This window comes from Pelovirga sp. C15f (assembly GCF_057178085.1).
Map to the genome: position 1 here is coordinate 519,044 of NZ_JBXUCV010000001.1, position 57,671 is coordinate 576,714.

General features: G+C 49.6%; 54 protein-coding genes and 2 tRNA genes (2 of these 56 running past the window's edge). 17 read left to right on the forward strand and 39 right to left on the reverse strand.

The genetic code is table 11. From position 1 onward, the window contains the following. The 11 genes from AC1931_RS02565 to recG form a co-directional block, all read left to right on the forward strand. Positions 1–143, forward strand: the 3' portion of a protein-coding gene (locus tag AC1931_RS02565; RefSeq protein ID WP_483875660.1) for a DMT family transporter. 790 nt of this gene lie to the left of the window's left edge; 143 of the gene's 933 nt are visible here — the last part of the coding sequence; its start codon lies off the left edge, out of view; its stop codon occupies positions 141–143. A 95-nt stretch (positions 144–238) separates the two neighbouring features. Continuing rightward, positions 239–2,038: a translation elongation factor 4 gene (lepA, locus tag AC1931_RS02570; RefSeq protein ID WP_483875661.1), complete on the forward strand. Its 1,800-nt coding sequence runs from the start codon at positions 239–241 to the stop codon at positions 2,036–2,038. A gap of 4 nt (positions 2,039–2,042) precedes the next feature. Next, complete coding sequence (gene lepB / locus AC1931_RS02575; protein ID WP_483875662.1) at positions 2,043–2,711, forward strand: signal peptidase I; 669 nt, start codon at positions 2,043–2,045, stop codon at positions 2,709–2,711. 205 nt (positions 2,712–2,916) lie between these two features. Beyond that, a complete protein-coding gene (pyrR, locus tag AC1931_RS02580; RefSeq protein WP_483875663.1) occupies positions 2,917–3,453 on the forward strand; it encodes a bifunctional pyr operon transcriptional regulator/uracil phosphoribosyltransferase PyrR in 537 nt (178 codons plus the stop codon). 15 nt (positions 3,454–3,468) lie between these two features. After that, complete coding sequence (locus tag AC1931_RS02585) at positions 3,469–4,404, forward strand: aspartate carbamoyltransferase catalytic subunit (RefSeq protein ID WP_483875664.1); 936 nt, start codon at positions 3,469–3,471, stop codon at positions 4,402–4,404. A 21-nt stretch (positions 4,405–4,425) separates the two neighbouring features. Then, positions 4,426–5,697: a dihydroorotase gene (locus AC1931_RS02590; protein WP_483875665.1), complete on the forward strand. Its 1,272-nt coding sequence runs from the start codon at positions 4,426–4,428 to the stop codon at positions 5,695–5,697. A 28-nt stretch (positions 5,698–5,725) separates the two neighbouring features. Further along, complete coding sequence (carA, locus tag AC1931_RS02595) at positions 5,726–6,850, forward strand: glutamine-hydrolyzing carbamoyl-phosphate synthase small subunit (RefSeq protein WP_483875666.1); 1,125 nt, start codon at positions 5,726–5,728, stop codon at positions 6,848–6,850. 195 nt (positions 6,851–7,045) lie between these two features. After that, complete coding sequence (gene carB / locus AC1931_RS02600; protein WP_483875667.1) at positions 7,046–10,303, forward strand: carbamoyl-phosphate synthase large subunit; 3,258 nt, start codon at positions 7,046–7,048, stop codon at positions 10,301–10,303. A 72-nt stretch (positions 10,304–10,375) separates the two neighbouring features. Next, positions 10,376–10,852, forward strand: coding sequence for a transcription elongation factor GreA (gene greA / locus AC1931_RS02605; RefSeq protein ID WP_483875668.1), 477 nt, complete (start codon positions 10,376–10,378; stop codon positions 10,850–10,852). Between the two features lie 111 nt (positions 10,853–10,963). Next, the gene (locus AC1931_RS02610; RefSeq protein WP_483875669.1) at positions 10,964–11,164 is read left to right on the forward strand and encodes a DUF1858 domain-containing protein; all 201 of its coding nucleotides are present in this window, start codon (positions 10,964–10,966) and stop codon (positions 11,162–11,164) included. 12 nt (positions 11,165–11,176) lie between these two features. Further along, positions 11,177–13,324: an ATP-dependent DNA helicase RecG gene (gene recG / locus AC1931_RS02615; protein WP_483875670.1), complete on the forward strand. Its 2,148-nt coding sequence runs from the start codon at positions 11,177–11,179 to the stop codon at positions 13,322–13,324. A gap of 122 nt (positions 13,325–13,446) precedes the next feature. On the opposite strand, the gene AC1931_RS02620 is transcribed toward recG, so the two are convergent. The 13 genes from AC1931_RS02620 to AC1931_RS02680 all read right to left on the reverse strand — a co-directional run bounded on the left by AC1931_RS02620 (position 13,447) and on the right by AC1931_RS02680 (position 24,493). Further along, positions 13,447–13,523: transfer RNA gene (locus AC1931_RS02620), tRNA-Pro, on the reverse strand. A gap of 72 nt (positions 13,524–13,595) precedes the next feature. Then, positions 13,596–14,909: a phenylacetate--CoA ligase family protein gene (locus AC1931_RS02625; protein ID WP_483875671.1), complete on the reverse strand. Its 1,314-nt coding sequence runs from the start codon at positions 14,907–14,909 to the stop codon at positions 13,596–13,598. A gap of 40 nt (positions 14,910–14,949) precedes the next feature. Beyond that, positions 14,950–15,381: an ACT domain-containing protein gene (locus tag AC1931_RS02630; protein WP_483875672.1), complete on the reverse strand. Its 432-nt coding sequence runs from the start codon at positions 15,379–15,381 to the stop codon at positions 14,950–14,952. A gap of 20 nt (positions 15,382–15,401) precedes the next feature. Then, positions 15,402–16,706: a phenylacetate--CoA ligase family protein gene (locus AC1931_RS02635; protein ID WP_483875673.1), complete on the reverse strand. Its 1,305-nt coding sequence runs from the start codon at positions 16,704–16,706 to the stop codon at positions 15,402–15,404. A gap of 23 nt (positions 16,707–16,729) precedes the next feature. Next, complete coding sequence (locus tag AC1931_RS02640; RefSeq protein ID WP_483875674.1) at positions 16,730–17,308, reverse strand: indolepyruvate oxidoreductase subunit beta; 579 nt, start codon at positions 17,306–17,308, stop codon at positions 16,730–16,732. 4 nt (positions 17,309–17,312) lie between these two features. Continuing rightward, positions 17,313–19,064, reverse strand: coding sequence for an indolepyruvate ferredoxin oxidoreductase subunit alpha (gene iorA, locus AC1931_RS02645; RefSeq protein WP_483875675.1), 1,752 nt, complete (start codon positions 19,062–19,064; stop codon positions 17,313–17,315). Between the two features lie 70 nt (positions 19,065–19,134). Beyond that, positions 19,135–20,040, reverse strand: a complete 906-nt coding sequence (locus AC1931_RS02650) for a Ppx/GppA phosphatase family protein (protein ID WP_483875676.1) — start codon at positions 20,038–20,040, stop codon at positions 19,135–19,137. Beyond that, complete coding sequence (locus AC1931_RS02655; RefSeq protein ID WP_483875677.1) at positions 20,037–21,725, reverse strand: Na/Pi cotransporter family protein; 1,689 nt, start codon at positions 21,723–21,725, stop codon at positions 20,037–20,039. Before AC1931_RS02655 ends, AC1931_RS02650 begins: the two co-directional genes overlap by 4 nt. A gap of 104 nt (positions 21,726–21,829) precedes the next feature. After that, positions 21,830–22,300 (reverse strand): cyclic nucleotide-binding domain-containing protein, encoded by a 471-nt coding sequence (locus AC1931_RS02660; RefSeq protein ID WP_483875678.1) that lies wholly within the window; start codon positions 22,298–22,300, stop codon positions 21,830–21,832. 50 nt (positions 22,301–22,350) lie between these two features. Beyond that, complete coding sequence (locus AC1931_RS02665) at positions 22,351–22,857, reverse strand: gamma carbonic anhydrase family protein (RefSeq protein WP_483875679.1); 507 nt, start codon at positions 22,855–22,857, stop codon at positions 22,351–22,353. Positions 22,858–22,970: 113 nt separating this feature from the next. Further along, positions 22,971–23,246 (reverse strand): HU family DNA-binding protein, encoded by a 276-nt coding sequence (locus tag AC1931_RS02670; RefSeq protein ID WP_483875680.1) that lies wholly within the window; start codon positions 23,244–23,246, stop codon positions 22,971–22,973. 97 nt (positions 23,247–23,343) lie between these two features. Continuing rightward, positions 23,344–23,910 carry a helix-turn-helix domain-containing protein gene (locus AC1931_RS02675; protein WP_483875681.1) on the reverse strand — a complete coding sequence of 189 codons (567 nt, stop codon included), beginning with the start codon at positions 23,908–23,910 and terminating at the stop codon, positions 23,344–23,346. A 22-nt stretch (positions 23,911–23,932) separates the two neighbouring features. Then, entirely contained in the window at positions 23,933–24,493 is a 561-nt protein-coding gene (locus AC1931_RS02680; protein WP_483875682.1) for a helix-turn-helix domain-containing protein, read from the reverse strand. Between the two features lie 208 nt (positions 24,494–24,701). On the opposite strand from AC1931_RS02680, the gene secG reads away from it, so the two are divergent. Then, the gene (gene secG, locus AC1931_RS02685; RefSeq protein WP_483875683.1) at positions 24,702–25,019 is read left to right on the forward strand and encodes a preprotein translocase subunit SecG; all 318 of its coding nucleotides are present in this window, start codon (positions 24,702–24,704) and stop codon (positions 25,017–25,019) included. 64 nt (positions 25,020–25,083) lie between these two features. Then, positions 25,084–25,170: transfer RNA gene (locus tag AC1931_RS02690), tRNA-Leu, on the forward strand. Between the two features lie 73 nt (positions 25,171–25,243). Here the strand turns inward: AC1931_RS02690 and AC1931_RS02695 are convergent. The 20 genes from AC1931_RS02695 to mutS all read right to left on the reverse strand — a co-directional run bounded on the left by AC1931_RS02695 (position 25,244) and on the right by mutS (position 47,522). Beyond that, a complete protein-coding gene (locus AC1931_RS02695) occupies positions 25,244–25,852 on the reverse strand; it encodes an L-threonylcarbamoyladenylate synthase (RefSeq protein WP_483875684.1) in 609 nt (202 codons plus the stop codon). Between the two features lie 16 nt (positions 25,853–25,868). After that, a complete protein-coding gene (locus AC1931_RS02700; protein ID WP_483875685.1) occupies positions 25,869–26,141 on the reverse strand; it encodes a YbeD family protein in 273 nt (90 codons plus the stop codon). Continuing rightward, complete coding sequence (gene dut, locus AC1931_RS02705) at positions 26,141–26,593, reverse strand: dUTP diphosphatase (protein WP_483876160.1); 453 nt, start codon at positions 26,591–26,593, stop codon at positions 26,141–26,143. The genes AC1931_RS02700 and dut overlap by 1 nt, the downstream gene beginning before the upstream one ends. A 93-nt stretch (positions 26,594–26,686) precedes the next feature. Then, positions 26,687–28,786, reverse strand: coding sequence for a polyribonucleotide nucleotidyltransferase (gene pnp, locus AC1931_RS02710; protein WP_483875686.1), 2,100 nt, complete (start codon positions 28,784–28,786; stop codon positions 26,687–26,689). A 176-nt stretch (positions 28,787–28,962) separates the two neighbouring features. After that, complete coding sequence (gene rpsO, locus AC1931_RS02715) at positions 28,963–29,229, reverse strand: 30S ribosomal protein S15 (RefSeq protein ID WP_483875687.1); 267 nt, start codon at positions 29,227–29,229, stop codon at positions 28,963–28,965. Positions 29,230–29,334: 105 nt separating this feature from the next. Next, the gene (gene truB, locus AC1931_RS02720; RefSeq protein ID WP_483875688.1) at positions 29,335–30,255 is read right to left on the reverse strand and encodes a tRNA pseudouridine(55) synthase TruB; all 921 of its coding nucleotides are present in this window, start codon (positions 30,253–30,255) and stop codon (positions 29,335–29,337) included. 6 nt (positions 30,256–30,261) lie between these two features. After that, a complete protein-coding gene (locus AC1931_RS02725) occupies positions 30,262–31,215 on the reverse strand; it encodes a DHH family phosphoesterase (RefSeq protein ID WP_483875689.1) in 954 nt (317 codons plus the stop codon). Next, entirely contained in the window at positions 31,202–31,558 is a 357-nt protein-coding gene (rbfA, locus tag AC1931_RS02730; protein ID WP_483875690.1) for a 30S ribosome-binding factor RbfA, read from the reverse strand. Before rbfA ends, AC1931_RS02725 begins: the two co-directional genes overlap by 14 nt. Beyond that, the gene (locus AC1931_RS02735; protein WP_483875691.1) at positions 31,555–31,857 is read right to left on the reverse strand and encodes a DUF503 domain-containing protein; all 303 of its coding nucleotides are present in this window, start codon (positions 31,855–31,857) and stop codon (positions 31,555–31,557) included. Before AC1931_RS02735 ends, rbfA begins: the two co-directional genes overlap by 4 nt. Before the next feature lie 15 nt (positions 31,858–31,872). Further along, positions 31,873–34,659: a translation initiation factor IF-2 gene (infB, locus tag AC1931_RS02740; protein WP_483875692.1), complete on the reverse strand. Its 2,787-nt coding sequence runs from the start codon at positions 34,657–34,659 to the stop codon at positions 31,873–31,875. Further along, on the reverse strand, positions 34,659–35,246 hold the full coding sequence (locus AC1931_RS02745; protein WP_483875693.1) for a DUF448 domain-containing protein: 588 nt from the start codon (positions 35,244–35,246) through the stop codon (positions 34,659–34,661). The genes infB and AC1931_RS02745 overlap by 1 nt, the downstream gene beginning before the upstream one ends. Before the next feature lie 9 nt (positions 35,247–35,255). Continuing rightward, positions 35,256–36,452, reverse strand: coding sequence for a transcription termination factor NusA (nusA, locus tag AC1931_RS02750; RefSeq protein WP_483875694.1), 1,197 nt, complete (start codon positions 36,450–36,452; stop codon positions 35,256–35,258). A gap of 52 nt (positions 36,453–36,504) precedes the next feature. After that, positions 36,505–36,981 (reverse strand): ribosome maturation factor RimP, encoded by a 477-nt coding sequence (gene rimP, locus AC1931_RS02755; protein WP_483875695.1) that lies wholly within the window; start codon positions 36,979–36,981, stop codon positions 36,505–36,507. 191 nt (positions 36,982–37,172) lie between these two features. Beyond that, entirely contained in the window at positions 37,173–37,940 is a 768-nt protein-coding gene (locus tag AC1931_RS02760) for an RNA methyltransferase (RefSeq protein ID WP_483875696.1), read from the reverse strand. Then, positions 37,937–38,392 carry a DNA polymerase III subunit chi gene (locus AC1931_RS02765; protein WP_483875697.1) on the reverse strand — a complete coding sequence of 152 codons (456 nt, stop codon included), beginning with the start codon at positions 38,390–38,392 and terminating at the stop codon, positions 37,937–37,939. The genes AC1931_RS02760 and AC1931_RS02765 overlap by 4 nt, the downstream gene beginning before the upstream one ends. After that, the gene (locus AC1931_RS02770) at positions 38,392–39,594 is read right to left on the reverse strand and encodes a cofactor-independent phosphoglycerate mutase (protein ID WP_483875698.1); all 1,203 of its coding nucleotides are present in this window, start codon (positions 39,592–39,594) and stop codon (positions 38,392–38,394) included. The genes AC1931_RS02765 and AC1931_RS02770 overlap by 1 nt, the downstream gene beginning before the upstream one ends. A gap of 19 nt (positions 39,595–39,613) precedes the next feature. Continuing rightward, positions 39,614–40,504, reverse strand: coding sequence for a site-specific tyrosine recombinase XerD (gene xerD, locus AC1931_RS02775; protein ID WP_483875699.1), 891 nt, complete (start codon positions 40,502–40,504; stop codon positions 39,614–39,616). Between the two features lie 15 nt (positions 40,505–40,519). After that, positions 40,520–43,213 (reverse strand): [protein-PII] uridylyltransferase, encoded by a 2,694-nt coding sequence (gene glnD, locus AC1931_RS02780; RefSeq protein WP_483875700.1) that lies wholly within the window; start codon positions 43,211–43,213, stop codon positions 40,520–40,522. Continuing rightward, a complete protein-coding gene (locus AC1931_RS02785; protein WP_483875701.1) occupies positions 43,210–44,916 on the reverse strand; it encodes an N-acetylmuramoyl-L-alanine amidase in 1,707 nt (568 codons plus the stop codon). The genes glnD and AC1931_RS02785 overlap by 4 nt, the downstream gene beginning before the upstream one ends. Beyond that, complete coding sequence (gene mutS, locus AC1931_RS02790; protein ID WP_483875702.1) at positions 44,913–47,522, reverse strand: DNA mismatch repair protein MutS; 2,610 nt, start codon at positions 47,520–47,522, stop codon at positions 44,913–44,915. Before mutS ends, AC1931_RS02785 begins: the two co-directional genes overlap by 4 nt. A gap of 184 nt (positions 47,523–47,706) precedes the next feature. On the opposite strand from mutS, the gene AC1931_RS02795 reads away from it, so the two are divergent. Beyond that, positions 47,707–48,213, forward strand: a complete 507-nt coding sequence (locus tag AC1931_RS02795) for a hypothetical protein (RefSeq protein ID WP_483875703.1) — start codon at positions 47,707–47,709, stop codon at positions 48,211–48,213. Positions 48,214–48,252: 39 nt separating this feature from the next. On the opposite strand, the gene AC1931_RS02800 is transcribed toward AC1931_RS02795, so the two are convergent. The 3 genes from AC1931_RS02800 to AC1931_RS02810 all read right to left on the reverse strand — a co-directional run bounded on the left by AC1931_RS02800 (position 48,253) and on the right by AC1931_RS02810 (position 49,548). Then, positions 48,253–48,687 carry an ExbD/TolR family protein gene (locus AC1931_RS02800; RefSeq protein ID WP_483875704.1) on the reverse strand — a complete coding sequence of 145 codons (435 nt, stop codon included), beginning with the start codon at positions 48,685–48,687 and terminating at the stop codon, positions 48,253–48,255. A 1-nt stretch (position 48,688) separates the two neighbouring features. Continuing rightward, positions 48,689–49,288: a MotA/TolQ/ExbB proton channel family protein gene (locus AC1931_RS02805; RefSeq protein ID WP_483875705.1), complete on the reverse strand. Its 600-nt coding sequence runs from the start codon at positions 49,286–49,288 to the stop codon at positions 48,689–48,691. 137 nt (positions 49,289–49,425) lie between these two features. After that, a complete protein-coding gene (locus tag AC1931_RS02810) occupies positions 49,426–49,548 on the reverse strand; it encodes a metallophosphoesterase family protein (protein ID WP_483875706.1) in 123 nt (40 codons plus the stop codon). Positions 49,549–49,929: 381 nt separating this feature from the next. Here AC1931_RS02810 and AC1931_RS02815 point away from each other — a divergent pair, with 381 nt between their 5' ends. From AC1931_RS02815 to AC1931_RS02825, 3 genes are all read left to right on the forward strand, one after another. Further along, a complete protein-coding gene (locus AC1931_RS02815; RefSeq protein WP_483875707.1) occupies positions 49,930–52,191 on the forward strand; it encodes an NADP-dependent malic enzyme in 2,262 nt (753 codons plus the stop codon). Between the two features lie 345 nt (positions 52,192–52,536). After that, positions 52,537–53,925, forward strand: a complete 1,389-nt coding sequence (gene thrC, locus AC1931_RS02820) for a threonine synthase (protein ID WP_483875708.1) — start codon at positions 52,537–52,539, stop codon at positions 53,923–53,925. A gap of 98 nt (positions 53,926–54,023) precedes the next feature. Then, positions 54,024–54,854 carry a mechanosensitive ion channel family protein gene (locus AC1931_RS02825; RefSeq protein ID WP_483875709.1) on the forward strand — a complete coding sequence of 277 codons (831 nt, stop codon included), beginning with the start codon at positions 54,024–54,026 and terminating at the stop codon, positions 54,852–54,854. Between the two features lie 148 nt (positions 54,855–55,002). On the opposite strand, the gene glnA is transcribed toward AC1931_RS02825, so the two are convergent. From glnA to AC1931_RS02840, 3 genes are all read right to left on the reverse strand, one after another. Beyond that, entirely contained in the window at positions 55,003–56,412 is a 1,410-nt protein-coding gene (gene glnA, locus AC1931_RS02830; RefSeq protein ID WP_483875710.1) for a type I glutamate--ammonia ligase, read from the reverse strand. A 132-nt stretch (positions 56,413–56,544) separates the two neighbouring features. Next, the gene (locus tag AC1931_RS02835) at positions 56,545–56,883 is read right to left on the reverse strand and encodes a P-II family nitrogen regulator (protein ID WP_483875711.1); all 339 of its coding nucleotides are present in this window, start codon (positions 56,881–56,883) and stop codon (positions 56,545–56,547) included. Between the two features lie 248 nt (positions 56,884–57,131). Next, a protein-coding gene (locus AC1931_RS02840) for a class I SAM-dependent RNA methyltransferase (RefSeq protein ID WP_483875712.1) crosses the window boundary here: on the reverse strand, positions 57,132–57,671 show its end. Its footprint extends 777 nt past the window's final position; the window shows 540 of its 1,317 coding nt (coding positions 778–1,317); its start codon lies off the right edge, out of view — the gene reads right to left on this strand; the stop codon is at positions 57,132–57,134.

The window sequence follows — 57,671 nt, forward strand, 5'->3', positions numbered from 1 at the left end:
CCATCTGGCTCGCCGGCGACCGGCTATCATCACTGGCCTGGTTCGGTGGCTCCCTGATTATCGCGGGAATGATCGTAGCGGAAGGCTGGAGCCTGCTGGCTCGCAACCGGCAGGAAAAATATTCCCAAAACAGCCGTCAATAGCAATGTTTTCGGCCTTTTTCGTTTATTCTTTACAAGCTGAACATTACTGCTTAGGATGATAAACTTTTTAAATATTCACTTTTAATCGAGCCGACATGGACCTTACTAAAATTCGTAATTTTTCCATCATTGCCCACATCGATCATGGTAAATCCACCCTGGCTGACCGTCTACTCGAAGCAACCGGCGCCCTGACTGATCGGGAAAAATCCAATCAGTACCTGGACAAAATGGATCTGGAAAAAGAGCGTGGTATTACTATCAAGGCGCAGGCGGTAAGGCTGACCTACAAGGCCCGGGACGGTCAGATCTATATCCTCAACCTGATTGATACTCCTGGACATGTTGATTTCTCCTACGAAGTCAGTCGTTCCCTGTCTGCCTGCGAGGGCGCATTGCTGGTTGTAGATGCGGCCCAGGGAGTAGAAGCGCAGACGCTGGCCAATGTGTATATGGCTATTGATCAGGACCTGGAGGTTTTCCCGGTCCTCAACAAGGTCGATCTACCCAGTGCCGACCCCCAGCGGGTCTGTGAGGAGATCGAAGAAATCATCGGTATTGATACCAGTGACGCTATTTTTGCCAGTGCCAAGGAGGGGAAGGGAATTCCGGAAATCCTCGAAGCCCTGGTTAAGAAAATTCCGCCGCCCAAGGGCAACCCACAGGGACTATTGCAGGGGCTGATCTTTGACTCCTGGTACGATTCCTATCAGGGCGTTATTATTCTGGTACGAATTTTTGAAGGAACGGTAAAAAAAGGAGACAAGATCCGCCTGATGCAAACGGGTGGCATATACGAGGTCAATAAGGTCGGGGCTTTCAGTCCGCATCCGGTTGAATTGCAGGACTTAGCTGCCGGTGAGGTGGGTTTTGTTATTGCCGGGATCAAGGTGGTTGAAGATGCCAAGGTTGGAGACACCCTGACTCATCATCATCAGCCCGCGGCAAAGGCTTTACCTGGTTATCAGGTGGTCAAGCCAATGGTATTTTCGGGTCTTTATCCCATCGACAGTGGTGAGTATGACGCCCTGCGTGATGCCCTGGAAAAACTCCGCCTTAATGATGCCGCTTTTTCCTTTGAACCGGAAAATTCCCTCGCCCTGGGTTTTGGCTTTCGTTGTGGCTTCCTTGGCCTGTTGCACATGGAAATCATTCAGGAACGACTGGAACGTGAATTCGATGTTGAGCTGATTACCACCGCACCAACGGTAGTTTACCGGGTAACGACGGTTAAGGGAGCGGTTTTAAACGTTGAAAGCGCCAACATGCTCCCTGATATTCAGATGATTCAGCAGATAGAAGAGCCTTTTGTGCTGGCTTCTATCCATGTTCCCAATGAGTTTGTCGGGGCGGTGCTGGGACTGTGTATTGAAAAGCGCGGGATCCAACGTGAGATCAAGTACCTGACCGCTAATCGCGTGATGATTGTTTTTGAGTTACCGCTGAACGAGATTGTTCTCGATTTTTTTGATCGTCTTAAATCCATCAGCCGTGGTTATGCTTCTCTTGACTATGAGCACCTGGATTTTCGGACAAGTCGTCTGGTGCGCCTGAACGTGCTGATCAATGGCGAAGTTGTTGATGCCTTATCGCTGATTGTTCACAATGACAAAGCACAATACCGTGGTCGTGAGCTGGTATCTAAAATGAAAGAATTCATTCCCAGGCAGCAATACGAGGTTGCTATCCAGGCGGCAATCGGCAATAAAGTGATTGCCCGGTCGACCGTCAAGGCGCTGCGCAAGGATGTGACTGCCAAATGTTACGGCGGTGACATCACCCGTAAGCGCAAGCTGCTGGAAAAGCAGAAGGCAGGTAAAAAACGGATGAAACAGGTCGGCAGCGTTGAGTTGCCGCAAGAGGCTTTTTTAGCAATCCTTAAAATCAAAGAGTAGAATCATGGCATTTTTCGGTAAGAAAAAAACGCAGCCCGAATCAACTAAACCCTGGTACCGCGAATGGTCTGAAGCGCTGATTATCGCTGTTGTTCTCGCGTTAATTATACGTACCTTTGTTTTTCAGGCATTCAAAATCCCTTCCGGATCGATGCTTGACACCCTGCTGATTGGGGATCATCTGTTGGTCAACAAATTTATCTATGGCACCAGATTGCCTTTCAGCGATGAACGCTACCTGGCTCTGCGCGGCCCAGAGCGGGGCGATGTGATCGTTTTCGAATTTCCCGAGGATGAGGGAAAATCTTATTTTCAACGCCGCGATTTTATCAAGCGATTGGTAGGTCTACCTGGTGATGTGGTTGAAATTCGCGCCAAGCAGGTCTTTGTCAATGGCGATCTGCTTGAATTCGAGCAGGAAATTCACCGGGACGACCAGATTCTACCCGCCGTTGCCGGACCGCGCGATAATATGGCGCCGGTCAAGGTGCCTGAAAATAAGTACTTTGTAATGGGAGATAATCGCGATTTTTCCTACGACAGTCGTTTCTGGGGATTTGTTGATGACTCAAAAGTCAAAGGACTGGCCTTTATTAAATACTGGTCATGGGACGCCCAGGCAAGCCTTGCTGAAAAGATTCGCTTCGAGCGTATTGGCCGTCCCATTCATTAGATAAAACTTGTTGTTTGTCCTATTGACAAGCCTGTCATCCGCGTTGTAATGTTCGAAGCCGTAAATTCTTTGACCCTTTAAACTGATCCGAGAGATCAGCAAGGGAGAACACAATGCTACACAATTCATACAAAAAAAATCGAACACCTGTACGCATCTATTGTACAGGTGTTTTTTTATGTCCTTTATGTTGCAGGAGGTACTTGTGACGACTGAATCGGTAGAAATTCTCGATCTGGACGGAGTGAATCGCGCACTGACCCGCATTGCTCACGAAATTATTGAAAAAAACAAGGGGGTTGAGGGTCTGGTATTGATTGGTATTCGTACTGGCGGAGCCTATCTCGGGGAGCAGATTCAACAGCGTATCAATGAGATTGAATCAGTCACTGTGCCCTACGGCAGCATTGATATCACCATGTACCGCGATGATCTGGCTTCACGCGGCCATCTTGCCGTGGGACAGACCGATATTCGTTTCAATCTTGATGGTAAGAGGGTCGTGCTGGTAGATGATGTTCTCTTCACTGGTCGCACCATTCGTGCGGCAATGGATGCGGTGATGGATCTTGGGCGCCCACAGAGTATTCAGTTGGCCATCCTGATTGATCGTGGTCATCGGGAACTGCCGATTCGCCCTGATTATATTGGTCGCAATCTGCCAACCTCCCGCAATGAGCAGATCAAGGTAGATTTTGACGAACAGAACATTCCCCGAGCAATTCATCTGCTCAAAAGCTGACGGCGGAGGCTAAACATGAATTTTAATCCGAAACATATTCTGGGCATCAAGGATCTAGCAGCGTCGGAAATCCAATTTATTCTCGATAGCGCTGCCAGTTTCAAGGAGATCAACAGCCGCCAGATCAAGAAAGTGCCTACCCTTCGTGGCAAAACCATCGTGAACCTGTTTTTCGAAGCCAGCACCCGGACACGCACCTCTTTTGAAATTGCCGGTAAGCGCCTCTCTGCAGATACTGTCAATATCAGCGCCTCATCTTCTTCCGTTGTCAAAGGTGAAACCCTTGAAGATACAGCGAAAAACATCGAGGCCATGCACCCTGACATCATTGTTATGCGCCACAGTGCTTCCGGTGCCTGCGACTATCTGGCGCAGCGCCTGAAGTGTTCGATCATCAATGCCGGTGACGGTACCCATGAGCATCCCAGTCAGGCATTACTCGATGCCTTTACCATGCGCCAACATAAAGGCAAAATCGAAGGGCTGACTGTAACCATCGCCGGAGATATCACCCACAGTCGGGTCGTGCGCTCAAATATCTATTGCCTGACTAAACTGGGGGCAAAAGTACGGGTTGCCGGACCTCGCACCATGTTACCGCCGGGACTGGAAAAGCTCGGTTGTGAGGTTTTTACCGATCTGCGCGAAGCCATTCGCGATGTCGACTGTATCATGATGCTGCGTATTCAACGCGAGCGTCAGGGTAAAACCCTGATCCCGTCATTACGTGAATATGCCCGCTTTTATGGTTTGAATCCCGAAAATATCAAACTCGCCAAACCGGATGTCATTGTCCTGCACCCAGGACCGATGAATCGCGGAGTGGAGATTTCTTCCCTGGTGGCCGATGGCCCGCATAATGTGATTCTTGACCAGGTGGAAAATGGCGTTGCCGTGAGAATGGCGCTTTTATACCTGGTTTCCGGTGGCGAGTCAGCTCAAAATGATTAAACCTTTACATGAGGTATTGATATGAAAGTTTTTATTAAAAAAGGTCATTTGATTGATCCAAAGAATAATATTGATGATCGTTATGACATCCTGATTGAGGATGGCAGAGTCGCCGCTATTGGTACCGGTCTGTCGGTAGGTGATGCAGAAATCATTGATGCGGACGGGCTGCTGGTTACCCCGGGATTGATCGATATCCATGTTCATCTGCGTGATCCAGGGCTGGAATATAAGGAAGACATTGTCAGCGGCACCCGAGCCGCGGCCGCCGGTGGTGTCACATCCGTCGCCTGTATGCCCAACACCAGGCCGGTGATTGATACTGTGCCTGTGGTTGAATACCTTATCAACAAGGCGCGTCAGCATGGCAGCGCCAATGTCTATCCGGTTGCAGCAATCAGCCAGGCCATGAAGGGAGATGTGCTGTCTGAAATGGGAGAGCTTAAAGCCGCCGGCTGTGTCGCATTTTCCGATGATGGCGTGCCGGTTGTCAGCGGTGAACTGATGCGCCGGGCCTTTGAATATGCTGACACTTTTGGCGCTCCGATCATCGCCCATGCCGAAGATTTAACCCTGGTAGGGGAAGGGTGCATGAATGAAGGGGAGGTGGCCACCGAATTAGGCCTTAAAGGCATTCCCTGGGTCGCTGAAGATGCTGCCACTGCCCGGGAGATCATGCTGGCGGAATTCACTAACAGCCGCCTCCATGTTGCCCATGTGTCAACCAAAGGAAGTGTCGAGCTCGTCAGGCAGGCCAAGGCGCGTGGAGTCAGGGTTACCTGTGAAGCAACCCCGCACCACTTTACCCTGACCGATGATGCGGTGCGTGGTTACAACACCAACGCCAAAATGAACCCCCCGCTACGCACTCAGGCTGATGTCGATGCCCTCCGTGCCGGGCTGGCTGATGGCACCATCGATGCCATTGCGACAGATCATGCACCTCATCATTACGATGAAAAAAATGTCGAGTTTCCAGTTGCCATGAACGGTATTGTCGGCCTTGAAACCATGCTTCCATTGACCATGAATCTGGTCAGGGCCGAAGTCATCAGTCGCCGTCAGGCGATTGCCCTGATGACCTGTCAGCCTGCGGCTATTATCGGCATTGATCGAGGCTCTCTTGAAGTTGGCGCTGTTGCCGATGTAACTATTATTGACCCGGAGCTCGAATGGACATTGGAAGCCAGACAACTCAAATCAAAGAGTAAAAATACCCCCTTCGATGGCTGGACCATGCGCGGCGCAGCAATAAGAACATTGCTGGCGGGCAAGACGGTTTATCAGCGATAAAAACAAACAACAATCCATAGAGGCGCAAATGAAAGCAGTATTGGCATTGGCCGACGGCAAGTATTTTGTTGGTACATCTCTCGGTGTTGCCGGAGAAGTAACCGGCGAAGTAGTTTTTAATACCAGCATGACCGGCTATCAGGAAATTCTCACCGATCCCTCTTATCATGGTGAGATCGTCACCATGACCTATCCTCAGATAGGCAACTGTGGCATCAATGATGAGGACGTTGAATCAACCAAGCCCCACCTTTCGGGCTTTGTCGTACGTGAATCCTGTCCTTTTCCGAGCAACTTTCGCTCGCAGATGACTCTTGATGCCTATCTGAAACAGAACAATATCGTTGCCATCGAAGGGATTGATACCCGTGCGCTGGTGCGTCACATCCGCACCACGGGCGCTCAAACCGGAATTATCTCAACCCTTGATACTGATCTAAAAAGCCTGATTAAAAAAGCCCAGGATGCACCCGGTCTGGTAGGTCGTGATCTGGTGCGCGAGGTGACCTGTGAGACCCCCTACCAGCTTCACCAGGGACTTTGGAGTTTAACCGGTGGTTACCCTGAGGTTGATCCAGCAACCGCTCAATATCAGGTGGTTGCCTTTGATTTTGGTATCAAGCGTAATATTCTGCGCAACCTGACATCGCGTGGCTGTAACGTTACAGTTGTGCCCGCCGATACTGATGCCGCAGAGGTGCTGAAGCTCAACCCGGATGGGGTTTTCTTGAGTAACGGCCCCGGTGACCCTGAACCGCTGCATTATGCCCAAGAGGCCATCCGTGAACTGCTGGGCAAGGTGCCGATCTTCGGTATCTGCCTGGGACACCAGTTGCTATCCATCGCCTGTGGTGCTCAGACCTACAAGCTGAAGTTCGGCCATCGTGGCGGGAATCAGCCGGTTCTCGACTATCAGCGTCAGCAGGTAGAAATTACTTCACAGAACCATGGTTTTGCCGTCGATGCCAGCACTCTGAATGCGAACAAGGTCAAAGTGACCCATATCAACCTCAATGATGACACGGTCGAAGGAATCGCCCATCTTGAATATCCGGCTTATTCCGTTCAATACCACCCGGAAGCATCACCCGGGCCCCATGATGCCGCTTATCTGTTCGATCGGTTCATTGGAATGATGCAAGACCACATGTAGTTACCGCTGCGGAAACTAGATATTTTTGAGCGACGGGGAGATCATGCCCAAGGGTGAGAACATTACCTGACAAGTAAGCGGTTCCAGGTGTGGCGCGTACCCATTCAGGGGGCAAAGCAAGTGAATTCATTGCAGAAATATCATGTACAACTTTGACATATTCAGTTTCATTTCTATCTTTTCCAAGGGATCAGCATGCCAAAACGTCAAGATATAAAAAAAATATTGATTATCGGTGCGGGACCTATCGTTATTGGTCAGGCCTGTGAATTTGATTATTCCGGCACCCAGGCCTGCAAGGCGTTAAAAGAAGAGGGGTACGAGGTTATCCTGCTCAACTCCAATCCGGCGACCATCATGACCGACCCTGATTTTGCTGATCGTACCTACGTAGAGCCGGTTAATCCAGACGTGCTGGAGCGTATTATAGAAAAAGAACGTCCTGATGCCGTACTGCCGACCTTGGGGGGGCAGACTGCACTTAACACTGCTTTGACGGTGGCTAAAAGGGGCGTCCTGGACAAATTCGGGGTTGAATTGATTGGCGCAAAGCCTGACTCGATTGAAAAAGCTGAAGATCGCACCCTCTTTAAACGGGCGATGGAAAAGATCGGCCTGGAAGTGCCGCGTTCCGGATTAGCCCATAATCATCAGGAAGCGATGGAGATTCTCGACTACGTCAATTTTCCAACCATCATTCGTCCTTCTTTTACTCTGGGTGGTAGCGGTGGTGGTATTGCCTACAACCGCGAAGAATATGAAGAGATGGTGATGGCCGGAATAGAGGCATCGCCAACCAACGAGGTGATGGTCGATGAGTCGATTATCGGCTGGAAAGAGTACGAGCTGGAGGTTATGCGCGATTGCGCTGATAATGTTGTTATCATCTGTTCTATTGAAAATTTCGACGCCATGGGGGTTCATACCGGTGACTCCATCACTGTCGCCCCGGCCCAGACATTAACCGACAAGGAATATCAGCTCCTGCGCGATGCTTCCTTGAAAATCATTCGTGAAATCGGCGTTGATACCGGCGGCTCCAATATTCAGTTCGGCATTAATCCGGTAGATGGGCGTCTGGTGGTAATTGAAATGAACCCGCGGGTTTCTCGTTCATCAGCGCTGGCGAGTAAAGCCACCGGTTTTCCCATCGCAAAAATCGCCGCCAAGTTGTCAGTCGGCTATCGCCTGGATGAAATTTCGAATGACATCACCAGAGAAACACTGGCCTCTTTTGAACCGACCATCGATTATGTTGTCACCAAAATTCCCCGTTTTACCTTTGAAAAATTTCCTCAGGCCGATGCAACCCTGACCACCCAGATGAAATCGGTAGGGGAGGCCATGGCCATTGGTCGGACCTTCAAGGAGAGTTTTCACAAGGCCTTGCGTTCTATGGAAATTGGCTCTTATGGCCTGGAAAGCCGAATTTTTCAAGAGCCCGCTGACTACAAAAAACCGTTAAGCGAGGACCAAACGGCGCTGATCTGCCAGAAATTACAGATCCCAGGATGGGAACGGATCTGGTATCTGGCCGATGCCCTGCGCGCCGGTTTTGGCGTTGACAAGATATATCAGCTCAGTGGCATCGATCCCTGGTTTGTTTCCAATCTGGCACAGCTTATTGACATGGAAGGGGAACTGCTCACCAGTAACCTGCCAACAACTCATGAAAATCCTGCTTTTACCGATCTGCTGCGTCAGGCCAAACAATACGGTTTTTCCGACCGACGGCTGGCGACGCTGCTGAACAGTTCCGAAACAGTAATTCGCAAATTTCGCCATGAGCAGGGTATTCGCCCGGTTTACAAGCGGGTAGATACCTGCGGTGCCGAATTTGAGGCCTATACTCCCTATTTTTACTCAACCTATGAATCGGAGTGCGAGGCTGAGCCAACTGATAAACGCAAAATCATCATTTTAGGTGGTGGCCCGAATCGTATTGGTCAGGGGATTGAGTTCGACTACTGCTGCGTTCACGGTGCCTTTGCCCTGTCAGCTGCAGGTTTTGAAACTATTATGATCAATTGTAATCCGGAAACGGTCTCCACCGATTATGATACTTCCGATCGTCTCTACTTCGAACCATTGACCCTGGAGGATGTTCTCGAGATTGTTGCTGTTGAACAGCCCGCAGGAGTGATTGTTCAGTATGGTGGTCAAACACCATTGAAACTGGCTGTCGCTCTGGAGCAAGCCGGTGTGCCGGTGATCGGCACCTCACCCGATGCCATCGACCGGGCTGAAGATCGCGAGCGCTTCCAGGCACTGCTCAACAAACTTGGTTTGCTGCAGCCCGATAATGGCATTGCCCGCTCATGTGAAGGGGCAGAAGTTATTGCCGAACGTATCGGTTATCCGGTGGTGGTGCGCCCATCCTACGTACTGGGCGGCCGCGCCATGGAAATCGTTTACGATGTTGAGCGTCTGCGTAATTACATGAAATTCGCGGTGGAAGCATCACCGGAACATCCAATATTAGTTGACAAGTTTCTGCAGGATGCCATCGAGGTTGATGTTGATGCCATTGCAGACGGGGTTGATGTTGTCATCGGCGGCATCATGCAACACATCGAAGAAGCAGGCATCCATTCCGGCGACTCAGCCTGTGCTTTGCCCCCCATTTCCTTGTCGGCCCAATTACTCGATGAAATTCGTCGGCAAACCCGCGAGCTGGCGCTGGAACTTAAGGTTATCGGTTTGATGAACATCCAGTATGCCATCAAGGACAACACCATTTATCTGCTCGAGGTCAATCCGCGCGCCAGTCGAACTGTTCCTTTTGTCTCCAAAGCGACCGGTCGGCCACTGGCCCAGATTGCCGCTCTGGTCATGGCAGGACAGTCGTTGGCAGCGCAGGGGATTTCCGGAGAGATTATTCCTCCCTACATTTCCGTTAAGGAAGCGGTCTTCCCCTTTGTCAAGTTCCCCGGAGTAGACACCCTGTTAGGACCGGAAATGAAATCAACCGGCGAAGTGATGGGGATTGACTTCGATTTTGGCCGTGCCTTTGCCAAGGCGCAAATAGCTGCAGGGGTCAAGTTGCCGACTTCAGGCGCTGTTTTTATCAGTGTCAAAGACGCTGATAAACAGCCGGCGCTGACAGCTATCAGGCGTTTGGCAAGCGCCGGCTTCAGGATTGTTGCCACCGCCGGAACAGCCCAGTTCTTCCGTGACCGCGGAATTGAGGTCACAACTATTAATAAAGTTAAAGAAGGACGACCGCACTGTGTTGATTCCATTAAAAACCGCGAATTCTCAATGGTTTTCAACACCACTCTGGGTGCCGCTTCGGTGGCTGATTCCTATTCCATCAGACGGGCAGCCTTGATGAACGAGGTTGCCTACTTCACCACCGTTGCCGGTATCAATGCGGTAACCGATGGAGTGCTGGCAATGCAGCGAGAAACCCTTGACGTTAAACCATTACAAGAGTATTATGAGTACCTGTAAGTGTCACAATACATACTTAATTAACCAGTGGGCGGTGAATCACCGCCCGCTGTTTTTTTTAGGAGAGGACAAATGAGCAATTCGGTACCAATGACCGTAGAAGGGCATCGGCGACTGCAGGAAGAATTGAAAATATTGGTTCGTGTTGAGCGACCCAAGGTAGTTCAGGATATCGCAGAAGCTCGCAGTCATGGTGACTTGTCAGAAAATGCTGAATATGATGCGGCGAAAGAGCGACAAGGATTTGTCGAGGGGCGCATCCAGGAACTGAACGACAAAATAGCCCGCGCTCAAGTCATTGATCCGGCTACCATTAAAAGTGACAAAATTGTTTTTGGTGCGACCGTCACTGTTTTTGATATTGATACCGAGAAAGAGGCAACCTATCAGATTGTCGGTGAAGACGAAGCGGACATTAAAGATGGTAAAATATCCATCACGTCTCCCGTCGGCAAGGCTCTGATCGGTCATCGCGTTGATGAAGAGGTCAGAGTCGTGGTGCCCTCAGGAGTACGAGTCTATGAAATAATCCGGATAGCTTATGCTTAATCAGTCCGGATTGTATGGTTTTTTAATGACAGAACCAGACCCTGATGTCTTGCTTTTTCACATATTTTCTGGGAGAATTCCAAGGTTATAATACGGAACTGGAGGTTCTCTATGAATCAGGTTATTACCAAAGACATGACCTTTAACCAATTGTTGCAGATGCACCCGGATGCCGCAAAGATCCTTGCCAACTTTAACCTGGGCTGTGTTGGTTGTTTGGGTGCCTCTACCGAGACCCTTGCTCAGGGTGCCCGTGCCCACGGTCTTGACATTGAGGAACTACTGACTGCCCTGAATGACCGCAGCCAGTAGTTTTTGCGGATCATGCCAGACCTTAAATCGGACGATCCAGCCTGGATTTTGTCCCAACCCTTAAGTGTCCTGCCGGGGGTTGGTCCAAAAGTACAAACCCGCCTGCAAAAAATTGGGCTATATACCCTTGAAGATGCTTTTTATCACCTGCCGCATCGCTACGAGGATCGCCGACAACTTAAACCAATTCGCCAGTTAAACGACGGTTCCCCTGAGGTGTTCAAGGGAACCGTTCTAGTTTCAGGCGAATCCCGCACCAAACGCACATCGCGACGAATTTATGAGGTAATTGTCGGGGATGATAGCGGTACCATTTCGTTGAAATGGTTTCATTATCGAAAAAGCTGGCTTGAAAAGCGCTTTCCCATTGGTCAGACGGCTATTTTTATCGGTGATGTTAAATTTTTTGGTACCGCTCGTGAGGTCCATCATCCTGATTCTGAACTGATATCTGATAATGATGATATGGCTTTGTTGAGCCGTAAAGATCCCGTCTCTTTTGGACGCATCATCCCGGTGTATCCGCTAACCGAAGGAGTCAGCCAGAAGCAGATGCGTTCGATCTGGTTTCCTCTGGTCCGCGACTACTCCAGCTACCTCTGTACAACCACACCTGATGTTGTCCGCAAAAAGTATCAACTGCTGGATCGCCAGGTCGCCATCCGCCAGATTCATTGGCCCGATAAACAGTCAAATATCTACGAACTCGAGCAGGGACGACACCCTGGACGAAGGTCACTTGTTTTTGATGAGTTTTTCTATCTGGAAGTGGGGTTGGCTTTAAAACGGGCAGGGGTGCAGTTGGAGCAGGGCATTAGCATGACCTGCGAACATCGCTATACCTTGCCACTCAGTAAGATGCTTCCCTTTAAGTTGACCGCTGCCCAACGCCGGGTACTGGGTGAAATAAAGGACGATATGGCATCGCCACATCCCATGAACCGGCTGTTACAGGGTGATGTTGGCAGTGGCAAAACAATCGTAGCGCTGATGGCGGCCCTGATAGCTATCGAAAACAACTTTCAGGTGGCCGTTGTTGCGCCGACGGAAATCCTCGCTGAACAGCATTTTCGCACCTTTGCACCCTGGCTGGAGCGGTTGGGGCTGACATGCTGTCTGTTGCAGGGGAGCACCAGCCAGGCGGATAAAAAAAAGTTCTATGCCCGGATCACCGCCGGAGAAGTCGATCTGGTTGCCGGCACCCATGCCGTTTTACAGGAAGGTGTGGAGTTTGCGCGCCTTGGATTAGGTATTATCGATGAGCAGCACCGTTTCGGGGTGCGCCAGCGTGGCATCCTTAAAACCAAGGGCAACAACCCCGATATTCTGGTCATGACCGCAACACCCATCCCGCGAACCCTGTCCATGACCCTTTACGGTGATTTATCCGTGTCTGTGATCGATGAGCTGCCGCCAGGTCGAAAACCTGTGGCTACCAGAATAATTCACCTGCGAAATCGCTTTAAAGCCCATGAACTTATGCATGCAGAGCTTAAAAAAGGTCGCCAGGTTTATATTGTCTATCCACTGGTTGAAGAATCAGAAAAAAGTGACCTGCAGGCTGCAACCAATGCTTCACAACAACTCATGGAGATATTTCCTGACCACCAGATTGGATTGTTGCACGGTCAAATGAAGTCGGCAGAAAAAGAAGCTGTAATGAATGATTTTCGTGCAGAAAATATTGCCGTGCTGGTTGCGACAACGGTTATTGAGGTTGGAGTCGATGTGCCCAACGCCACCTTAATGGTCATTGAGCATGCGGATCGCTTCGGTCTGGCGCAATTGCATCAGCTGCGTGGGCGCGTTGGGCGTGGTGCCGAACAGAGTCACTGCATTCTGATCCCATCAGAGAATATCAGCGAGGATGCTAAAAAGCGACTTGACGTCATGGTTAAAACAGAAGACGGCTTTCAGATTGCCGAAGCCGATCTTGAAATTCGCGGGCCTGGGGATTTTCTCGGAACCAGGCAAGCCGGTTTGCCTGATTTTCGGGTCGCCAGTCTGACGCGAGATCTATCTATCCTTGAGGCAGCGAGACAGGCAGCCTTCGATTATGTTATGCAGTCCGACAGATTGAACAAACCAGAGGCAAAACCTGTTAGAGAAGAACTGATCAAGCGCTGGGGGAGTCGCCTCGAGCTTGCTAATGTCAGTTAAATAGATTCAAAAGCCTGAACCAATTTGTTAGTTTACATAATATATATTATGCGACACACAATATGATGAGTATATAAATCAAAAAAAGGACCACCTCTTTTGAGAAGTGATCCTTTTTTATTTGGTCGGGATGACTGGATTTGAACCAGCGGCCCCTTGACCCCCAGTCAAGTGCGCTACCAGACTGCGCTACATCCCGTTGTTGGCAGCGAGGCGCATTATCTGTGATTGCCATGCGCATGTCAAGAATTTTGACGGTTAATGCAGCCGGCTACTGCTTGCGCTTATCGATGACTCGAGAGGCTTTACCTTCATGGCGCACGATGGCTGAAGGTTCGACCAGTTTGATTTTGGCGCTGACTCCTAATACGGTTGCCAGACGCTTTTCGGCTTCGTTAACGAATTGGCGCTGTCGTTTCATCTCATCAAAAAAAATGTGCTCATTCACCTCAACCTGAACTTCCAGTTGGTCCATGTTGTTGACACGATCAACGATCAGTTGATAGTGCGGCTGACATCCTTCGATCTGTAGCAACACCTCCTCAATCTGGGTCGGGAACACGTTGACACCCTTGATAATCAACATATCATCGGTACGTCCACTGGTTTTATCCATACGTGCCAGTGTGCGTCCACATTCACAGGGTTCGTAATTTATCCGGGTGATATCACGGGTACGATAACGGACCATAGGGAATGCCTGCTTGGTCAGGCTGGTGATGACGAGCTCCCCTTTTGAGCCTCTTGGCAACACCTTGCCGGTATCCGGGTCGATGATCTCAAAGACAAAATGATCTTCAGCCAGATGCATGCCGCACTTTTTCAGACAGTCGCCGGCAACACCAGGTCCCATAATTTCCGACAGGCCATAATTGTCGGTCGCGACAATCCCCAGTCGTGTTTCCAACTCACAACGCATCTGCTCACTCCAGGGTTCGGCACCAAACAGCCCGACCCGCAGCGCCAGACTCGCAGGATCGATCCCCTTTTTTTCGAGTCGATCAGCAATTGTCAGACCGTAGGACGGCGTACAAACCAGGGCGGATGAGCGATAATCCTGCATGATCATAATCTGCTTATCGGTGTTGCCGCCGGAAATAGGAATGACCGATGCTCCAATGGCTTCTGAGCCGTAATGCAGACCAAAAGCTCCGGTAAACAAACCATAACCAAAGGCAATATGGACAATGTCTTCACGGGTGACCCCTGCCGCAGTCATAAAGCGAGCTACCAGTTCCGTCCAGGTACCGATGTCCTGCTTGGTGTAGCCGACAACGGTTGGCTTACCGGTAGTGCCCGAGGATGAGTGGATGCGTACTACATCGCTCATGGGAACAGCAAACATGCCATAGGGGTAATTCAGGCGCAGATCTTCCTTGGTGGTGAACGGCAGATGCTGAATATCATCCAGTGACTTCAAGTCGCCAGGCTCAAAACCACAATCCTTAAACTTATTCTGATAACAGGGAACATTGTTGCTGACCCTTTGCAGGGTCTCTTGCAGGCGTGCACGTTGTAAGCACTCAAGCTGCTCACGTGGCATGCACTCTGCTTCGCTGTTCCAGATCAGTGGGTGACCAGACATAGTTTATATGTTTCTTTCACTATCTTATCTTAAGTATCTGTTATATTGATGTTATTTTTTTTCCATCGAGGATATTAACACCATTATTGAGCAGGGCGCTGATAGCTTCATCGATATTGTCGAAGCGAAAAATTATAACGGCATTACTGCCGGAGCGCTCAACAAAGGCGTACATGTATTCAACGTTAATCTGATTGTTGTCGAGGATTTTCAAGATAGAAGAGAGTCCACCCGGGGTATCAGGAACTTCAACCCCGATAACTTCGGTTTTATTAACAGTAAAATGCTTGTCACGCAGGACACTGAGGGCTTTTTCACTGTCATCGACAATCAGTCGCAGGATGCCGAAGTCCGAGGTGTCTGCCAGTGAAAGGGCGCGAATATTGACATTTGCCTCACCCAGTACGCCGGAAACCTCTGCCAGGCGACCTGATTTGTTTTCTATAAAAACTGAAATCTGCTCGACTTTCATGGCTAACTCCTTTGTCATGATCAAATTTTTCCGCGCTTGTCGATAACCCGTTGCGCTTTACCCTCGCTACGGGCCAGAGTCTTGGGTTCGACCAGCCTTACTTTGCAGGTGACGCCGAGCAGGTCCTTGATCTGTTTCTGAATCAGTCCGGACAGTTGTTGCAGCTTACGCACCTCGTCTGAAAAGGTCCGTTCGTCAACCTCAACCAAAACTTCAAGGGTGTCAAGGGTCCCCTCACGATCAACCAGTAACTGGTAATGGGGTTCGATCCCTTTGATATTGAACAGGACTGATTCAATCTGGCTGGGAAAGACATTAACCCCGCGAATAATCAGCATGTCATCACTGCGACCGCTTAATCGGTCTATACGCGCATGGGTCCTGCCGCAGATACAGGGTTCACGGGTTAAACGGGTAATATCGCGGGTGCGGTAGCGGATCAGGGGGATCCCCTCTTTGGTGATGGTTGTGATGACCAACTCCCCTTTTTCACCATCCGCCAACACCTCTTGCGTGTCAGGATCAATAATTTCCAGCAGAAAATGATCTTCCCAAACATGAAGGCCGCTCTGGGCTTCAATACACTCAATTCCGACGCCAGGTCCGAGAATTTCGGACAGACCATAAATGTCGATGGCCTTGATGTTAAGCTTGGCTTCGATTTCCTGGCGCATCTTTTCGCTCCAGGGCTCGGCCCCTAAAATACCCACTTTCAATTTGAGCTTGCGGATATCAATCCCCTCTTCCGCCGCAACCTCAGCAAGAAACAGGCTGTAGGACGGCGTACAGGTCAGCACCGTGGAACCGAAATCCTGCATGATCATCAATTGTTTTTTGGTGTTGCCGCCCGACATGGGAATCACCGATGCCCCGATACGCTCAGCGCCATAGTGGGCGCCCAGGCCTCCGGTGAACAAGCCATAACCGTAGGCGTTATGAATGACATCACCTTTGTGAGCGCCGGCGGCATAGAATGATCGTGCCATCAGTTCAGTCCAGGTTTCAATGTCGCGCTTGGTATAACCGACAACCGTAGGCTTGCCAGTCGTACCCGAGGAGGCATGAATACGGACAATCTGCTCAAGGGGCACAGCAAACAGGCCATAAGGATAGTTGTCGCGCATGTCTTTTTTCAGGGTGAATGGCAAGCGTTTCAAGTCTTCAAGGTGCTTGATATCTTTGGGCTTGACCCCGGCCAGGTCAAAAGACTCGCGATAAAAAGGGACAGTAGCATAAACCCGTTCTACCGTTTGCTGCAGGCGGCGCAACTGAAGTGATTCAATTGCCTCTCTGGGCAGTGTTTCAAAATCATCGTTCCAGATCATCCAGGTTCTCCCTGTGAATTTTTCTAGCTGTTGGTTCCGCGTCCTGCAGCAAACGCTTTAAGATTGATATCAACAAGTTTTTCCGGAACCATTTTTTTCAGAGCCGTCAACCACAACTCATGGTCAAAATCGAGGATATTGGAGAGGGCACCCAGCAGAACCGTGTTGACAGTTTTGGCGTTGCCGGTCTCCAGCGCCAGGGTCAGGCCGTCCACTACGGTCGTCAAAGGAAATTGCCTTTCAATAGTTTCGACCAGTTTTTCAGGATAGGTCTGTTTGCCCAGGGCGACCGAAGGTGGAGCAATCTTCCAGTCGTTGACCACGACCCTGCCGTTACTGCGCAGTAACGGCAGATAACGACAGGTTTCCATCAATTCAAAACTGAAGAGGATATCCACTTCCCCCTCCGGTATAATTGACGAATAGACTTTTTCGCCATAGCGCACATGGGACACAACACTACCACCTCGCTGGGACATGCCGTGAATCTCATTTTTTTTAACGTCAAGTCCGGCCATCAAACAGACTTCAGACAAGACTTCGCTGGCAAGCAGAATGCCCTGGCCACCCACCCCGGCAATAAGGATATTGGTTGTCTTCATCTCATTAAGCCTCTACTTCCTTGAAAGCGTTAAAACCACAAGTTTGCTGGCAGACCTTGCACCCAACGCAAATAATTTTGTCAATATTGGATTTCTTTGTCGTTTCATCCCAGGTAATGGCCGGACAACCCAAACGCAAACAAGCTTTGCAACCTGTACAAGCATCATGGTCAACATAAAGCGAAGGGCGTCGTTCAAGGTTGTCTCTGGGCACCAGGATACAGGGCCTGGTGGTAATAATGACGGAAACTGCCGGTCGGGCCATCTCTTCGCGCAAGGTTTTACGGGTCAGGGCGATATCATAGGGATCGATGATCCGGACATGTTCAACGCCTACAGCGCGACAGAGTTGTTCCATATCAACTCGAAAAGCCGGATTACTATCCAGCGTGTACCCGGAAGTCGGGTTTTCCTGGCGACCGGTCATGGCGGTGATGCGATTGTCAAGGATGATGACGGTCGCCGTCGAGTTGTTGTAGACCATGTCCATCAGACCGTTGATACCGGTGTGCAGAAAAGTAGAATCTCCTATAACAGCAACAACCTTGCGCTGATCCTCCTCGCTTAAAACCTTTGAAATGCCGGTGGCGTTACCAATACTTGCCCCCATACAGACGCAGGTATCCATGGCCGACAAGGGAGGCATGAAGCCCAGGGTATAGCAACCAATATCGCCGGTAACATAGGCTTTGGCGCGATTCAGTTCCATAAAGACCCCGCGATGGGGACAGCCCGGGCACATGTTCGGTGGACGCTGCGGCAGTTCCAGGGTGGCACTTTCATCCGGCAATGCAGTGCCAAAAAGTCCTTTCGCCAGGCGCCCGGGAGTCAGCTCTCCACAGATGGGGATTTTCGCCTTGCCGATAACAGCAATTCCCATGGCCTGGACCTGCTCCTCAATAAAGGGATCAAGTTCCTCAACAACATAGAGGGTTTTGTACTTGGCGGCAAAGTCACGAATCAGCTGCTTTGGCAGGGGATAAACCATGCCGAGCTTAAGAACGTCAGCATCCGGTAATACCTCTTTAACATACTGGTACGAGACGCCGGAGGTGATAACTCCGACCTCGCCTTTGCCTTTTTCAATCCGGTTGAATGACTGGCTACAGCCCCACTCTTCCAGCTTGAGAATACGCTCCTCGACATCATAGTGGCGCTTACGGGCATTACCGGGAAGCATCACCAGCTTAGCTGGATTACGCTCAAGGGATGGAATCGGGATATTGTCCGGGCGACTGCCGAGGGTAACGACCGATTTGGAATGAGAAATCCGCGTTGTGCTGCGTAAAAAAACCGGTGTATCGAACTGTTCACTGACCTCAAAAGCCAGCTTGGTGAAATCAAGGGCTTCCTGACTGTCGGCCGGTTCAAACATCGGCATTTTAGCAAACTTGGCGAAGTTACGATTATCCTGTTCGTTCTGTGATGAATGAAGCTCCGGATCATCTGCGGTGACCAGCACCAGGCCACCGCGCACTCCGGTATAGGTGAGGGTAAATAAGGGGTCAGCAGCAACATTAACCCCGACGTGTTTCATGGTCACCAGGGCTCTGGCACCACCATAGCAGGCACCTATACCAACTTCGAGGGCCACCTTTTCGTTCGGTGCCCAGGATGAGTTGATTTCTTTATAGCGCGTCATGTTTTCGAGGATTTCGGTACTGGGTGTGCCGGGATAGGCGCAAGCGACCAATGCGCCTGCCTCATAAGTTCCCCGGGCGATCGCTTCGTTTCCAGAGAGCAGTACGTTATTCATGATCAGCCTTGGTGAAAGAGGTTGATGGAGAAAAATTGAATGGCGATAATAGGCAAAGCTTGAGCTTCTGTCAATCACGACATGCTGCAAGGAAGGTCCCTTCAAGCAGGCCGGCATCAGCAACTTTAAGGTGAGTGACGTCAAGGGATGTGGCAATAGCGGTGGCTAACTGCAGACCGGGGATAATCAGATCCCCCCTGCCCTGCTCCATTCCAGCCAACTGCTCACGATCAGTGGGCGCTAAAGGTTCAAGCTGATGATAAAGTGCAATCATCCATGCTACTGATAACCGGTGATTATTGATCACGGCAGGATCATAACGGGTGAGCGCTAAATCCATGGCGGCCAGGGTGGTCATGGTTCCTGCCGTACCGATCAGTTCCAGAGGGGTAGAGGATAAAAACTGTGATTTTAAGCTGCTGCAATAGTCCCTCAGTGTTTCGTCAATGGCTTGCTGACGCTGACCGTGATCGGAATATTCTTCGGCCAGGCGCACCACCCCAAGAGGGAAACTCTGCTTGGCGCAGATGATCCCCTTATTGATATAGATCACTTCAGTGCTGCCTCCGCCGATATCAAAAACAACCACATTTTCAGGCTGGGGGCTGATGACTGACAGGACGCCATGGGTAGTAAGGCGAGCCTCTTCGTCGCCGTCGATAACGTCAATGCGAATACCGGTTTGTTGCCACACCATCTCAATGAACTCTTGACGGTTGGCTGCACGGCGCAATGCTGCTGTGCCAACCGCGCGTAAGAGCTGGGCCTGACAGTTTTCAACAATGATAGAAAAATCTTTCAGGGCAGCTATGGTTCTAGCCATTGCTTCAGGTGACAGGCCATCCAGTGAGGAAAAGCCACCTCCAAGACGGGTGATACAGCGTTTGTAAAGAGCAGGGTGCAATATTCCATCGCTACATGAACCGATCAGCAGTCTTACCGTATTGCTGCCGATGTCGAGGGTTGCCTGTATCATTGGTCGCTGACGAGGGTATCGGAAATTTTGAAGGTATGATCGCCAATTTTTTCGTAGCACTGAAGCATGTCAATGAAAATCAGACCCGGCTGGACCGCACATTCTCCAGTATTAAGGCGAGTGATGTGGTTCATGCGCAGCGAATCTTCAAGGGCATCGATGCTGTCTTCATACTCGATAGATTGCTGAACAATATCTTTGTTATCCTGTTCCATGGCAGCAATGACAAAACGCAAGAACTCGTAGGTGCGATCAGCAATTCCCGCAACCTCGTTGGCCCCGGTGTGAGAAAACTTTATTTTTTCGTTAATTTTACGGGTATTCAATCCCCACAGGGTCTGACAATGATCACCTATGCGCTCCAGGTGATCGACGATGTTCATCAGTTTCTTGATTTGCTCTGAGGTGTCGGCAGAGATCGAACGGTGCGACAGTTTGGTCAGAAAATTCATGATTTCCTGTTGGAGGAGATCGAGGGTTTCCTCATTTTTTTCCAGTTCCGGAATGCGGCGAACGTCATTGTCATCGAGGAAGCGGTTAGTCTCTTCAAGCATGGTAATAGCAAGTTGCGCCATGCGCCGGGTTTCGCGACGTGCCTGGCCAATAGCAATCGGTGGGGTGTTCAACACCCGGTCATCAATAAACCTGACCTGAACAATTTCCTGGCGTCCTTCACCACGAATAAAATAGGTTGAAATTTTAGCCAACACGCCAATAAAAGGAAGAAAAATCAGGGTATTGATAACATTGAATAAGGTATGGGCATTGGCAATATAGCGTGCGATATGTGGTTTGTCCCCTACCGGCGTGGCGTACTGGTCAGCCTGAGCTTGAGTCTGCACCACAAAATCAGCTTCCCCCGGGGTTATTGATGTGATCAATTTCAGGTACAGCTGAAAGAATATCAACATCAGAATCACACCGATTAAATTAAAAAGAAAATGAGCGAAAGCCGCGCGCCGGGCGGCAATGTTGGTGCCGATCGCGGAGATATTGGCAGTAATCGTACTTCCGATATTTTCTCCGAGAATCAGAGCTACACTGGCCTCAAAGCTAATGAGCCCGGATGTCGCCAGGGCCAGCGTCAATCCCAGCATGGCGCTGCTGCTTTGGGTGATGATGGTCAGGACAGTGCCGATCAGAATCCCCAATGATTTGTAATCGCCGACAAGAATAAAAAGTTGATGAAACCCTTCGCTGGTACGCAACGGATCAAACCCCTGGCGCATAATGGTCAGGCCGAGAAAAACCAGACCAAAGCCTAAAACAATCTCGCCAAGATAACTGACCCTGCGTTTTTTGCTGAACAGCTTAAGCGCTGCACCAAAGCCGATAGCTGGTAATGCATACTGAGTAACATTAAATGCGATGATCTGGGCAGTGAAAGTCGAGCCGATGTTGACACCGAGGATCACTCCGATGGCCTGCATCAGAGTGAGCAGCCCAGCATTGACAAAGCCGACAACCATGACAGACGTTGCGCTGGATGATTGAATTAGAGCTGTAACACTGATACCAACCAGTGCTGCAACCAGGCGATGGTTAGTCAGCGCGGCAAGAATCTGCCGCATTTTTTCACCGGCAATCTTTTGCAACCCTTCAGACATGATTTTCATGCCGAAGAGAAACAACCCAAGGCCACCGATTAATCCAAACATCAATTGCTGGTTGAGCAGGAAAGACATTATTTCTCCGTGCCTGATATCATCAGTCAAACGATCAAACCGTGGGAAGACGAAAAAAAGGGCACATTAACGGCACCCTTTGGACCAGCCCGGCAGATGGATACTCAGCTTTTTTTTCTGTTGATACTGGCAATCAGCATGTTGCGATAATCTTGTTTAGAACGCCTCAGGCGTTCACTGAACGACCTGAAAATATTTAACGTCAACTGCATGCCAAGGCGCGGATTGTTGGTGCAGAGTTGATTATAATTTTTACGGGTCAGGGAAAACAGACTCACATCCTCAATTACCCGTGCCGTAGCTGCACGCGGCCCGCCGTCAATAACCGCCAGCTCGCCAAATGTATCACCCGGACCAAGTACGACCAGGGTCTGTTCGTCCCCTTCTGCCAGCATCTGGGAAATACGTACTGACCCTTTTTTGATCAGGTAGAGGGATTCTCCCGTCATATTTTCAATATAAATGGTCTTTCCAGCAGACATCTGCTGTTGCGCCAGCGATGCGCCCAAAAATTCAATTTCTTTCACAGCCAGCCCATGAAAGAGTTGACTGTCCTTCAATGTATCAAGATTCACGTCATTCAAAGTCCACCTGCCACTATAGTTAAATGTTTTTATCCGTTGTTTCAGAGGTCGTAGGTTTTTACATATTCCAGATAGTTGTTAGCAGATTGGAGCAGAAAGGCAATTTCTTCGTCTGATAATTGTCTTTTGCAGCGCGCCGGGGATCCGGCATAAAGCGTGCCGGAAGGAATACGAGTGCCGGGGGTTACCAGGGCGCCGGCGGCAATCATGGCATCGTCCTCAATAACTACGCCATCCATCACAATCGCTCCCATGCCGATCAGACAACGGTTACCGATTGTGCATCCGTGCAGGGTCACGTTGTGGCCAATGGTCACATCATCGCCAACGACCGTCGGGTGGGTTTTGTTCGTTACATGGATGACGGTTCCGTCCTGGACGTTGGTGCGTTCACCGATACGAATAAAGTTAACGTCTCCGCGCACAACAACATGGTACCAGAGACTGGAATATTCACCAATTTCTACATCACCGATAATTTCACTTGAGCCAACCCGGAAGACAGTATCATGCAGGCGCGGGGTGATGCCTTTGTATAGATGCAACATGAAAAAACTCCTGAATCGAGAGACGATCCTTAAAAACAACAGGGCCCGATCACATCCGTGATTGGGCCCGATATAGAAGGTCAATAGACACTGTGATACGACGACAAGGTCGATTAACGATCTACCCGTTCGCGCAACCCTTTGCCGGCCTTGAAAAAGGGCAGCCTTTTTTCTTCGACCTTGATGATTTCCCCGGTTTTTGGATTGCGCCCCAGGTAGGACTTGTAGTCCTTGACCATGAAGCTACCAAATCCCCTGATTTCGATACGGTCCCGATCAACCAGGGACTGGGACATCGAATCGAAAATAAGATTGACGATTTGCTCAGCCTTTTTATAGGTGAGATTCTTTTTCTGCGATAAAGCCTCAACCAGTTCAGATTTATTCATTGACCCCCCTTTAAGGAATCATGGCATCTAAGAGTGGGCGGGAGTGAGCGGATTTATTGAAACTATACACCAAGTTGCAGCGGTTCTCAACAGTCAATCAAATTATGGTAAAGGGGGACAATGTCCAGATAACCTTGGCGTCAGCATCGCCGCAATTTTCCCAGCGATGGGGCAAATGTGATTTAAAACACAGACTGTCACCTCGTTTAAGAATAAATTCCTCATCAACAATCGTCATCCTGAGTTGTCCCTCAAGGATATAAATCAACTCATCGCCGGGGTGATACATGTTTTTGGCGCCGCTCTGTCCCCCTTTTTTAACTGTACAGTAAAACGACATAAACTGGGGATCGCGCAATCTGGAGGTGAAGGATTCCGTGTGCATATTATATTCGTCATCATAAACGGTTTTATCACGATCCCCAGGGCGGGTAAAAACAACCTCGTGGGAAGTACGGACATCTTCAACAAAAAAGTTGATGCTTTTGTCAAAAACCGTAGCGAGACGCATGAGGATTTCAACCGAGGGGGTCGTCAAGCCCCGCTCTATCCGCGAAATCATATTGGAGGAAACCTGTGATTTTTCCGCCAGGATTTGAATCGTCATGTTTTGCTTCAAGCGGATTTCTTTAAGCTTTTTCCCAACAATTTTTTTTATCTGCATATCATCTGATCCATTTTATTGTTCAAACATTCGGCGGCGGAGAAACAACCCACAGAACTTTCGTATGATGCGAACTATTGTTCTTCCAGCGATGGGGGATAGATGCTTTGAAGGCAATTGAATCACCTTCGTTCAGCACATACATATTCTCTTCAATAAAAAATTCCAAAGAACCCCCGAGAACCATCGCAAATTCTTCTCCGGTATGGATCATTCCTCCTTCGCCACTGTCACAGAAGGGTTCCAGAATATCGACAAACACCGAAAACCCCGGATCACGCAGTCCTTGCATTAAGCTGCTGATCTGGTGTTTGTCTTCAAAGAAAAAAACCGGCTCGCCTCGTCCGGCCGGGGTAAAAATGACACTACTCCCCTTTTCCGCCTCTTCGACAAAGTAGCTCAAACTCACCCCAAGCGCAGCGGCAAGTTTCATCAGGATTTCTACTGAAGGCGTCGTCAAACCACGTTCAATCCGAGAAATCATGTTGGAAGAAACTCGAGAAAGGCTTGCAAGTTCCTGTATTGTCTTGTCTCTTTTTAGACGCGAAGATTTGAGTTTGCGGCCGATAAGCTTTTTTACCATGAGCGGTGACTCCAGTGAAAATAGAATAGGGTTCTATCACTGCTAAAAAAGCTTGTCAACCCTGATATGAGAAAAGCTTTACCTCTTCTGGTATACGGTTGAAGAAGGTGGTGAAAAAAAGGAGAATATTTAAACAAAAGTTTGCATCGATGTTCATGTTTATGATAGTTTTCTGCGGTTGCATAGAATCAATGGAGGAAATATTTTCATGATCAGTATTTTGATTGGTATACATATTCTGGTTTCTATTGCCCTGATTGTTATTGTTCTGCTGCAGATGGGCAAAGGAGCACAAGCCGGTGCATCTTTTGGAGCCGGTAGCAGCCAGACCATGTTCGGGTCATCCGGTGGCAACGTCATGACTAAAATAACGGCTACCGTTGCGGTAATTTTTATGCTGACAAGTCTTTCTCTGGCATATTATTACGGTTCATCAGCTTCTAAAACAATTATGCCTGGAACTGTGACAGCCCCAGCCACAAGCGCTCCGGTTCAGCCGGCAACAGAGGCAACGCCCCAGCAGTAGAATGAATAAATTACAAGTTTTCAGTTGACAACAAAAGAAGCAATTCAGTATAAAACCTGCGCTTGCCGAAGTGGTGGAACTGGTAGACACGCCATCTTGAGGGGGTGGTGACCAACTGGTCGTGCGAGTTCGAGTCTCGCCTTCGGCACCAGAATAAAAAAACCCGGCCACATATGTGTTCGGGTTTTTTTGTGCTTTTCTTCCTCTGGTTGTTTCTGTTGGTGCTACTCAATCCAAGATGTATCACCACACCCCTGGCGTAGCACCTCAATTCTGTCGTCAAGCAAACTGATGACGGTTGAAGCTTCGTCCATCAGGATTCCCCCATCAACCACCATATCGACCAATCGCCCCATACTGTTGTTGATTTCATAGGGATCAGCAGGTGTCTTTTCTCCGGAAACATTAGCACTGGTTGTCACCAGCGGATGCCCCAGTTCTTTAACAATGGCATGGCAGATGGCATTCTCGGGAATTCTAACGCCGACGGTTTTCTGCTTGGTACTCAATGAATCAGGAACGATCTTGGAGGCTTCAAGTACAAAGGTATAAGGACCGGGAAGATGACGCTTCATGATTTTAAAAGCAAAATTGCTGACCTGGGCATAGTTGGAAATTTCTGCCAGGTCCTTACAGATAAATGAAAATGGCTTGCGGCTATCACGCTGTTTTATCTGAAAAATCTTTTTTACGGCCCTGCGATTAAAAATATCACAACCAATCCCATAGGTGGTATCCGTCGGATAAACAATAACTCCTCCCTGCTTCAGGCAGGCAACAATTTGAGTAATTAACCGTGGCTGCGGATTTTCAGGATTAATAGATAAATACATGTTTTGCTCCTTTGGCTTACAACAACATCTTCAGTCCCGCAACCTTTTTTAACTCTGCATAGATAGCAGTTAATTGTCCGGCACTGTAAACAGTCAAAACAACAGAGACAGATTGGTAGGTGCCATGACGGCTCGGCTGACTGCGAACGGCTTCGGCCGGCACCGGTGCATGAATGGTAATGGCTTCCACAACCGCTCGGCAAAAAAACTCGCCGCCCTCGCCGATTGCCTTAAACTGGTAATGACAAGGGAACTCCATCAGATCTTCGGGTACTGTGTGCTCATTCATCAATTGTCCCGATCAGTACCTGTGTGACCGAATCCTCCGGATCCACGCTCGGTGGAGTCCAGATCAGCTACTTCCATCAGTTGCGCCTGAACAACTGGAGCAACAACCAGTTGCGCGATACGATCCCCGGGTTTTATTTCAAAAACATCACGACCATGATTGATGACAATGATTTTAATTTCACCGCGATAATCGGCATCAATGGTTCCCGGTGTGTTGACCAGGGTGATCCCATGGTTGATAGCCAGACCTGAACGCGGACGCACCTGAATTTCAAAGCCTGCCGGTATAGCGACAGAAATACCCGTTGGGATCAGACAGCGTTCTCCCGGCGCGAGCAAAATTGGTTCTTTGGGTTCGGCACAGATATCCATGCCGGCAGACAGCCTGGTCATGTAGCGTGGTAATTGCGCCGAAGGATTTATTCTTTTGATTTCTATCACCGGGTTTATCACAAAGAGCACCTTGAATAAATGATGGCCGCAAAAAGAGTGGTACCTTCTGCGGCCATCGTTGCTGATGTTTTATTCTACTGCGGACGCAGATTAACCTTCTTCAGGCATTTCGGCTCCAAGAGCCGCCTTGCGGGACAGCTTGATCTTGCCCTGGCGATCGACGCCGATACATTTAACCAGAACCTGATCTCCTTCTTTAATTACATCGGTCACATTGCGCACACGCTCATTGGCGAGTTCCGACACATGAATCAAGCCGTCGGTGCCGGGGAAAATTTCAACAAAGGCACCAAATTCCATGATCTTTTTTACTGTCCCCATGTAGAGCTTGTCAACCTCGGCTTCCTGAGTCAGGTCGCGAATCATCTTGATCGCCAGTTTCGCCGCAGCCCCGTCAGCAGAAGCTATGTTGATCGTGCCATCATCCTGGATATCAATAGAACAACCAGTGACTTCGATAATACCACGAATATTTTTACCACCTGATCCGATAACAGTACGCACCTGATCCTGTTTAACGCGGATACTGGTAATCTGTGGCGCATATTTGGACAATTCAGTGCGCGGTGCGGAAATGGCTTTGGCCATTTCTTCAAGAATATGAAGGCGACCGGCTTTGGCCTGTTCAAGGGCCTGCTGCATAATCTCCTTGGTAACCCCGGAAATCTTGATATCCATCTGCAGCGCGGTAATACCGCGGGCCGAACCTGTCACCTTGAAATCCATGTCCCCAAGATGATCTTCATCACCGAGGATATCCGACAGGACAGCAATGTCATCGCCTTCTTTGATCAATCCCATCGCGATCCCGGCAATCGGTTCTGAAACCGGCACTCCGGCATCCATCAAGGCCATGGAAGCACCACAAACCGATGCCATGGATGATGAACCGTTCGACTCAAGCACTTCAGAAACAATACGAATAGTGTAGGGAAACTTTTCATGCTCGGGCAAAATCTGGGCAGCACTGCGTTCCGCAAGCATTCCGTGACCGATTTCACGCCGGCCGGGGAAAAGGCGCATGCTGGTTTCACCTACACAAAACGGTGGGAAGTTGTAGTGCAGCATGAACTTCTTGAATTCCATCCCCTGTACATTATCCATGCGCTGCTCATCAGACGAGGTCCCTAAGGTAGTTGTAACCAGAGCCTGAGTTTCACCACGGGTAAACAGGGCACTGCCATGAGTTCGCGGCAAAAGACCAACTTCGCAGCTGATTGGGCGAATATCTGCCATGGCGCGCCCATCAATACGCACACGGTCCTTAGTGACAGTGCGGCGTACAACGGTTTTTTCCAGAGAACCGAGAGCAGCTGCAATTTCGTCCTCGCGCCCTTCAAATTCACCGGCCAGCTGCTCTTTGATATCATTGCGGATGACGCCGAGGGCGGCATAGCGTTCCTGCTTGCTGCGAACAGCAACTGCCTCAACAATACGCGGCTCAGCCAGGTGTTTGACCTTATCCACCAGGACTTGATCTTTTTCAGCAACAACAAACTCACGCTTTTCCCGGCCAACCAGCTTGGCCAGTTCAAGTTGCAGATCAATCAGCGGTTGTAGTGCATTGTGACCAAAGAAGATAGCATCAAGCACTTCCTGCTCTGAGAGAAATTTTGATTCGCCTTCCACCATCATTACTGCATCACGGGAGCCAGCTACAACCAGCTCTACATCACTGACATGCATCTGCTCAAGGGTCGGATTGGCAACAAACTCACCTTCTACACGACCAACGCGTACTGCCGCAATCGGTCCGGCAAAGGGGATATCCGAAATCTCTACGGCTGCAGAAGCTGCCACCATAGCAAGGGTATCGGGATCGTTAATCAGGTCGGCGGAAATAACCGTTGGCATAATCTGGGTCTCGTAGAGATACCCTTTGGGAAACAACGGTCGCATCGGACGATCAATCAGACGACAGATCAGCGTTTCGCGTTCGCTCGACCCACGTTCACGACGAAAGAAAGACCCGGGAATCCGGCCGCTGGCGTAAAATTTTTCTGAATAGTTGACGGTCAGTGGGAAGAAGTCCTGTCCGGGGCGGATAGAATGTCCTGAAACAGCAGTACATAGAATCTTGGTTTCGCCGTAAGTGACAATGACCGCGCCATGAGCCTGACGCGCCATTTTTCCTGTTTCAATCGTCAGGGGTTGACCATTGAACTCTACTTCTACTTTATGATAAGCCATAAAAACTCCTTGTTAGCACCGACCGGCAGCAACCTGACGGCACTTTATGTGGTTATACGAAAAGGAGGATGGCCTGAGACAGCAACCGAAAAAAGATCGGATACTCTCTCCGGACAACCTCCACGATAAAAAACAGACTGAAGCGGCATACCTGAGATCAGGTATGCCGCTTCTTTTTAGCGACGCAAGCCGAGGGACTTGATCAGGGCCCGATAGCGTTCAACATCCTGAGCGACCAGGTAGCTGAGCAGACGGCGGCGCTGGCCTACCATCTTGAGCAGACCACGACGGGAATGGTGATCCTTTTTGTGGGTTTTGAAATGGTCGGTCAGGTAGGTGATCCGCTCTGTCAGAAGAGCTACCTGTACCTCGGGTGATCCGGTATCACCTTCGTGGCGTTTATACTGGTTGATGATTTCTTGTTTACGTTCTGTGCCGAGCACTGCTGTCTCCTTTTTATTGTTAATCTAATTAAGCCAGTGGCGTGGCTGTTAAAAACATCCCTAAGACCTTGAAGATCTACCATAGTTAAGTTGCCGATGTAAAGATTAATCTCCGACAAACTGGTTCTGAAAAACCCGTATCAAATGGAAATCACCGCGTTTTTCGGTGGGGCGCAACGGTTGGTAATCAGCAACAGCAACCAGCCTGTTTTCTTGATCAACCAGGCGTACCCGCTCGCCATCGGCGAGTGGCTGTTTCGAGAGGCACTGCGATTTTTGTGGTGGGACACCGAACATCAGGGTTTTAAGCGCAGGCTCATCCAGTTCAACAGCAGGAAAATCTGCCAGGGTTTCACTGTAGCTTAATAAAGCATCAGCGGGATGATCCGATTGTTTCAGATCATCGAGGCGGCAGCACTGATCAACGCTAAAACGACCGCTACGCAAGCGGCGCAATGCGGTAAGATGAGCACCACACCCCATAGCTATACCCAGGTCATGTACCAATGAACGAATATAAGTCCCTTTTGAACAGTCGACCTCAATAGTTACAAAAGGTAAATCAACAGCAACGACAGCAAGTCGTTCAATGAAAATTAAACGACTTTTCCGCTCAACTTCTATCCCTTGACGTGCCAGTTTATATAGGGGCACTCCGTCACGCTTAAGAGCAGAATACATGGGGGGTTGCTGCTCAATTGTGCCGCGAAAAGCTGCACAGAAGCGATCAACAGAGTCAATATCAAGGGGTGGCACCGGCTTCTCTATCAGAACTCGCCCGAGAGCGTCTAAGGTATCGGTGGTTTCTCCAAGTTTCAGGGTGGCGCGATAACCTTTATCGTCAACTAACAGGAACTGTAATATTTTTGTGGCTTCCCCTACTGCCACCATCAGGACTCCGGTCGCCAAAGGATCAAGGGTTCCGGCATGACCGACCTTGCGGGTTGAGAATATCCGCTTTACCTGGCGAACCACGTCAAAAGAAGTCAGACCTTCCGGTTTGTCGATGAGAAGGATTCCGTGCACAGATAATCAGTTCAGTAATAGATCAAGGTGACGATAAAGTTCGGAGCGGGCAGCATCAAGAGATGCGGCAGAGATACGTGCGCCGGCGGCATTATGATGGCCGCCGCCACCAAGCTGTCGGGCCAGGGTACCAACATCCAGGTTTCCCCGGGAGCGAAAGCTGATCTGGTATTTTCCATCAGCCTGCTCTTTGATAAATAAGGCGATTTCAACACCTTGAACTGCACGGGCATAATTCACAAAACCATCAGATTCCTCTGATGTTGCTCCTGACCGGGCGAGAAATTCCTGTTTCAGAGCGACCGATGCATAGCGACCACAGGCTGAAATATCAAGGGTGTTTAAAACCAGTCCAAGCAGGCGCATGCGGGTACCTGAGAAGCTTTCATACAGATTACTGGCGATCTGCCACGGATCAACACCACACTCAACCAGGGCGCCCGCCAGCTCAAAAGCTTCACGGTTGGCGCTGGAATAGCGAAAGGAACCAGTATCATCAAGCACACCCACATACAGCGCTTTGGCGACCTCAATATCAAGGGGGAAGTTACAAGCATCAAGGAGACGGTAAATCAATACCGCAGTGGCACTGGCTCCAGTGTCAAGGTAGCAGATATCGCCAAAATCAGAGTGGGGGTGGTGGTCAATATTAATCAGCAGATTACAATGTTGTTGTATGGGAATGCCGGCACGCTTCAACTCGCCGGCATCAAGCAGAAAACCGACATCAAAGGACTCATCAGCAGCCAGGCTGCTGCTAACGGATTGGGTTCCGGGAAGAAATGCCAGATTGGCAGGAACACCGTCAACATTGAAAGCGACAACGTCCTTGCCCATTTTTTTCAGGGCCAGGCTAAGGGCCAGAGTTGAACCAATGGCATCGCCATCCGGGCTCTCATGGGAAGCCACCAGAAAACGCTGTGATTTCCGGATGTGGTGGATAATATCATTCAGAATCATGCAAATCACCCTGTACTTGACGTAGCAGCTCATCAATTCGCTGCCCTTTACTGACGGATTCATCAAACTGGAACCTGATTTCCGGCATAAAACGCAGTCTCATGATCTGACTCAGCTCGCGGCGGATAAATGGAGCGGCGCTTTTCAGCCCGGTCTCAGCTGCCTTACGATCGTCAGGATCGGATAAGGTGAAATAGATTCTTGCAAGGCTAATGTCGCGAGACACCTTGACCCCGGTCAGGGTCACTGTAGCGACGCGCGGGTCTTTGATGCGTTCCAGCAGCAGTAAACTTGTTTCTTTGAGGATCTGCTCGCCAACGCGCTCAGGGCGAAAACTACTCAACGTAATGGTTCTCCATAGTGGATAAGTTCAGTTTCGGAATCAATCATTTCAACCGCCCCAGAGGTTTCAATAATTGCTTCAAGCTGGCGGAACACCGAGTTGATCAGCCCTTCACTCGATGAGACAATACTGGCTCCGACAAGCGAGCGTTGCAGCAGGTCGGCATGGCCGACCTCGGCAACAGAAACCGGACAGGATGTGCGTAACTGATTAAGCAAACGTTTAATCACCGAACGTTTCTGCTTTAACGACTGAACTCCATGCAGGCGCAGATCAAAGCGCGCAGCACCAACTATCATGACTGTCCCGGGTGGTTACAGTGACGTTTTCACCTCTTCTATTTCAAATGATTCGATCACGTCACCAACTTTTAAATCGTTATAATTTTCCAGACCAATACCACATTCGTAGCCGGTCAGCACCTCTTTGACGTCGTCCTTGAAGCGTTTTAAAGAACTGAGTTTGCCTTCCCAGACAACAACATTGTCACGGATCAGACGAACCTTGGAGTTACGAATAATTTTTCCGTCAATGACGTAACATCCGGCAATAGTGCCGACGCGTGAAACATGGAACGTGTCACGCACCTCAACCCGGCCCAGATGTTTTTCCTTGAGGGTTGGAGCCAGCAGTCCCTCCATTGCATCACGCACATCATTTACAGCATCATAAATAACACTGTACAGACGAATATCGACCTTTTCGCTGTCAGCCAAGGTTCTGGCTTTGGTTTCCGGCCGAACATTGAATCCGAGAACAATAGCATTAGACGCTGTCGCCAGAGTAATGTCGCTTTCAGAAATGCCGCCGACACCGGTATGGATAACATTGAGACGACAGTTGTCAGTAGCAAGTTTTTCAAGAGCATCTCGTACCGCCTCAACCGAGCCCTGAACATCAGCCTTAATAATAACCGCCAATTCTTCAATGGCACCTTCCTGCATCCGGGCAAACAACTGTTCAAGGGAGGCTTTGCTGCTCTTGGCAAGATCCAGTTCGCGCTGTTTCGATTGACGATGCTGGGAGACCTCTTTGGCAGATTTTTCCGATTCTACTGCATGGAAAGTATCGCCGGCATCAGGCACTCCCCCCAGACCCGTTACTTCGACCGGAAATGACGGACCGGCCTCTTTCACCGGGCTACCGTTTGCAGCTGTCATCGAGCGTACCCGGCCATAATGTAAACCGGCAACAATGGAATCGCCAATTTTCAAGGTGCCATCCTGAACGAGTACCGTCGCAACCGGACCACGCCCCTTGTCCAGACGGGCTTCAACAATTGAGCCTTTTGCGCGTTTAGTGGGACTCGCCTGAAGTTCAAGAACCTCAGCCTGCAGCAGGACCATTTCCAGAAGGGTTTCAAGATTAAGCTTCATTTTCGCCGAAACCTCGACAAAGATGGTCTCGCCACCCCACTCTTCAGGCACCAGCTCAAATTCAGTAAGATCCTGCTTGATTCTTTCCGGGTTGGCTTCGGGTTTATCAATCTTGTTTACCGCGATAATGATCGGAACGCCGGCGGCTTTAGCGTGATTGATCGCCTCTTTGGTTTGCGGCATGACACCATCATCTGCGGCAACAACAAGAATAACGATGTCGGTGACGCCGGCCCCACGAGCTCGCATTGCGGTGAAGGCTTCGTGACCCGGGGTGTCGAGAAAGGTGATCTTACGTCCATCCAGATTTACATCGTACGCACCGATATGCTGAGTGATACCACCGGCCTCTCCTTCCGTTACATTCGCTTCACGGATAGCATCAAGCAGACTGGTTTTACCATGATCGACGTGTCCCATGATGGTAACGACAGGAGGACGTGTCACGAGCTCAGCACTGCTGCTCTCTTTTTCCTTCGGCAACTCAACGTCGAGAATGGTTTCTTCATCAAAAGCGATATTTTCAACCTCATAGTTGAATTCTGAAGCCAGAATAGCGGCTGATTCATAATCGAGGGGATGATTGATCGTCACCATTGAGCCCTGGCGCATCAGCTCGGCAATCAGTTCTTTTGCTTTGACTCCCATCCGCTTGGCCAGTTCGCCAACTGTAATAGAATCACTGATTTTGATAATCCGTTTAATCGCCTTGCTGATGGTAACTTCGGTATTCTTGGTTGCTTTTGATCCTTTGCCACCGCGTTTTTTCTTCTGACCGGGACGTCCCGGCTCAAAGACCTCAACTCGGCGACCACGACGCGAGACGTGACCTTCATTTTGCTCAAACTCGCTATCGTTGCGGCGCCCTTTTTTTCGTTTTTTACTGCTTCTGCTTTCTTTTTCAGGCAGTGGTTGTTCTACCGGCAGCGGCGTTGACAAGTCGGCACGTGCCCGACCTTTAGCTGGTGCCGGAGCTGCAGGCCGAGCCGGGGCACCGGGACGCGCGGGAGAACCAGGCCGAGCCGGGGCACCGGGACGCGCGGGAGAACCAGGTCGTGCTGGACGCGCCGGGCGTTCCTGCTGAACAGGACGGCGCTGGCCTGCTGGTGCTCTGCGCGGCAACTCGACGCGCCCGAGAATCTTGGCGCGGTCCTCTGTCGCATCCTGGGGTTCTGGCCGCTTGCCAGGTTCCGTGCTCTGGACAGCAGGTGCATGGTCAGGCACCAAAGAGGAGGAGTCCTCGGTCTTTTGCGATGGTGCCGCAACCTCGGCAACGCTACCGGTTTTCTCTGCTTTGTGCGCATCGACCACGGTTGCGGTTTTGGCAGACGGCGTGTCAGACTGTTCTTCACCCGCGCGTTGAACGTCCTTGCTAACTGCAGGCGGCGCTACTGCAACGTCAGATTCTGCGGAGGGCGCAGTGGACTGAGCGACGGCAGGCTGTTCGGGTGAAACTTGCGCCGTTTCAGGTTCTGTTGCCGGAACCTCTTCCGGTTCCTGGGCAACCACAGTACGGCGGCGGCGAATCAGCCCTGGCTTAATCCGTTCTTCTTCAACTTTTTCCTGGGTTGGATTATTGAAGCTTTCAAATTTGTGCATATCCTCATCACTCAAGGAACTGGCATGAGAGGCAACATCGACACCGGCCTCAGCGAGTTTTGCCAGTAGATCTTTGTTTTCAATGCCTAATTTTTTTGCAAGTTCGTAAACTCTGACCTTGACCATCAATTCTCCCTTACCAGTTCATACCTGTTCAGTTCATTCTTGAGTAATGTTGCCAGCGCACCATTCTGGATAGCAACGACACTGCGCTCTTGTTTGCCTAACATCTGCCCGAGGAACACCTTGTCAAATAACTGTGTACAAAAAACCTGCTGTCGGGCTGCTGAACTTTCAATTTTTTGTTTCATATTGGCGGTTATGTCTGTTGCCATGACAACTGCTGTCAGCGGCATAGAACCCTTCAACGCATCAATCACCATGCTACTGCCGGCGATCAACTGCCCCGCCTTGCGAGCCATCAGCATCAACCCCTTGATGCGTTGAACCATCACCAACTGCAATTGGGCTTGCAGATCAGCCAACTCGACCGTTTTTAATGTTGCACCAAAAACCCGGTGAAAACTATTTTTTTTAACCGCCTGCGCCAGGCACTGCGGGTTAAAACAGGTATAGAGACCGCGACCAGGCAATTGTTGCCGATAATCGACCACAACCTGACCATGTGGAGCAAGGACAAATCGCAGGAGCACTTTTTTGTCGGCTACCGTGCGGCAGGCAACACAAGTGCGCTGTGGCTGGCATCCGGTCATTACTGTTGGTTACACCTCATCCGTGTCAGAATCAGTCGCAGGCAATTCTTCCTCAACTTTTACCGCTTCATCAACATCTGTCGCGTCGGCAGGCTCTTCTTTATTGCTGGGGGCAAACAGATCCTCTGCGGCCTGACGTTCAGAAGAAACAGGTTCTTCGTCCTGATCCTCCTCCTGGGCGCGCGACTCACTCTTTATGTCGATTTTCCAGCCTATCAGCTTGGCTGCCAGTCTGACGTTCTGCCCCTTTTTGCCGATCGCCAACGAAAGTTGATCGTCAGGAACGATAATTTCCATTGCCTTATCTTCATCATCAATATAAACCCGTGACACTTCTGCCGGTGCCAGAGCCGCGCAGGCAAAGCGCGCCGGATCATGTGTCCAGGGGATAATATCGATGCGCTCACCACGCAATTCAGTCACCACGTTCTGTACCCGTGAACCCCGCATACCGACACAGGCTCCAACCGGGTCAACATCAACATCATGGGACAACACGGCCATTTTGGCGCGGCTCCCCGGCTCACGAACGGCTGCCTTGATCTCAACAATACCTTCGGCAATTTCCGGAACTTCAGAGGTGAATAGAGAAATCAACAGCCCCGGATGGGTGCGGGAAAGGATAATCTGTGGCCCCTTGGCCGACAACTTTACTTCAGAAATATAGGCGCGAACGCGGTCAGACTGACGGTAATTTTCCCGAGGCACCTGTTCGCGACTGGGCAGCAAGGCCTCGGCACGTCCCAGGTCAACAATCAGATCCCCACGCTCATAGCGACGGACAATGCCGTTCACCACTTCACCAACCCGATCACTGAATTCGTTGTATATCCCTTCGCGCTCAGCCTCACGAACTTTTTGGATAATAACCTGCTTGGCGGTCTGAGCAGCAATACGGCTGAACGAGCCGGCTTCCATCATCATCCCCAGGGAGTCACCAATTTCAACATCAGGATCAACTTCCCGCGCTTCATTGATGTCAATTTCCTTATAGGAATCGACAACCTCATCAACAACTGTTACGAATTCAAATACTTCGACTTCACCTATTTCCGGATTAAAATGCGCTTCAAGATCACGGGTGTTTCTGAACTTCTTGTTAGCAGCAGACAAGACTGCAGACTCCAGCGCATCGATCAAAACATCACGATCGATTCCTTTGTCTTTAACAACCTGATCGATGATGTGATTAAGGTTACCCACCATCCTACTATACCCCTTTAAGTGTGATGCGGATGCGCAATGCATCGGCAAACGTTTAAAATTCAGGCACCAGATGTGCCGCATCAATATTGGAAAGTGGAACTCGCACTTCAGCTTGTCGATCCTGCAACGCAATCACTATACAATCCTGCTCCAGCGAGAGAATCCTGCCACTGAGCGTTTTTCTGCGCCTATCTGAACCATCTACATCAATTGCATCAATTGTTTTAATCTTAACCAGATGATCAGTAAAGCGCTCAAAGTCAGCGCGTTTTTTTAGCGGACGATCCAACCCGGGAGACGAAACCTCAAGGTTGTATGCCGTTGGTATTGCATCTTCCACATCCAGCAGGGAACTGATCTGACGACTGGCGACAGCACAATCATCCAGAGTGATTCCACCTTCCTTATCCAGGAAGAAACGCAGCACCCAGCCTTGCGGTTCACGCCGATATTCAATATCCACCAGTTCAAGGTTCATTTCCTCAAACAGAGGCGACACCAGAAATTCAACTTTTCCAATCAGGTCCACATCAAGCACCTTTTTGACATAAAAAAAAGCGAGCCGCGAAGCTCACTTTACAAAACCATCGTAAAACTTACTCCTTTTACCACGCTAAATAGATAAAGGCAAGAAAAAATCTGGATAAAAGCAGCATGCAGCAGATAGGACACTGGAGTCAGGAGGGTTCACCCCAATATTCCGAATTCTATATTCTTCATTCAATCTTTTGCTCTACCCCTTCCATTCTTCATACCCGTAGCGATATCGATCTGATTGAACATGCCACGCAAGATTCTGACTTCACGGTCATTAAGGCCTGCACGCCCCAAAATTCGGCGATAGGTGCGCATGATATGATCGGGGTTCTGGGGGTTGAGATAGTCGATCTGCAGGAGTGTTTGCGTCATATGCTGGTAGAGGGCTTCGAGTTGCTGGTTGCCTGCCAGTTTTTTTCGTCCATGAGCCTGGCCCGCGATCTCCCCTGCCCTTTTGTAAACTTCGTAAAGGCAGACCAGCACCGCTTGCGCCAGATTCATCGAAGGCAGACGTGCGTCGGTGGGAATCGTAACAAAGTGCTGACACAGATCGAGCTCCGAGGTAAAGAGTCCTTTGTCTTCCCGTCCAAAGACCAAAGCACTGGCACTTTCAGGGTCAATATCAAGTATCAGATTGGCGGCCTCGTCGGGGTGAAGCATTCCCTCGCGGTAGCGTCCGAAACGACGAGTAGTACCGATGCTCAAGGAGCAATCAGACAGGGCTTCCGGTAACGACGAGTAGATCGTCGCCTGCTCAAGCAGATCAGCTGCCTTGACCGCCATATTACGAGCCTCGCGCCCGAGATGATCAACCTGGGGATTGACCAGGCGTAGATCGGTTGCACCATAGTTGTACATGGCACGACAGACGGAGCCGATATTGCCTGCTCCCTGCGGTTCTACCAGAACGATGGCAGGGCGGTTGCTGGAATGTTGCCGGTCTATTGTCATTGCTTTTCTGCTTGGTCGCCAGCTGCCGCAGGCTCTATCTGCGGATCGTACCCGCTCTGCTTGAAAAGACGAAACCTTTCCCGCGCCGATTCTGTCAGCTGCGGGTCGTAGGTTTCAGCGAAATCATAAACCTTCTCAAAATCTTTTAAAAAGGACGGAGAGCAGGGGGCCGCACAGATCAATACGACAGACATATTGGGATTGAACTCCACCGTTGAAATGACGATCGCTTCGTCACAAGACTCGCCGAAGGAATTAATGACCTTGTGGGGCAAAAAGGAGTCTTTTTTCCAGGTCCATAAATAACGATCAAGGGCCGTAGCCATGTCATCATCCGCCACAACAATCAAAATACGTTGACCACGGTTAAAATACCGTTCCGCGAGGCGAACGACATGCAGGGCTTTTTCCCGGCGTTCAAGGCGAATAAAAAAAATAGTGGGGAAACTCATTACAGGTGACGTTCGAGCAGAAGATTCAGCAACTCGTGCCCTTTTACCTTGTAGCCGGTATTTGCGGCTTCCCTCTCTGAATAAGCGAGCGCCGAGGAGGCAAAGTCGCAGCGTGAGTCATAAAGCACAAAAGGAACAGGATCACGGGTGTGAGTGCGCTTTGCTACCGGGGTCGGATGATCAGGTGTGACCAGGATACGGCATTCGCCGATGTGATCGAGATTGTTGATGATCGTGCCGACCACCTCACGGTCGAAGTTTTCTATTGCTTCGATCTTTTCTTTCAATAAGCCACCATGGGCAGCTTCATCCGGTGCTTCAACATGGAGATAAACAAAATCACGGCTTTTCAGCGCAGCAACTGCATATTCGGCTTTGCCGCGATAATTGGTATCGATGTAGCCTGTCGCCCCGGGCACAAGAATGATATCAAGGCCGGCATTGACGCCGATGCCTCTAATTAAGTCAACTGCAGAGATGACGGCACCGGTCAATCCGTAACGTTGATAATAGGTTTCCATGGTAGGCCGGCGCCCATGCCCCCACAGCCAGATGGAGTTTGCCGGTAGCTGTCGCTGCGCCACGCGGCGATTATTGACCGGGTGATCAAGAAGGAGCATCTGGGCTGAATTCATCAGATCGTGAAGGATTGCTGCCCCTTCACCTTGCGGAAGATGATCTTCGATGCTCTGGGCTGAGATATCATGGGGAGGAGTAAATTTGAGCTGATCCTTGCCATTTTTCCAGACCATCAGATGACGATAGGAAACCCCCGGGTAAAAATGAAATTCATCGCCACCCAGTTCACCATGCAGGCATTTAATAAGCTCAGTGGCCTCTTCCGTACTGATATGTCCGGCCGAAAAATCACCCATGTAGATTTTACCGAAATGAGCTTCCAACCAGACGAAGTTAAGGCGAAATGCCACATCCTCCGGGTCAAGTTCAACCCCCATACTGGCGGCTTCCAGGGGGGAACGCCCGGAGTAACAGTCAGCAGGATCGTAGCCAAACACTGACAGGTTGGCAACATCACTGCCTGGCGGGTAGCCGTCTGGAACCGTTGCCGCCAGGCCAACCTGCCCCTTGCGGCATAGTTCGTCCATGTAAGGGGTATGAGCGGCCTCCAGGGGGGTTTTCCCATCGAGTTCATTCATCGGTTCATCGGCCATGCCGTCGCCGAGAAGAATAATGTATTTCATGAATTATCCTGTCGTCTGGTCATCCGCGCGGGTGAAACTGTTGATGCGCCTGCTTAAGGCGTTCCTGGATGACGTGGGTATAAATCTGGGTTGTTGAAACATCCGCATGTCCAAGCATCGCCTGAACTGCGCGTAAGTCCGCTCCATTTTCAAGAAGATGGGTGGCAAATGAGTGACGCAACAGATGCGGGTAGACAGTTTTGTTAATACCCGCGCAAAGAGCATAACCTTTAAGTTTTTTCCAGAAACCCTGGCGACTCAACCTGCTCCCGCGGGCATTTAAAAAAACTTCCTGGCATGACTTGCCTTTCGTCATGAGCGGCCTGACATTCTGCAAATAATCGTTGAGAAATTCAAGGGCAACTTCCCCTAAAGGGATCAAGCGTTGCTTTGACCCCTTCCCCATGACATAAACGCAACCAATATCGAGCTTCATGTCTGCCAGACGCAGATCCGTTATTTCACTGACACGCATACCGGTGGCGTAAAGGACTTCCAGCATTGCTCGATCACGGCGAGCAACATGGGTATCACCGCGGGGCGCTTCCAACAGGACTTCAACCTCAACCGTACTGAGTAAGTGCGGCAATTTGGAGCGGGTTCTTGGCGCATCAATAAGTGTGGTCGGATCTGTCGGCGTGTGTCCCTCGCGCACCAGAAAGCGATGAAAATGCCGCAGGGTGCTTAACACCCGGGCACGACTGCGTGGAGCCAACCCCTGTTCACGTAAATGGGTAAGAAAACCGACAATGATCAACGAGTCGACTTGTTCCGGCTTTTCAATCTTTACAATCCGGGCAAGGTAATCGCTATACGCGGCAAGGTCACGCGCATAGGCTGCAATGGTATTGGCGGCCAGTCCTTTTTCGACACTGATAAAATTGAGAAAATGATCAACGCAAATATTCATTGTCAGTGGGCCACCTTACTCCAGTCGGCTCAGCAGGGTCTGACGAACGGTGTCTATCCGTTTCGGATCAACAATTTTCTGGCCAAAAATATCATGGACATAAAATACATCAGCAGCCTGATCAACCTTGGTTGCGATCTTTGAAACAGCTATATAAAGACCTAGTTCTTTCAATGTCCTGGTGATCTGATAAAGCAAACCCACCTTGTCAGTAGCAAAAATATCAATAACCGTATAGCTGTCTGAAACCTCGTTATCGAACTCCACCCGATTCGGTCGCGGGACTTGCCTGATTTTTTTCGTATAAAATATAGGTGTTTGGAGTTTAGCTACGAGATCCTCAACCATAACGCGTCCTTCCAGAACCGCGGTCAAGTCGTCCTCGAGCTTACGCCATTTTTCCGGTTTACTGACGATTTCCCCATGAACGCTGTTGACCTGCAACACATCGAGAACATCACCGTCTTTACGGGTATATATCTGCGCTCCCAGGATGTTGATAGAGTGAGCGGCCATGACGCCGGCGATCTGTGAGAAAAGGCCCGGCGAATCTATAGTAGAGATAGTGACCTCGGTAAATTTGGCATCCTCCATGTGCTCAATCTGCATGGCCAGGGCCTTGCGTCCACGATTAAGGGCCAACCGCAAATGCGGGATGATCTCGGCCGAGCGATTACTCAGCAGATATCTGTTATTCAGGCCGCTAATGGCTTTAGCCAAACGTTTTTCCGAGAATTCGCCCATGAGCGTCTGGCGAATTTTGCGCTTGCGATTACGTACCTTTTCAGTCCGCTGCTCCTGGAAGAAATCTTTTTTCTCTAGGACATCGTAGGTTTTTTCATACAATTCCTGAAGCAAGGTTCCTTTCCATTCCGACCAGACATCCGGCCCAACCGCTTTGATGTCGGCGAAAGTCAGCAGATAAAGCATGCGCAGGTTCTCACTGGTCTGCAGCAGTTCAGCGAACTGAGCGATCATCTTCATGTCCTGCAGATCACGCCGTTGCGAGATGTGCGCCATTTTCAAGTGATGGGCAACAAGAAACTGCATGCGCTGGCTGTCTTCACGATTCAGCCTTAACCTTCTGGCAATGCGCGGAATCATTTCCGCACCACGGACACTGTGATCCTTGCCACTGCCTTTGCCGATATCATGGAATAAAATGGCCAGCAGCAACAGTTCCGGTTTTTCTATCTGAAGAATCAGCTGGCTCAGAAGCGGCTGAGAATCCTGATAGTCCCCATTCCAGAGTCTTTCTACCTCTTCAACGGCAAAGATGGTATGAACATCAACGGTATAGATATGATATAGGTCAAACTGAACCTTGCAGTAGATATGTTTAAACTCGGGAATAAACGCATTAAGAAACTGCAGGTGATGCATCTTGTGAAGGGTTTTTCCCGCCCCCTTGACATCCCGCAGAATGGCCATGAAAGAATCATTGATGCGTTTTGAGCGACGCACCTTGTCGGTAATCAGATGCAGATTCTCCCGAATCAATTGTTTGAGTTCCAGACACAAGTCAGCCTGATGTTTCTGCGCCAATTCAAACGCCACCATCATCAGCTCAGGGTGTTGAAGCAGTATCAGGTTTTTTGAAGCCCGTAATTCGCCGCGCAACAAATAAAATCCGTCATCCAGGCTGCGCCGGACAAGAAAATTGAACACCCCCATCGGAGCGCTACGTGACATCGTCGCATCAACAATCATCTTTGAGGCAAGATATTCATTCTGGTTCGCGTAAGCGTAATAATCCTGCATAAACTGTTCAACTGCCGAACCGGTTGATTTGTTGGTGTAGCCGAGAAAGGCAGCAATCTGCTGCTGAACATCAAAGGTGAGCTGTTCGGATTTTCTCTGGGTGAAAAAATGAAGAAAATTTCTGATCGTCCACAGATAGTCCTGGGCGTGGACATAAGACTCGACCATCTGTTCAGTAACAATGCCGCGGGTGAGTAATTCGTGCAGGCTGTCGGCCTTGAATTTTATCCGCGCAATCCACAGGGCGTCCTGAAGCTCGCGCAACCCGCCCTCACCTTCCTTAATGTTGGGTTCCAGCAGATAGACGGACGAGCCGTATTTTTTTTTACGTTCATCACGTTCTTCAAGCTTTCTTTTAATAAAGCCCTGGGGATCCTGGTTCTGAAGTACCTGTCCGACATCATTGACAAAATCCTGGTAGACGCGGTGCTCGCCGGCGATCAGACGGACATCCAGAAGAGCTGTTCGAACCGTCGTATCGCGAGCCTGGTCAATGCAATCAGCTGATGAACGGATGCTGTAACCTACGTCAAGATTCAAATCCCACAGTAAATACAAAACGCGGTCGGCAATAACTCGGATGCGTTCTTCTCCTTCGGGAAGATAATAAAACAACAGGTCAAGATCAGAGCGTGGGTTCATCTCTTCGCGCCCATAGCCGCCGACAGCCAACAAGGCACAATCGGCAACCGCCGCGTGATCAAAACCAGTGACCGCAATGCGGAACAGGTGTTGACTCAAATGATCAAACAGACAGGTAAATTGTTTGACAATAAACCGGCTTGATGCACCTTCAAGGCATTTTTTTTGAAGGATAGCAAAGTTTTCATCGATATAAGTGCGTGCTGCAGCCAGCACCTGGGGTCGCACTGATTCGAAATCTATGTGATTTGCGGGACCATTAAACGGAATCAAATCGTGACTGATGTAGGTCGTCTGGGAGGTCATTTCCACGCCACCTGCCCCATGGCCGCAGCATAATTTTTAACTCCCTGGACGATAGCATTAGCAACATGGCGATGATAATCTTCAGAATTTAAACGCTTTTCTTCGCGCGGGTTGGTGATAAACGCCGATTCAACCAGCGCCGACGGCATGGTAGCGCCGAGCAGGACATGAAAGGGTCCCTGTTTAACCCCGAGGTCACGGATATTGCTATAGCGGGATGACAATCCGCCGACCAGGGATTGCTGAACTTCTGCCGCCAGGCGACTGGATTCATTAATTTTTGCATTGGCCATCAAATCAAAAAGAATCGCCTCAAGATTACTGATGTCCTGCAAAGTCATCCCATTTTCACGCGCTGCAACCTCGGCAGCTTCATCTGTTTTTGAGAGGTTGAGAAAATAGGTTTCAACGCCGTAGGCACGGGAGCCGGTAGTGGCATTGGCATGCAGGGAAATAAACAGGTCGGCACCAACACGATTGGCGTATTCAGTACGTTCACGTAATTCCAGATAACGATCATCCTCACGGGTCAGCAGCACCTTGACTCCCAATTGCTGGCGCAGCGCCGCTGACAGAATTTTCGCCATTGCCAGGTTAACATCTTTTTCTCTTGTTCCGTTGGGACCAATCGCACCAGGATCACGGCCTCCGTGACCAGGGTCGACAACAATCAAACGGATACCGTCGCTGTTGGATTGCTGTCTAATCCGCATGACAGGTTGTTCAGAGGCAGCGGAACCAAGGATGCCGGCAATCGAATCGTCAGCAATGGGAGGTGAACTTGGCGGTCGGGCTATCTGTATCTGTGGTGCGCGACTGGGAACACCCACAATGTCAATAACCAGGCGATGGGGACTATCCAGGGTGGTGATTCGATATTCCAGTTCACGCTCCAGATCAATAACGACACGGGCACGCTGGGTATCGAAACGACTTGCACGAACACGCTGGACAAGGCCGTTGTTAATGACGATTTCATCAGGCAGTTGGAGTGAAAGGTCGGTATAAACCAGATCAAAATAGAGGCGTGGTGAATCCCCTCTGAGAAAATTGGGGTTGGCAACCACCGGCGCCGACAGATCAAGAACAATGCGTGTATACTCGGGGCCGCTCCAATAGCGGATGGACTCAAGCAGTGGTGCCTGGGCAATCTCCTGATATTGGTGCTGCTCCATTTCTGCTGTCGCCGGCGCTGGATGGACAGAAACGGACAAGGCAGCCAGTTTCTTTTGAGCTTCGTCCACCATGTCACCTGTTGGGGTGTCATGAATGACCCGGCGATACAAACCAATAGCACGGTCCTGATCGTTCAGACGCTGTTGTGCTAATGCGCCGGAGTGGAACAGGGCATCGTCGGCAAAACGACTGTCGGGAAAACGTTTGGCCAGATCGAGGTAGAGACGGATGGCCTCTTCGGCATCGCTACGTCCACCAGACACCTGGGCCAAACCGTCCCAGGTGCGGGCGCGCAGAAAATAGGCATTTTCGATGGAGGCGTCACGTGGTTGCTGAGCAATAAAACGGTCAAAATATGAGATCAAACGTTCCCAGTTGGTGCGTTGACGTTGTAGCTGGGCCGACGTGATCAGCCGCTGATAATCCTGGCGCAGTTCAACATAGGAACGAGCATGTGCCTGACCGGTGTCGCCCGCAGGAAAGAACAGCATCAGCTGTAACAAGGTAAAAAAAAGAACAATTCTCATTCGATCAACTTTTTCATCTCGGCCAGCAGGTTCAACGCGGCCAGAGGGGTTAAGTGACTGATGTCAATGTTTTCAAGGCGTTCACGAAGTTGTTGGTGGAGATCCTGGTCAAACAAGGAAAGCTGCAGGCTTGACTGGTTTTCTCGTATTTCTTTCAAGCCGTAGCTACCACGGTGGTCACGCTCGCCGCTTTCCAGATCTTTTAAAATGCTTTTTGCGCGCTGAATAACCGGTTCCGGAAGACCAGCCAGCCGGCCGACCTGAATTCCATATGAGCGACTGGCGCTACCGGCGACAATCTTACGCAGGAAAATTATCTGATCGTTCCACTCCTTTACCGCAACATTAAAGTTTTTCACCCGGGGGCAACTGGAAGCAAGGTCCGTCAGCTCATGGTAATGGGTAGCAAACAACGTTTTAGCTGCGACATCGAGGTTGTCATGTAAATACTCAGCAACCGCCCAGGCAATACTGACCCCATCGTAAGTAGAGGTACCACGGCCGATTTCGTCAAGAATAATCAGGCTGTTGGGTGTGGCGTGGCGAAGGATATTGGCCGTTTCGTTCATCTCAACCATGAAGGTCGATTCACCTTTAGCCAGATTATCACTTGCCCCAACCCGAGTAAAGATCCGGTCAACCACACCGATCTGCGCTTCATCAGCCGGAACGTGACTGCCAATCTGTGCCATCAGGGTGATCAACGCAACCTGCCGCATAAAAGTTGATTTACCCGCCATATTCGGTCCGGTAATAATCAACAGTTGATTTTCTTCATTGTCAAGCAGGACGTCGTTTGGAACAAAAGCTTCCTGAAGGGGCATCCCTTCGATAACCGGGTGGCGACCGGCTTCAATGCGGATCGTGCCGGAATGATCCATCAGTGGACAGACATAGCGCCGTTCATGTGAAAGGTCAGCCAAGGCCACCAATACGTCGATTATCGCCAGGGCATCGGCACTGCGCTGGATCCGCTCCGATTGTGCAGCGGCATGGACACGAACCTCCTGAAAGAGGGTGTATTCAAGTTCTGCCATTCGTTCCTCGGCACCAAGGACTTTAGCCTCAATATCCTTCAACTCGGCAGTAATGTAGCGCTCAGCATTGACAAGTGTCTGTTTTCGCTGATAGTCGTCGGGAATCCGCTCAAGATGGCGATGGGTCACTTCAATAAAATAGCCGAACACCCGATTGTATTTAATCTTTAAAGATGAAATGCCGGTGCGCGCGCGTTCCTTGGTTTCCATCGCCGCGATCCAGCCTTTACCTTCGCGACTGATCACCCGTAGCTCGTCGAGATCTTCGTGATAATGATCCTTGATAATTCCACCGTCACGTACCACAACGGGAGGCTCATCAATAATCGCACTGGTGAGTAGATCGTTGAGATCGGGCAAGGCGTCCAACCGGGTTTGCAGTTCCTTCAGATAGGGATCGGCAAAAGAGTCAAGAGTGTCAGCAACCGCCGGTATGCGTGCCAGTGAATCGCGCAGTGCCACCAGATCACGCGGATTGGCGCCGGCCATGGAGATTTTACCGTTCAGACGTTCGAGATCGTAAACTCCATCGAGCGCTTCACGCAAATCCATTCGGAGCAGGCTGTTGTCAACCAGTTCAGAGATTGCATCTTGTCGTTTGCTGATCTGATCAAGGTCAAGCAATGGATAATGGATCCAATGCCGCAGGGCTCTTCCACCCATCGCAGTTACCGTGCGGTCAAGGACCCCAAGCAGAGATCCTTTCTTTTTGCCATCCTGCAGGGTGGCCGTCAGTTCCAGGTTACGTCGGGTAGCATCGTCGAGCACCATAGAATCCCGCACGTGATAGGTGGTAAGGGGCTGCAGGTGCTTAAGCTGATCCTTCTGGGTCTGCTGCAGATAATAAAGAATGGCGGCAGCGGCCTGACGGGCCGCGGGCAGATCGGCACAGCCAAAAGAGGACAAATTCGCCACGGCGTAAAAGGAACAGATCTGCTCCCTGGCATAGTCTTCGGTAAAGACCCATTCCGGCAGGCGGTTGCACATCAGGGATTCAAGCAATGGATTTAGTTGTCGTTGCAGGCGCTGGGAGCCTTCTCCTTCACACATCACTAATTCACGTGGTCGGATAGAACTGATTTCACTCTCTACCTGGGCAATAGTTTCAACCTGGGTAACGCGGAAAGCGCCGGTAGTGATATCGACACAGGCAACCCCGAAAGCATTTACTGTAGTTGCTAAGGCCAGAAGATAATTGTTTTCTTTAGGTTCCAGGGTGTCCGTGTCGGTAATCAGCCCCGGGGTGACAACCCTGACCACCTCGCGCTTGACAATACCTTTAGCGGTTTTCGGGTCTTCTACTTGCTCACAGATAGCGACCTTGTGGCCAGCGGCTACCAATTTAGCGATATAGCCCTGGCTGCTATGGTACGGAACCCCACACAGTGGCACCGCGTCCTCATCCCCTTTGTTGCGTGAGGTCAGAGTGATGCCGAGAATCTTTGCAGCGACAACGGCATCATCCATAAACATTTCGTAGAAATCACCAAGCCTGAAAAACAAGATGGCATCTTGGTAATCAGCTTTAATTTCGAGAAATTGGCGCATCAAAGGAGTGGTTGTTGACATGCAGGTTTCCAGTGAAAAAAGGATACAGACGACAAACAAAGCCGTGAGTCTAGCAAAGGACGGTGACGGTGTAAATCAGGGATTAGCGGTGACCGTAGGTCGCCTGCTGCCAGAGCTTGACCGTAAATACTGGACGAGGTAAAAGAGCACACCAATACGTCATCAATAATGAACAGGACATACGATGAACTTGCTGAAAAAAACTTCAGGGTTGACCGTCCATCCCGACAATTTTTCCATGAACAACCTGAGCGATGAAATTCGCGTGGATCAGTTGTGTAAGACACTGTTAAGGCATTTTCATCAGCATCTTATCGAGACAGACCATTTTAGTCCTCTGGAAGCCGGTTCCATGGCCGGAGGGGCGGATTATTTTCTGCGCGATTATGTCATCGATTCGTTGCGGGCCAATATTTTTCACATCACCGCCAGACAGGTTCGTGGATTCGCCGGCAACTGGTATGTTCACCGTACCCTGGAACCCAACATGAAAGAACTTGAAATGATACTCAAAGGGGTGCAAAAGTTTTATGGTTATTGTGCGGATAACGGTTGGGTAGAGGCAATCGTGAGTGATGAGATTGCTGCGACATGTACAGATGTTGGCTACTATCGTGAACGTATTGACAGCTTTCACGCCTTGAAAGGTGATGATTATCCGGGATGGTGTGAACAGTGCCCGACGAATTGAGAAACAACTTCTTAAGCCCTGGGCGGCATCAATTGAGAGTTATTCCCCTTGCCTGATCGTTGTTTCATCAACGGTTTTGTCCGTCGCAATGGCAAGGCGTAAAAAACCGTTGCGGCGGGCAATTTCCATCACCTCAATGACCCAGCCGTGGCGGGCTGACTTGTCGGCCATCAGCAAAAAGGTCATCTCCTTTGCCGCTTCACTTCCTAATCCGTCCAGGTGATTGTCCAACTCAGACAGGGTGATCGCCTGGCGCTGCAGGAAGAGGTCTCCTTCTTCAGTCAGATATACTTCAACTTCTTTTTTTTCGATTGCAACCTGTTGGGTTCCCCCTTCCGGCAGATCGATATTAACCCCCGGACGTTCGATGAAGGTTGTTGATATCATGAAGAAAATCAACAACAGAAAAACAACATCGATCATTGGGGTCAAATCGACTCGTGGAGACTCGCTGACCTTGCGCCGAAATCCCATCTTAACCCTCAACCTGATCAACAATCTTCATGGAAGCCTCTTCCAGCTCAAGGGTCAACCGGTCGGACCGCGCCGACAGGTAGCGATGGACCAGCAACATCGGCACTGCCACACTGAGCCCGGCAGCGGTAGTGATCAGCGCCTCTGAAATCCCACCGCCCAGGGTCGCCGGCGTGCCAACCCCTTCGGCGGCAATCACGTTGAAAGCGTTGATCATTCCCAGAACCGTCCCGAGGAGTCCGAGCAATGGCGATACGTTGGCAATCGTAGCGAGCAGGCCAAGATAGCGCTGCAGAAAAACGGCTTCACGCTCCCCCACCTCTTCTGCCAGGGACTTCAGGTGGGCACGTGAAGCCCCACGATTTTTGAGAACAACCACCAGAATGCGGGCGAGCGGCGATCCGCCCTGTAGACAAAGCTCCAGCGCATCTTCAGGGCGATTATAGTTTATTAGATCGGAAACCTTGGTTCCTAAACGCAGCAATTCACGTCGGATCTGAACATAGGCAAAAAAGCGTTCCATGAAAATGGCCCAGCCAATGATCGAACAAAAAAGAATCGGATACATCAACGGGCCGCCACGCAAGAATATATCTAGCATAATAATTGCTTTCCTTAACTGTGAGGTCAGTGCTGACAGGAAGTTAACGCAACAACCTGATTTAAGCATGGTCCAGCAGCATGTAACGATGATAAATCAACAATATCACCGAAAACCAGTGCACCAAGGGTCAACATTCAAACCGTTGGAGCCGGGCCCAGGCGAGAATCCGTCGGGCTGCCGGGGTTCAATCGCAGGGTCGACCCGCTCCATCGGTTTTCGGGCTGATGGCTGTGGCCAAAAACCAGCACCTCCGGCATGGAGGTTTCAATGAGATGGGTATCGGACTAGACACCTGTTTTCACACGAATCACCTTTGGTCCGATTCTATTTATATGGCGAAAAAACGCCTAAAACCACGAAAATAGGCGCAAACTAGAGTATATTTATTACCATAATTCGCACAGAGCGCCTCAACTAATGAATATATCTATTTTTTAGCCTAAACACAATTTTGGCATTGGCATTGCGTATAAACAGAAATAGTTTATATTCTATAGGTTAAGTCCTTTCAGCTTGACAGATATTTAGTAAAACTATAATTTTTCATTCTGAATAATATCGTGTGTACAAAATCAAATGCGTTGATTTTTCGTCACACCCGTTAACATCATCATTTTCTTACAGGAGGAAATACATCCATGTCAATGCGCCAAGATGCTCTTGATTACCACAGCAGCGGTAGAAAAGGAAAAATCGAAGTCATTACCACCAAGCCCTGTGCTACCAGTCGGGACCTGTCTCTAGCTTATAGTCCGGGTGTTGCAGAACCCTGCCTTGAAATAGAGAAAAATCCGGAAGATGCTTACAAGTATACCGCCAAGGGAAACCTGGTTGCGGTCGTTTCCAACGGCACTGCGGTGCTTGGTCTTGGTGACATCGGTGCTTTAGCAGGCAAACCGGTTATGGAGGGTAAAGGGGTTCTGTTTAAAAGTTTCGCCGACATAGATGTTTTTGACATTGAAATCGATTCAAAAGATCCGGATGAAATTATCCGTACGGTAAAACTGCTGGAGCCCACATTCGGTGGTATCAACCTTGAAGACATCAAGGGGCCGGAATGCTTCTATATTGAAGAAAAACTGATAGAGCTGATGGATATTCCGGTTTTCCATGATGATCAGCACGGCACTGCAATTATTTCTTCAGCTGGGATGATTAATGCTCTGGAAATCGTCGGCAAAGACATTAAAGATGTCAAGATGGTTGTCAATGGCGCCGGTGCCTCAGGTATTTCCTGCGCCAACCTTGCCATTGTTATGGGGATCGACAAGAACAACGTCATCCTCTGTGACACCAAGGGGGTCATTTACAAAGGCCGTAAAGAAGGGATGAACGAATACAAGGAGCGTCTGGCAGCTGAAACCACTGACCGCACCCTCGAAGATGCGGTGAAGAATGCTGATATTTTCTTTGGCCTTTCTTCTAAGGGCGCTCTAACTGCGGCAATGCTCAAAACGATGGCACCCAATCCAATTGTCTTTGCCATGGCCAACCCTGATCCGGAAATCACCCCGCCGGAAGCCAAAGCCGTGCGCGATGATGTCATTATTGGTACCGGACGTTCTGACTTTCCCAACCAGGTCAACAATGTGCTGTGTTTCCCCTTCCTCTTCCGTGGTGCCCTTGATGTCCACGCCAGTGCGATTAATGTGGAAATGAAACTGGCTGCGGTCAAAGCTCTTGCAGACCTGGCTAAGGAGGACGTACCCGACTCCGTACGCAAGGCTTACGCCGGCGAGGACATCCAGTTCGGGCGCAATTACATTATCCCCAAACCGTTCGACCCGCGCGTACTTCTGCACGTGGCTCCTGCCGTTGCCCAGGCGGCCATGGATAGTGGTGTTGCCCGCCGTCCGATCAAGGATATGCAGAAATATCGTGAATCCCTCGAAGCCATGCAGGGTCGTTCCAAGGAGGTTATGCGCACGCTGATCAACAAAGCAAAAGCAGCACCCAAGCGTATTGTTTTCCCCGAAGGCGAAGAAGACAAGATCCTGCGGGCAGCCCAGATTCTTGTCAATGAGAACATCGCCACCCCGATTCTCCTTGGAAATGCTGAAGCTATTGCCGCCAAAGCTCAACACATGCATGTCGACTTAAGTGGTATCACCGTTATTGACCCAACGACCAGTGACAAACGCGATGAATACGTCGGCAAAATGTTTGAACTGCGCCAGCGTAAAGGCGTTACCCGCCATGGAGCCATGAGTCAATTAAAAGGCAACTATAATTACTTTGGTGCCCTGATGGTGCAACAGGGAGATGCAGATACCATGCTCTCCGGAATAAACCATCACTACCCGGAAACGATCAGGCCCTCACTAGAAATCATCGGCAAGCAAAACAACCTCTCCAAGGTTCACGGCATGTACATGATGGTTTTCAAAAAGCAGGTCGTCTTTATTGCGGATGCCACAGTCGCCATCGATCCGACACCGGAGGAATTGGCTGAAACTGCGATTCTTGTAGCTGAAAAAGTACGCCAATTTGATATCGTTCCCAAAGTTGCCATGCTGTCTTTCTCTAACTTCGGCAGCAGCACCGATCCACAAGCGCTGAAAGTGAAAAAAGCGACGGCACTGGTCAAGCAACTTGACCCTGATCTGATTGTTGATGGCGAGATTCAGGCAAATGTGGCCCTCGATGCGGAACTGACAGAAAAACAATATCCTTTCTCCCTGCTTAAAGGAGATGCCAACGTCTTTATCTTCCCCGACCTGCAGTCCGGCAACATCAGTTACAAGTTGCTGAACAAGCTGGGCGGTGCCGAGGCCATTGGTCCGATCCTGATGGGGATGAAAAAACCGGTTCACGTGCTCCAGCGTGGTGACGATGTTTCTGACATTGTCAATATGGCCGCAGTTGCTGTTGTCGACGCCCAGGAAGCTGAACACAACTAAAACAACTTGTTCTGATCAAAATACCAGGCGTAAGGTCCTTTTTGGGGCCTTACGCTTTTTTTTGTGGTTATGACTTTTATTCAGTGAAGATAAGCAGTACTTTATTTATGGTTATCCACTTTCATCAAGTTGCCTTGCACAAAGGATCGTAATCGCTTCTTCAGCGTCGCTTTTTAGCCTTCAAGGCATCAGGTACACTGCAGAAGGAATCCCGGACTTTGGTTTGTTGCTTTATTTGATAACCAGTCATTACTTTTTAGATTGGGTTTGTGCAATATCATAACATGTCATTACATTGAACCATCGATAAACTTTTTGAATCTACATTAAGAAACAGGTGACAACATGATGAAATACATGAGCACTCGTGGCCAGGTGAAGGATTTATCTTTCAGTGATGCAGTAATGATGGGGCTGGCCTCCGATGGTGGCCTGTTGCTGCCACAGGAGATACCCCGCCTTTCTGAACAACAGCTTCAGGACTTGAGCCGGTTGGATTATAAAGATCTAGCCTATGAAATTATTGCGCTGTACGCCACCGATCTGCCGGCTGAAGACCTGCGCAACCTCGTGGATAAATCTTATGCGGTATTTGACCATCCTGATATTACACCAGTGGTCAAGCAGGACGATCTGTATATTCTGGAGCTGTTTCACGGCCCGACTTTAGCGTTTAAAGATGTCGCGCTGCAGTTTCTTGGCAACCTCTTTGAGTACTACCTGGTTCAACGGGGGGAAAAGATGAACATTGTCGGCGCGACCAGCGGCGATACCGGTAGCGCAGCGATTGCAGGAGTTCGCGGCAAAGACAATATAAATATTTTCATTCTGTACCCTGATGGACGCGTCTCTGCGGTCCAGGAAATGCAGATGACAACGGTTGCAGACGCTAACGTTTTTAATATCGCCATCAAGGGTACCTTTGATGACGCACAAGCTATCGTCAAGGATATTTTTAACGATGCCGATTTCAAGCAGCTGCATGCCCTGGGATCGATCAACTCCATCAACTGGGTGCGGGTTCTGGCGCAAATTGTTTACTATTTTTACGCCTATTTTCGTATCTCCCGGCAGACCGGGAGCAGGCAGGTTCGATTCAGCGTCCCGACGGGTAATTTTGGTGATATTTTTGCCGGTTACATGGCAAAAGAGATGGGACTGCCAATCCGGCAACTGATTCTGGCCACCAACGCCAACAATATTCTCAGTCGATTTGTCAATCAGGGTGACTATTCCCTCGCAACGGTGCATCAGTCATTGTCTCCTTCTATGGATATCCAGGTGGCCAGCAACTTTGAGCGTTATCTGTACTACCTGCACGATGGCGATACAACGAGAGTTCTCGACACCATGAATCGCTTCAAAAAGGATGGCAAAATTTGTTTTGAAGGTGAGCTGCTGAATCGCATTCAGGAGGATTTCATTGCGGCGACGGTGGATGATCGAGCCACCCTGGAACAGATCAGCGCTTTTTATCGGAAAACCGGATACATTCTTGATCCCCACACGGCTGTTGGGGTCGCTGCGGCTTTAAAGGTTGGGGCCGACACTCCTATTGTCTGCCTCGCAACCGCCCACCCTGCAAAGTTTCCTGAGGCTATTACCAAGGCGATCAGCATACCGCCGCCGACAGTTTCAGCCGTTGAAGCATTGCGCAATCTTCCCCAGCGTCGAGAATCTATGATCGCCGATCTTAACGTCATAAAAAAATACATCGGAGAAAATTCTATTTGAATTTTTCTGCTATAGTTGGCGGTGTTGGTAACCTTATTCCGGTAAAAACATAGTACGCGCGCCTTGTTGGCTGCTTTTAACTACCCGAGGAGATACTTATGAATGACATTTCACCCGACATGTTTTACGGCTTGATTCAGACCTACGGGTTGCCCCTGCTGTGGGCAGTGATTATTTTTATTGTCGGTCGGATTGTGGCCAGAACCATATCCAATGCTGTCGCTAAAGCCATGACCAAGGCCCGCGTCGAAGACACCCTCGTCAAATTCACTAAAAATATGCTGTTCGTGGCGATGATGGTTTTTGTTGTGATTGCCGCAATCAGCAAAATGGGGGTGGAAACAACCTCTTTTGCTGCTGTTGTCGCTGCAGCCGGCCTGGCCATTGGTCTGTCTCTTCAGGGAACCTTAAGCAATTTTGCTTCCGGAGTTTTGTTGATTATTTTCAGACCATTTAAAGCGGGCGATTTCATCGAAGCTGGTGGCATTTCAGGAATTGTTGAAGAAATTCAGATATTTTGTACTCTTATGCGATCAGGAGACAACAAACAGATCATCGTACCAAACTCCCAGGTTATGGGAACAACCATTACCAATTATTCCACCAAGCCGACCCGTCGGCTGGACCTGGTCATCGGCGTCGGTTATGGAGATGACCTGCAGAAGGTTAAAGCGGTACTGGGCGATCTTCTTGCCAAAGATGAGAGGATTTTACCGGAACCTCAGCCAACCATAGGGGTACTGGCGCTAGGTGAAAGCAGTGTTGATTTTGCCGTACGTCCCTGGGTTAACAGCGGTGACTATTGGCCGGTATTATTTGATCTGCAGGAGGCTATCAAGCTGCGTTTTGATGACGAGGGAATCAGTATTCCCTTCCCACAACGTGATATACACATTGTCAGCAACTCAAAAGATACCGTTGCAGCATAAATAATGATCTGGTCCGTACAGGATTACAAACCTTGTAGACGATGATGAAGATGAAGTCATAATCGTATTCATGTGATCGCTGAACATAAAAAGGCCTCCGGTGTGCTACCGGAGGCCTTTTTATGTTATATAGAATTCTTACTAAAAATCAGCAGTCGAAGTAAAGAGCAAATTCTTCAGGTACCGGACGCATACGAACCGGATCGACTTCAGCGCTACGCTTGTAGTTGACCCACATCTCAATAACATCCTCAGTAAAAACATCTCCCTTGAGCAGGAAGGCATGATCTGCTTCCAGATTATTCAGGGCATCCTCAAGAGAAGTAGCAACATTAGGAATGTCCTTCAACTCTTCCGGCGACAAGCCGTAAATATCTTTATCCAGCGGTTGACCTGGATCGATCTTGTTTTCAATCCCGTCGAGACCAGCCATCAGCATGGCGGCGAATGCCAGATAACCATTAGCTGAAGGATCCGGAGTACGATATTCAACCCGTTTGGCTTTATCATTACTGGTTACCGGAATTCGCAACGAGGCAGAACGGTTGCGGTTGGAATAAGCCAGGTTAACCGGTGCCTCATAACCAGGAACCAGCCGCTTGTAGGAGTTGGTTGTGGGGTTGGTGAAAGCACAAAGAGCCTTGGCATGCTTCATGATACCGCCGATATAGTACATGGCCATTTTTGAAAGGCCACCATAGCCATCACCGGCAAACATATTCTTACCGTCTTTCCAGAGGGATTGATGGCAGTGCATTCCGGAACCATTGTCACCATAGATCGGCTTTGGCATAAAGGTAACGGTTTTACCATTTCGGAAGGCAACGTTTTTAAGGACATATTTAAACCACTGGAGATTATCACCCATAGCAAGAAGTGAGTCAAAACGCATATCAATTTCGCACTGACCACCGGTAGCAACCTCGTGGTGTCCACACTCAACGACCATTCCGACTTCCTGCAGCACCATCATCATTTCATTGCGCAGATCAACCATGCTATCAGTCGGTGCAACCGGGAAATATCCCCCTTTGTTCTTGGGTTTGTAGCCCAGGTTGGGAAACTCTTCACGACCGGTATTCCAGATCCCTTCAACCGAATCGACAGCATAGAAGGACTCGTTGGAACTGGAAGCATAACGGACATCATCAAAGATAAAACACTCTGGTTCCGGGCCGAAGTAAGCAGTATCGGCAATACCGGTTGATTTGAGGTACGCTTCAGCCTTTTGAGCAATAAAACGCGGGTCACGGGTATAACCTTCACGGGTGATCGGATCAAAAATGTTACAGATCAGACTTAAGGTGGTCATTTCAATAAAAGGGTCAATTTTAGCGGTAGAAGGATCAGGAATAAGTAACATGTCGGAATTATGGATAGGCTGCCAACCACGGATAGAGGAGCCATCGAATCCCAAGCCTTCTTCAAAAATATCTTCACTGAATTCACTCAAGGGTGCAGCAAAATGTTGCCAGATCCCAACGAAATCGAGGAATTTAAAATCTACGAATTTGACATCATTTTCTTTGGCAAATTTAACGACTTCACTTGGTGTCATTGTTTCCTTCTCCTTTGAATGTTATTGGCCTGTTGGGATGCTTTCTCATCCTTAAATGAGCTCTTAAGTAAATTAGTATCACCACCTGAAAATTATCCTGGGAGGGACAATTATGTATTGCTGGATCGTTAATTAAAGAGCGTCTTCTCCCCGCTCACCGGTTCTGATCCTGACAACTTCATCTATCGTTGTTACAAAAATCTTGCCGTCACCGATACGTCCGGTTTTGGCAGTTTCGGCGATGGTTTCAACAACCTTGGCGACGAGATCGTCTGCCACGATGATTTCCATTTTGATCTTGGGAATAAAATCGACAACATACTCGGCGCCACGATAGAGTTCGGTGTGGCCTTTCTGCCGACCGAAACCTTTAACCTCACTGACGGTAATCCCCTGAATGCCGATTTCGTTCAACGCCTCTTTGACTTCATCCAGCTTGAACGGTTTAATAATCGCTTCGACCTTGCGCATAACACTTGCCTCCTGTCACCAGATATATATTTTGACCGGGCGTTGATCCCAACCGTCAACACCCACCTAAAAAGCAAAGACCTTGCCATAACGATATAAAAATGATGAAAAATATATTATCTAATAATATCGAGCCATTATAAATATTTCGATGGTTTATAAAAAAGAAAATTGAGCCTACGCATCTGGCTGCTGCACAAATAATAATCATCACAATCAGGTCTGCACAGAAAACAGACAAATGAACATCAGTTGATTTTCTGCAACAATGTGATGCTCTCGCAGTGATGTGTCTGCGGAAACATATCAACAGGCTGAGTGGAGACGATCCGATAACCGCAATGTACCAGAGGTTTCAGGTCGCGAGCCAGGGTTTGCGGATCACAGGATACATAAAGGAGATAAGGAATCCCAGCCGAGACCAGACACTTTATCACAGAATAGGCACCCGTTCGCGGAGGATCGAGCACAACAACATCAAAATGGTCATGATCGATCACAGAGTCGATGATATTTTCGGCGGCGGAGGCGGTGAAGGTCAGGTTGGTGATGGTATTTTTGTGACTGTTATGTTGTGCCATGCGGATCGACGTAGCCGACTCTTCAATACCAACCAGATGTTTTACCCGGCGGGCAAGAGGAAAAGACAGATTCCCCATGCCGCAAAAAAGCTCCAATAGCCGTTGATTACTGCTCCAGGAGAAAGTGTCGATCAGGGTATCGACAAGCACCCTGTTCTGCTGCAGATTGATCTGGGAAAAAGAGCCGGCGCTGTAGTTTAGATAGAT

Bases quoted from the DNA above. Each gene is read 5' to 3' on its own strand.
- AC1931_RS02590 (WP_483875665.1), top strand. From the start codon at position 4,426: ATGAAAGTTTTTATTAAAAAAGGTCATTTGATTGATCCAAAGAATAAT.
- infB (WP_483875692.1), bottom strand. From the start codon at position 34,659: ATGGTCAAGGTCAGAGTTTACGAACTTGCAAAAAAATTAGGCATTGAA.
- carB (WP_483875667.1), top strand. From the start codon at position 7,046: ATGCCAAAACGTCAAGATATAAAAAAAATATTGATTATCGGTGCGGGA.
- thrC (WP_483875708.1), top strand. From the start codon at position 52,537: ATGATGAAATACATGAGCACTCGTGGCCAGGTGAAGGATTTATCTTTC.
- AC1931_RS02810 (WP_483875706.1), bottom strand. From the start codon at position 49,548: ATGCCGGAGGTGCTGGTTTTTGGCCACAGCCATCAGCCCGAAAACCGA.
- glnD (WP_483875700.1), bottom strand. From the start codon at position 43,213: ATGACCTCCCAGACGACCTACATCAGTCACGATTTGATTCCGTTTAAT.
- AC1931_RS02785 (WP_483875701.1), bottom strand. From the start codon at position 44,916: ATGAGAATTGTTCTTTTTTTTACCTTGTTACAGCTGATGCTGTTCTTT.
- AC1931_RS02670 (WP_483875680.1), bottom strand. From the start codon at position 23,246: ATGAATAAATCTGAACTGGTTGAGGCTTTATCGCAGAAAAAGAATCTC.
- AC1931_RS02770 (WP_483875698.1), bottom strand. From the start codon at position 39,594: ATGAAATACATTATTCTTCTCGGCGACGGCATGGCCGATGAACCGATG.
- AC1931_RS02610 (WP_483875669.1), top strand. From the start codon at position 10,964: ATGAATCAGGTTATTACCAAAGACATGACCTTTAACCAATTGTTGCAG.
- AC1931_RS02695 (WP_483875684.1), bottom strand. From the start codon at position 25,852: ATGTATTTATCTATTAATCCTGAAAATCCGCAGCCACGGTTAATTACT.
- AC1931_RS02665 (WP_483875679.1), bottom strand. From the start codon at position 22,857: ATGTTGCATCTATACAAAGGCATCACCCCGCGCCTGCATGATACTGTC.
- AC1931_RS02725 (WP_483875689.1), bottom strand. From the start codon at position 31,215: ATGATTCTGAATGATATTATCCACCACATCCGGAAATCACAGCGTTTT.
- AC1931_RS02760 (WP_483875696.1), bottom strand. From the start codon at position 37,940: ATGACAATAGACCGGCAACATTCCAGCAACCGCCCTGCCATCGTTCTG.
- AC1931_RS02835 (WP_483875711.1), bottom strand. From the start codon at position 56,883: ATGCGCAAGGTCGAAGCGATTATTAAACCGTTCAAGCTGGATGAAGTC.
- xerD (WP_483875699.1), bottom strand. From the start codon at position 40,504: ATGAATATTTGCGTTGATCATTTTCTCAATTTTATCAGTGTCGAAAAA.
- AC1931_RS02800 (WP_483875704.1), bottom strand. From the start codon at position 48,687: ATGGGATTTCGGCGCAAGGTCAGCGAGTCTCCACGAGTCGATTTGACC.
- AC1931_RS02700 (WP_483875685.1), bottom strand. From the start codon at position 26,141: ATGAATGAGCACACAGTACCCGAAGATCTGATGGAGTTCCCTTGTCAT.
- AC1931_RS02735 (WP_483875691.1), bottom strand. From the start codon at position 31,857: ATGATAGTTGGTGCTGCGCGCTTTGATCTGCGCCTGCATGGAGTTCAG.
- lepB (WP_483875662.1), top strand. From the start codon at position 2,043: ATGGCATTTTTCGGTAAGAAAAAAACGCAGCCCGAATCAACTAAACCC.
- recG (WP_483875670.1), top strand. From the start codon at position 11,177: ATGCCAGACCTTAAATCGGACGATCCAGCCTGGATTTTGTCCCAACCC.
- AC1931_RS02765 (WP_483875697.1), bottom strand. From the start codon at position 38,392: ATGAGTTTCCCCACTATTTTTTTTATTCGCCTTGAACGCCGGGAAAAA.
- mutS (WP_483875702.1), bottom strand. From the start codon at position 47,522: ATGTCAACAACCACTCCTTTGATGCGCCAATTTCTCGAAATTAAAGCT.
- lepA (WP_483875661.1), top strand. From the start codon at position 239: ATGGACCTTACTAAAATTCGTAATTTTTCCATCATTGCCCACATCGAT.
- AC1931_RS02585 (WP_483875664.1), top strand. From the start codon at position 3,469: ATGAATTTTAATCCGAAACATATTCTGGGCATCAAGGATCTAGCAGCG.
- nusA (WP_483875694.1), bottom strand. From the start codon at position 36,452: ATGGTGGGTAACCTTAATCACATCATCGATCAGGTTGTTAAAGACAAA.
- iorA (WP_483875675.1), bottom strand. From the start codon at position 19,064: ATGAATAACGTACTGCTCTCTGGAAACGAAGCGATCGCCCGGGGAACT.
- AC1931_RS02675 (WP_483875681.1), bottom strand. From the start codon at position 23,910: ATGCAGATAAAAAAAATTGTTGGGAAAAAGCTTAAAGAAATCCGCTTG.
- carA (WP_483875666.1), top strand. From the start codon at position 5,726: ATGAAAGCAGTATTGGCATTGGCCGACGGCAAGTATTTTGTTGGTACA.
- AC1931_RS02680 (WP_483875682.1), bottom strand. From the start codon at position 24,493: ATGGTAAAAAAGCTTATCGGCCGCAAACTCAAATCTTCGCGTCTAAAA.
- AC1931_RS02635 (WP_483875673.1), bottom strand. From the start codon at position 16,706: ATGATCTGGAACGATGATTTTGAAACACTGCCCAGAGAGGCAATTGAA.
- AC1931_RS02655 (WP_483875677.1), bottom strand. From the start codon at position 21,725: ATGTCTTTCCTGCTCAACCAGCAATTGATGTTTGGATTAATCGGTGGC.
- glnA (WP_483875710.1), bottom strand. From the start codon at position 56,412: ATGACACCAAGTGAAGTCGTTAAATTTGCCAAAGAAAATGATGTCAAA.
- AC1931_RS02815 (WP_483875707.1), top strand. From the start codon at position 49,930: ATGTCAATGCGCCAAGATGCTCTTGATTACCACAGCAGCGGTAGAAAA.
- AC1931_RS02745 (WP_483875693.1), bottom strand. From the start codon at position 35,246: ATGACCGGATGCCAGCCACAGCGCACTTGTGTTGCCTGCCGCACGGTA.
- AC1931_RS02650 (WP_483875676.1), bottom strand. From the start codon at position 20,040: ATGATACAGGCAACCCTCGACATCGGCAGCAATACGGTAAGACTGCTG.
- secG (WP_483875683.1), top strand. From the start codon at position 24,702: ATGATCAGTATTTTGATTGGTATACATATTCTGGTTTCTATTGCCCTG.
- AC1931_RS02630 (WP_483875672.1), bottom strand. From the start codon at position 15,381: ATGAAAGTCGAGCAGATTTCAGTTTTTATAGAAAACAAATCAGGTCGC.
- AC1931_RS02825 (WP_483875709.1), top strand. From the start codon at position 54,024: ATGAATGACATTTCACCCGACATGTTTTACGGCTTGATTCAGACCTAC.
- AC1931_RS02625 (WP_483875671.1), bottom strand. From the start codon at position 14,909: ATGTCTGGTCACCCACTGATCTGGAACAGCGAAGCAGAGTGCATGCCA.
- greA (WP_483875668.1), top strand. From the start codon at position 10,376: ATGAGCAATTCGGTACCAATGACCGTAGAAGGGCATCGGCGACTGCAG.
- AC1931_RS02805 (WP_483875705.1), bottom strand. From the start codon at position 49,288: ATGCTAGATATATTCTTGCGTGGCGGCCCGTTGATGTATCCGATTCTT.
- AC1931_RS02640 (WP_483875674.1), bottom strand. From the start codon at position 17,308: ATGAAGACAACCAATATCCTTATTGCCGGGGTGGGTGGCCAGGGCATT.
- pnp (WP_483875686.1), bottom strand. From the start codon at position 28,786: ATGGCTTATCATAAAGTAGAAGTAGAGTTCAATGGTCAACCCCTGACG.
- AC1931_RS02795 (WP_483875703.1), top strand. From the start codon at position 47,707: ATGAACTTGCTGAAAAAAACTTCAGGGTTGACCGTCCATCCCGACAAT.